The organism is Rhodococcus sp. NPDC060176 (assembly GCF_042728675.1).
Classification (GTDB): domain Bacteria; phylum Actinomycetota; class Actinomycetes; order Mycobacteriales; family Mycobacteriaceae; genus Rhodococcus_F.
This window is the reverse complement of sequence record NZ_JBHWYS010000016.1, coordinates 1-57,671: the sequence shown is the minus strand read 5'-3', so window position 1 is coordinate 57,671 and position 57,671 is coordinate 1. Positions and strand designations below refer to the sequence as shown.

Here is a 57,671-nt window from a genome sequence, read left to right as displayed (position 1 = left end):
CGCAGCCTCGGTCATCGATGCCTCACTAATTTCGCGATCGCCAGTCTCGTACCGCAATTTGTCGACGCCACGCCGGAGGCGATCCTTGGTCGATGGTTTGATGCGCGTGTTATGGGTCATCGACAGCTTCTCCTCCTCATCTTTGCGGGCATTGAGATCCGCTGAAGGCGATGGTGGCGTAGCTGCAGGTGCCGCTGGGGTCGCGCCTCCCCTGGGCGGACGTTCCGGGATGAGTTCAGCCGGATGTGTCTTACGAATGGCAGGTTCCCGCTTCACGCTCATGCCGGGGCTCCGATCACGATGGGCAACTCAGCGAGCAAGTCACTGTAGGCAAGTTGCAGCGTCAATGCTTTCCCACCCTTGAACTGGTGAATCGGAGTGCGATTCGAGTGCGCGTCCTGGCGGGCCGCGAGTTCCGGGATCGATGTCTTGGCGACGAGTGAGCCGTAGGTTTCCCGGAGCTCGCTCTCTCTGAACTCATGTTCGCCGGTAGACCGTTTACGACTGATCACGATCTTGTCGAATTCCAGCTTCGGGTTCGCCCGTTTACGAACGGTGTCGATTGTCTCTTCGAGCTTCTGAACGCCGCCGACACTGTCGATTGTGGGTTCAGTGATGGCGACGACGCCATCTGCTGCAATAAGAACCGCGAACAGCACCTTGCCCATATTGGGAGGGCAGTCGAAAAGCACGGCATCATAAGGAGAAAGGTCGAGCCCTTCGAACGCAACGTCTAGGCGAAACACCAGGTCATTCGACCCATCCGATTCGATTTTGCCGAGCTCTTCGTCTGCGGGAATGAGGTCGACGCCATCCCATGGGGTGGCAATGATCGCCTCGGCTGCAATGCCTTCCCTAGTCTGGTTCATGAGGTGGTAGGCCGTCATCATGCCCTCTTCGAGAGTGACGCCGAGGCCGCCGGTCGTATTGCCCTGTTGGTCCATGTCGACGACAAGTACTTTTCCGCCGACCGCGGTGATGGCGCTGGCAAGCCCGAGAGTGGAGGCTGTCTTGCCTACGCCACCCTTCTGGTTGCCGAGTGCGATTTTGCGTGGCTGCATTGCGGACCTTTCATCGAGGGCTTTGACACTTGCGAGGCGTGCATTGCGTGTAAACCACGCGCTGCATGCAATATGTGCATTGCTTGCTGTGTGCGCAATCCACGCTGTACGTGGGTTGCACGCAGACTGTGCGTTACACGCAATCTGAGCACTGCATGCATTGCATGCTGCGTCGGCCCCGCTCGCTAACCACGCACACTGTGCATTAAGTGCGCGCGTAGCATAACACGCATGTAATGCGTGACGTTCAAGCATTGCGCTCTGTGCGTGTCATGCTCGATTCGCGTCGAGCGCAAGCCTTGCGTCCAACGCGTGCAATGCTGACCATGCGTGCAGCGCACCCTGTGCATGTCATGCTCGACACGCTATCCACGCTCCGCTAGCACGCCCCGCAGCCTATGCACACAATGCATACCTCGCACACCAAGCAATCATCACATTCAACGCACGGCATGCAATGCACGCACTGATCGCAGTGCTAACTCCGCCCGCATGCGTTGCGGTGCATGCACGCCATACAATGAACGTAGAGCATGCATCACACGTTATGCGAAGTCCGCACGCATGCCATGCAGCGCATGCAGAACATGCACACCACGCATTGCGTGAACGCGCAAAATAGCAGGTCAATGCACTCACTGGCATCGAACGAATCGAAAACACCTGCCGTGAGTGTCACACATTGTTGAAAAAGCTCGACCGGCCGAGAGCAGCTTGGCTGCCACGATCACACGATAGCGAGGCGTTCCAGACACCAAATCGAAACGTGCGACAGTCCGTCTCGGTCAGATTGTCAAGCACTTCGAAGGAACACTATTGGGCAGCCAACTGACTACAGGCGGAAATATAGGATTCGGCAATTTCCGATGTGCTCGCAGAACCAATTGCTCAACCGTCGCGAGCGGTCTTGCCCAGCCACCCGCCAATGCACCGCCCTTGCGGGAATGGCAGGAACGCGCCAACCTTGCGAGGCAGGCAAGACAGCCTCCCACTTCAGAACCTTTCTGTTATCTGCGCCGGGGGCACGTCAATAGAAGCCCGAACCCCTTTGAAGGCCAGAACACATTTCATTCCATCCGGGTCCGAACATCGAGGGCACAAGGAAGGACTCATATGAACTGCACGGATGGTGAAGTGAGACATGCGTGGGCCGAACGACCGCACCGAGTGCGGGGGGGGGGCTAATTCTATTGAGAGATACAGCCGATTTACTGCCAGTCGGGGTGCTCATCTAACTCACGAACAACATTGCGGAATCATCTCAGGACACAGCGGGGGGTCGCGGCGAAACGAAATTTCTGCGCGAAATGCAGGTCGCGGTGTGGACCCGGAGATGTGAGGGAAGGGACGTGTGGAGATCTGGATGAGTCGAACTTTGGCCGAGGTCGAATGACCGAAGCGAATCCGAACAGGCACCGAATTTATGTCACAGTGACGAAATTAAGATAGGGGATGGGGTGGGGAGAATTAGTTCCATTAGCCTTGATTTCGCCGCTTTGCGAGCAGAACTTTCGGGTGGGTTTGCACATCTCGCATACATCGACGCGCGGATCGCTACACCCAAACGCACGCAATTTTTCGACCGAGAGGGGGCGGGGATGAAGACAGACTTCCAATCTACAAGTAGCCCGTGCAGGATGCCGACTACTCTGCCGTGTCGACAGCTACGAACGACACAAGGGGGCCCACCGTTTCACGCAACAGCGTTGCCATACATGCAATGCATGCCTTGCAACGCACGCATTGCATGTATGGCATGCGCGATCAGAATGCCTCGCAAAGCATGCGTCACACGCAGTGATCGCACCATCCTTCTCTCCACAAAAAGCCGCTTACCTGCGCAAATCAAGTTTCTCAGTCAGGTACGTGTCTCGGAGAAATATGACCGATAGACGATCCGAATACCTACGGACGCGTCCGCATTGGAGGAAACGGCAGTCGTTTGAACCTCTTCTCGGATGTTGAACCAGTACCAACGCAGCGTTCTTCAGGCGCAGAGAAGCGAACCGACAGCCCACCATTGACTGGTCCAGGCAGCGTCAGTTCTCCGAAAAGGGCTGTGGAACTCCGCGTATTAGATCAAAATGTTGACCTCCTGGATCTTTGTGTCCCGATCAACCTCGCCATGAGTATTTAGACCCCGTGGCGATTCGGGTGCCGTGCCACGGACCGCAACACTTCTCGGCAACGCATGTCGATCATCGCAAAGCGCGCTTTTTGGATGCGTATTGCATGGCTGGATTGGGCCCAGGAAGCCTCAATGTTGCTGTTTGCATGTCAGGTGTGCCCGAATGCTGGCTAGGATCTTGGCGCGGTGCTCCGGGTTCGCTGCCATTTTCGTACGCTGCACATGTGAGTTTTCAAGTAATTCTTGTTCCCTCTTTCGCGCCAGGTCGGCCGATTTACGCTGTTCACTGGGTGATTCTCCGGTCCAGTCGATCCGATCGAGCCTCCGTCTGAGATATGCCAACGGTGAGATCAGGCTTGATCTAGTTGGCCAGATCCACCCCCGATCTGCTGTGTCCCGGGAGAGCGTCTGTGCGATGTCACGTCCTGTCCATCGCGTCGTATCGATTTTGACATCGCGGAGAAGATCACAGATCGCCCCGATATGTCCGGGCGGTCTGAGAGCCGGAGCATGGTTGACGAGTTCTGCTGCAGTCCTCTGAAGTGCCAGAGGCCGGGGTGTGATCCGAGAAGTGGTTCGTTTTTTTGTTGTGAGCTGGGCTCGCGCGTGCGCGCGTTGGTGAGTTCTTCCTAACGGAAGAACTTCAAAAGATAAAATACCAACACTAGATAGGGTGTCAGTTCCTATCGGCCCTGGTCGACTGCTGTGAAGCTGATTGACTCGGTTGACATCGGGCCTCAGGGAGTTGCGAGCACTGTGGCGGGTTGCTCTTTCAGACGCGCGAGACGGTCGCGTCTTGGCGAGTTTGCGGTGAGGTGTCGTTGCCACGATTGTTCGAGGGGATGACAGTGACCATGTCGATGCAGCACGGTGCTGTTGACCCCCGTGATGGGCTTCAGCAGCCAGAAATTCCAGGGTTTTGAGGTTTCGTCCCCGGACGTGTTCGATGCCCATTCCCAGAGCGATGAGCACTCGCCTGGCGCGGTTGACAGAGGATTCGCTGACTTTGGCCCGGGCAGCGATCGTTGATTTCGCTGCGGAGACCCCGCGGCCGGTGTGAGATTCGGCGAAATGTGCGTGAGCTTGTGCCACTGCGTAAGCCTTGTCGGGCTTGATCAGGTTGCGCGCGCACAACGCCTTGCCAGCCGGGCTGGTGGTGTGATGCCGGAATTGGCGGAGCCATTCCGTGCGTGATGTCCACACTGGAACGCGTGCTTGTTCCGTTGGTTCGACGGGTAGGGACCACGAGCGTCCGCGCTGGTCAGTGGACTCGTTGAGTTGCCGTGTAGTGGCTTCGAGGCGAGCGATACGTGAGAGAGCATCGTCGACTGCCGCTTGCCATTCGTCGACTTCTGTCGATTGGGGGACAGCGGATTGGGTGCCGATGCGCGACACGCCGAAGGTTGGTGATATGGAATGAGTTGGGGTGTATTCAGGGTATGCGCTACCCTCAGACATACCTGCCATAGGTAAGTCCCTTCCGGGGGATGCAGTACGAGCAGAGAAAGCGCCAACTTTCGAAGCTCACCTCTCGAGAATGTTCGAGAACAGATGTCGGAGAACCTGCCAGTTCTCAGTCGACGTCAAGGACCTGCCAGTCCTTATTTCGCCGCGATGCGGTCCGCTCCCAATCACCCCCTTCGGGGGCCTTTGTGCTTTCCAAGAGGTCTGCGCTGTTTAGTTAGGTATCGGGGCACTTCGTTCGTTGTCGACTAGGGGCGGCCTCCCTGTCTGCGGATCCGCTGTACGCGCGTCGCGGCCGCGGTTGTTCGGGAGGTCTGTTCGATCCGGCGGCCGCACATCGGTACCGCTATGGGTATGGTGCTGGCTTGCTCGGATGGGCCATTCGGGACGCAGAAGTGTGATCCGGTCGCCATGAACGCTGAAATGTGATCTGGACGTGCCGAAAATGACACCGTGAACACGTCCGCGAGTATGGCGGAATTGCGTTTCTGCGATATCATCGAGTAAGCACCGCCTCTTCCTTTCGAGGTAGTGGTGGTCACCGCCTCTTCCTTCACTGGTTAGTGGTGGTCAGGGAGCTGGGAAGCTCCCACAACCGCATAAACGGACAGCCCCCGATGCCGCCAAGCCCTGGGGGTTGTCCGCTGTCTAGGGATAGTTCATGCGCCGACCGCAAGTTGCTCGATGCGCCGCAGTGATCCAGCTGCCTCGACCTCGAGAAGTCTCAGCTGGTCCGGATGCAGTTTGTCGATGATGTAGTCCGGGATGTCCAGTCCGTGGGTGATGGCCAATATGAGCACGGAGTAGTCCCCAGCAGGGATTCCGAGTTCGGCGGCCCGATCCTCGTACACCTTGTGCTGCTTGAGGGGAGCACGAGTCGCGATGTGTCCGCGAGGTCCCTTGTTGTGCTGTGCCATGAGGAAAGACTAGAACCAATCTGTAACTGATACGGGTAGGCGCGCTTGTTCGGTGTGTCGCGTGTGGTTGATGTTGCCATGGAGTTCTGAGGGATTCTGCGGCGGCCCGCCTCACAGCCCACCGCCGGCCCGACCAGCGAGGGGCTTGACGGACCACCTCTACGGCTTCGCTGACGGTGGAGTTTGGGCGAGTTGGCGGTCGGCGGTTCCAGGATGGGTCTAGCGTCGGAACCGGGTTGGATTCTTCAGGAGCGGATGGAGATGCTTGGCTCTCAATCGGTCAGACGCCGGGGAGCTTCATGTGCGACTGAACGCGGGGAGGGGTTATGTAACCCGCGTGTTGGACGGCGCTTCCGCAGCCGGCTGCCGTGTGTCGTGGAGATTGATGGCGGCAGGGGGCCTGCGGACAGTCGATGGTGCGTCTGCGAGCTCGATAGCTCGGGTCACATGTCGCGAGGAGCACCTGAAACATCCGGAAAGACACCTCAACCTGTCAACTGCCGAAGGCATTTTTTCCAGCGGGGAGGGTTTGTGCCTTCGTGTTCGCCTGCGAATCGTGACAGGACTTCGGTTGGAGCGAGGTCGATCCGCGTATATTGTCACGGGGAATGCTCTTTATCGCAGGTGCGCAAGGATTTCGTTCACCGGATTCGAACATTAGAGTCGTGCGTCGATCGACTTCCGTGAGTGCATTGCTCGGATCGACAAATCGTCGGTGCGGTCTTCGCTCACTCGAAGGAATACTTCGCATTCCGTCAACATTCGTTTCTCAGGACTCAAAGGTTCCACAACGCCAACAGTTCGGCCCGAAGACGGAGCGAGCGAACGTAGTGGTTGGACCGCAGTTGTGCGCTGGGGTACCCGACATCGACGAGATACCTCTCGGTGTCTGCCACAGGAAGCGGTAGCAGGTCGTTGCGAACGCGGAGAAAGAACTGAAATTGACTGGGGGAGTCAGGTATTCGATCCTGATTGGATATCACGACAGCGGGTGGCAGTACCAATTCGTTGTCCGTGGAGATGCGGATGACGACGTCCCCCCGTGCCATGCTGCTTGGTTTTCCGAGTCTGAGTGTTTCGAGTCGATATCTCACGCTCGGATTGACCGAAAGCTGCTTCGTTGAAGGCTGTTTCACAGGTACAGTGCGCACGGGAGGATGGCTTTCGTGATCGCTGACTTGCCTGATAAATACTCGGTTGGTCGGAGTTGGAAGAAAGTCGTTGTCGAGGTTCTGAGTTCGACCGACGATGCCGGGTATGGGTACGGCACGCCCGATAGCCCATTCGCGCGCGGCGTTGTCGATGAATATTTGTTCTACAGCAGTGGTTTCGTCGATATTGCTGATGAACGCGCGACTGTCGGCAACCACTTGCGGGTCATCAGAAATGACGACCGCTTCATGGGTGAATGTGGAATTCTCCGAAGCATTCGGCGAGCCGATTACAGCTCGTTGGTTCGTCACGATGACCTTGGCGTGCAGTGTTGACGACGACAGGATGCGAACGCCCTTGCTGAGGTAGTGCGCAAGGACGGCAGGTGAAGTGGCGTGGGCGCGGATCGCCGCGGTAGAAGCATTGACGATCAGAAGGTCTCCACTGCGAAGTGGAAGTAGTTCGGGCGCAAGGTGTCCGAGATAGGGGATAGCGGCATAGCGCGGGCCTCGCGTTCGGATCGCACGAGTGATGTGTAGCCACGGGTTCGGTCCGTGGAAGCTGGTCCCCATAGCCTAGAACGGTAGCGCGAATCGGACGCGATTTCTGGCGCCTTCGAGACAAAGGACGGCACTCGCTGTCTGAGTTGAAGGCTGCCCCTGTGCGTCACCTCTGGAGCGAAGTATCGTCCGAATCCTCCGAGATCTAAAGCTCAGAACGGTTCCGAACGCGGCCGTGACGCTGTTACTGCCTTTGGCGAGGAACTGTAGAGGTCTGCCACCGATGGTTCCGGTCGTGAGTGGGCCGCCGACGGATTTACCGTGGTTTCTTTGGCCAGGGTCCGCGAGCAGTCTGCCTGCGACAACCTACTCTGCGCTGATCCCTTGTGAGCCTTTCAGTGATCCACATCGATCTGCGCTCGGTACTGACGACAGTGACCTGAACTCGCATTCCTGGATTTCTTCACAGGGCGCGTTGATCGGTGTCAATCCGTCCAGCATCATACGTCTCTCACCTGAAATCGGGCGCTTCAAGCCAGTCCGCGCGCGGACAGGTGCAACGTGCCCCCAGGTAGACGAGGTTTACATGCAGCTTCCACATTCGACCACCAATCGCGCCGTCAGCCTGCTGGTAACGACCTCAGTCGCCGTCAGCGTATTCGTAGCGACCGCGCCGGCCATCGCGTCCGCCACGCCCTCGGGTTGCTCGTCGACGTTTAACCTGTTCATTCCTGGGACCTGGGAAACGGGGGAAGGTTCCGATCCGTCCATCTCGATCGGGGTGCTCAAGCCAATCGCCGACAGCATCGCGGACAAGCACGGTGGTGCGGCGCAGATTTATATGTTGCCGTATATGGCGCGAGCTTTCGACAACGGAAAGACATACGCAGACAGCAAATCTGATGGTTTGACGAGCGCGAAGGACCTCCTCTCCGAGATCGCAGCCAAGTGCTCCAATACAAAGTTCACCATCACCGGCTATTCCCAGGGCGCGGACATCGCAGGGGATCTCGCCTCTGAGATCGGCAACGATTCCGGTCCCGTCAAGGCAGAGCAGGTCCTCGCGGTCGGGCTTCTCGCCGATCCTGGTTCCGGAACTGACGGCGAAACCGTCGTCGGGCCGCAGCCGTCAGGAAAGGGGATCGCTGATCCGCGGCCCCAGGGTATGGGGAAGCTGTCGGGTCGGGTCGCGTCGATCTGCGATCCGAAAGATCTCTACTGTGCGATCGACAAAGGTTCGAGTCCGCTGCTCGGATCGCTGGGTTCGGTGCTCACCGAGGCCCCTAGCGCTGGAGGTGACAGCCAGGTCGGCGGTAATTCGCGCCTGGCCACGGCTCTGGCTTCGGATTTCTCCCACGCCGACTTTCCGAGCCTCGCCACCGCAACCGGTAATTTGACCAGCGAACTGTCGAAGACCGACGGCACAGTCAACCTCAAGCAGGTCGCCTTCACCGCGACATCGCTGGCGAACACGCTGAGCCCGCTCGCCGAACTACTTGGATGGGGTGCCGCCAATCCTGCTGCGAACGGGCAGCTCGCTGCAGCTCCCGCCGGGACAGCCGAAAACAACGCAAGCCAGGTTCTGGACCAGGCCGACCAATCCGATCTCAGCAGTGCGCTCTCGACAGTGACCGCGATCGCCGACACCGCAAGCACGCTCGCCAGCAAGGGCTCCACGACACTGCCGGCGGCATCTCCAGACCTGATCTCGCTATCGACTGCTGCTGGCACCCTCGATAGTCAGATCGCGCCGCTCCTGGCGACACCGAGCGATGTCCTCGGGTCAGCCTCCGGAATACTCTCCGTGCTCAAACCCACCGTAGTCGTCAACCAAATCCTCAACTTCGCCACCGGTGTCACCTCCCTGGATATGCCAGCGATCCTGGCGAACCTGAAACTTCTCCCGCAGAAGGTCGCTGCGCTCGACGCGCAGGGTGCCCACAAGGTCGCAGGGGATCTGAACAACCAGTTCTCCCCGTTGGTGAAGATGGCCGCCGGTGTCGATTTGAAGTGGATCTCGCAGGTTCTGGCGGTAATTCCGGATCCGTCCGGCTACTCGCAAGTCGCGGCGCTCGTCGCGTCGATCCTGGGAGGCGTCGACATCATCAAGCTCGCAAACCTCGTCGGCCAGGTTCAGGAAATCGCCTGGGCCGCAGTGGAGAAGCTGCTCCCACCGCCGGGACAGCTTCCCGACCCGCTCGGAGCCGGAGTTGCCATGACTGGCCTTGTCCCGGTCGGACTCGAACTGGCTTCTGTCGCGGTCAACATGCTCTCCGGCAAAGTTACGAAGACTGATCCGACATTGCTCGGCAAGCAGTCCTCGACGGCCTCCACCACTACTCAGACACAGAATCTGGACCTTCCGGGGCTGGCTAATTCGTTGATCTCGATGTCCCGCACGCGAGGCGCCAACGACCTTGCATCGCTGGTGAAGGAGGGGCTCGACGCAGCGTCATTCTTCGCATCTGGAGCCCACCAGAACTACAACTTCCTCGTCGTCGACAACGCGGGTCGTAATGCGATCCAGTGGATCTCGGACTGGCTCAACCTGCAAATCAGTCGCGGCGTTTGAGTCGACACCGGGTTACAGAGACAGGCTCTCTAGACTGCAACTCTGATCGTTTAAGGGCAGATATGGCTAGATCTTGTCTGACAATTGTCAGTCTATGTGATCTCCGCCGGTGTAGTCGGTTTGGCGCGAGCGGTGCGAAGTACCTGCAGGGTAGCGAACAGAAGTTGGAAACCGAGATCTATCGCATCGGGCGCGGACGTGGTGCGCGGTGGCGTCGCTAGGTTCCGTCAATGTGGTTCGTGATGGCCACATGTGGGTTCTTCCGCAGTTGTTGTCTCCGCTGCTGACGGCGACTATTTCTGACGGAAATCACCTGGGCGTAATGACTCCTTAGCGGGCGAAGAAGGTCGAAGCATTCGCAGTCAGTGTTTCGACCCGGTTGACTCGCATGTGACTCCACAATTGTCGGAATCCAATGTCGACGTTGAGAGTTGGGGCCTTGCTGGGTGTGCGATGAGCTTCTCCCGCCTCACACCCAACATGACGTCAGCAGTGAATGTCCCTTCGTATCAAGCGGATCGGTCAGTGTGCAGTGTCGAATGCATCGAGGACCTCCGCTTTGACCCGTCCCCGTGGAGCCACGTCGTAACCGTTCTTGACCGCCCAGTCTCGGACGGCCTGCAACTGCTCTTTCGAGCGACCGGACCCGGTAACCTTTTCCGTCGCATCACCTTTAGTGCCCCGGCGTACGTTTCCGGCTTTCTCCGCCACCTTCACGAAAGGCTGCAGAGCGGCATTGAACTTGTCGGCGTTCGTCGGGCGCAGGTCGATCAGGTAGTCCGTCCCCTGATATGAGAATTGGATTCGCTCCCCGAACCCGTCGTCGATGGGTTTTCCGTCGAGATCGTCGATTAGTTGGCGAATAACTCTTTCTGCCATGCATCGGCCCCCTTTTTTTTGATACGTGTGTCTCCAATGATCGACTGACCCTAGCAACCTCTCTGAGGGTGCGGAGACGACGTCGACGGTGTGTCGTCGTGGGGCCGAAGAGCTGCCAGTTCATTTACCTTGGTTAGACCGAAACGGCAGGTGTGCGGCAATAGCTTGTATGACGTAGTGAAGGAATCGGTGAGCAGAAGGCGCTGAGCGTGACATCGACGCTGGTGGCGGTGGATGGAGCAAAGCCGGTCACCGGAGTTGCTTCGTTGATCGTGCCGTTCGGGGGGATCGCGCTTTGGGTGAAGCCGAACATGCCGCCGACGATTTCTCCGTCAGCGCCCCGGAAAACATAGAAGATCCGTTGGGGGGAATTGAGTGTGGTGGCGCTAGTGGACCTCGCTCTCAGGGCGACGCGTGTGTCGTACCCGGTGCCTAGGAGCTTGGCTTCAGCGGCGACGGTGACTTGGGGATCTGATCGTGACGGTGATCTCCCGGATCGGTGGTGACCTTCAAGTCGGCGATGTCGGACGAGTGGATGAGCATGTCACCGACGTACGCGTCCGCGCCGGGCGCGAGGAATGCCAGAGTCTCCTGCTTAGTTTCGAGTGGTGTAACGGAGGAATCGAGAGCGGTGACCGTGACTTCTGCGAACGCGACCGCTGATCCCGGATTATGGACGCGAATGCCGTACGTGACGAAATCGCCGTCAGCGACCAAGCTCTATCCCTGCTCAGCTACCTCAGGTGCCGTCAAAACATTGGTGGCAGCAGCCGGTGCTTTTGTCGTAGTAGACGGTCGTGACGGATGAGAGGAAGGGCGGCGTGGGACGTCCTGAATAGTGGTGGACGTGACGGATTCCGCAGCGACGGCTTTGTCGATCGTCGAATCGTTCGAACAGGCGGCGGAGACGAGGGCGACAGCGCAGAGGGATGCAACTGTTGCGGAACTGCGGTGACGGGAATTCACAAGGACCTCCTGTTATAGACGAGTGCCGGGAAGCTTACTGAGTCATGGCAGCTCGACGCCCGCGATCCCGCCCATGGGGGCTGGAATCTGGGTGCTGCGCGTCTGCCTTCACATCTGAGGGAGAGGATATGCCGATTGTCCAGTGCATAACCCGATTTGGGTGCATCGTAGGGTGAATGGTCGCGTTGCGGTCGGCCTGGATCGAGGCGGAGGACAGCAATGAGCACATCGGCCCAATCAGATCGATTCATCAATGCATTCAACGAGATCGAAACACATCTGCGTCGAAGACTTCAGGTCGATGATGGGGTGTCATTCGTCGAATTGGTTGTGAAATCCCAGCAGGCTCGACGGCTGTCCGCGAGTGACGTTGAGGCGCTGAGGGCTTTCGCGAAGCTCCGCAACGCCATACAACACAGTCGGTATTACGACGGTAAGCCTATTGCCGAACCGGTCCTCGAGATCGTCGAGCGGATCGAAAATGTGCGTCAGCGGATCATCAACCCACCTAATGTTTACGGACAATTTCGGGGGCAGCGACCAATAGCATTCCGGCGCTCTGCAGAGTTGGGTGACGTGCGCAAGGCCATCAGAGAATTCGATTACTCACAGTTTCCGGTTTATGGCGACGACGGTCGCTACGAAGGGATGCTCACCACCAATTGCATCGCCAGGTGGCTGGCTGATGGTCTTGCCACGGACGGGTTGGTCGAGAGCAAACCGATCAGTGCTGTGATGGCCTTCGCAGAAGCGCACGAGGTTGGGCGGTTCGTGGCGAAAACGACCGCAGTGGCGGAGGCGATCCGCAGATTGTCGCCTCGTCGTGATGGGCGGTTGCCGCCGGTTGCTTTGCTTGTTACTGAGGCAGGACGGACCGAGGAGAAGTTACTCGCTATCGTTGTTGCTGACGATCTTCCTGTACTTACCGCGGCCTTGGATGACACTTAGCGGCACCCAAGGCTCAGAGTTCATTTCAAGTGACTTCTTGGCCTGTGCGCACGGTGTGTGTCGATGCGATCAATCTCGGAGTCCTTGTTGTGCTTGATATTTCGCGCTCTCTGCCTGGATGAGGGCGGCGAAATGTCTGGCAGCTGACTCCATCTCACCTTTGTGCTCGACCACCATGGTCTGGCCGTCTGCGAACTCGATCGTCAGGTACACGGTGTGTGTCTGTTTCTTGGCCATTGCGCCGGCTATCGCGCCGCGCACAGGAGCTACCGTGGCGCCGAGCGCTACGCGAGTCATCGATGTTCGATATTGGGTTCCTCCGATGTCCACAATTGCTTTGGCGCCTGCGACTGGATAGCGCGTCTTGTCGACTTCGATCTCCCCTTCAAACAGTTTGAAGTCCAAGAATTTGGCGATCGGTTTCGGTTTTGGTGCAGGTGGCTGGTTCTCAGGGTCTTGGTACTGTCCGCGAATTGCATTCGCGACCGTCGGGTCGAACCGCGGCGGCTTTTTCGCTTTGGGGCCGCTCTTACGTTTGAACGGGTTCCAGGACTTTTCGGTTGCTGCGGGCTTGTTGCTTGTCACGCGGTCGGGATGGGAAGTGGGCTTCGCTAGGCTGAGGTTCGCTTGCCCTGTTCGAGGTGGGCCTGCTCGGCGTGGGTTCTTCTGGATCAGCGGGGGACGGTGTTGTCATGCCTAAGCAGTATCAAAGGCAGTCCAGCAACGAAGGTGATAACCGAATTTTGTTCAGAGTGGGAACCGGCGATGAATGTTGCATGTATGGAACTCACGTGCCTACGGTCCGTCCCGCTCGCCGAGGGACAGAAATCGTCTCGGACATTCCGCAAGCGGGGCAGTAGATCGGCTGAGGGTGCAATCCTTGCCGCACGAGCTCCAGTCCCGGCATCGGTGGCACTGTTCGCCATAGCGCTCGGTTTCAGCGGGGTTCCAGCACGTGTTGCATCGCCAGAAGCCATCGCTTCGCAGACGAGCACGGTCCGTCTGGTTCCAGAGGAAATGTAAGTCGCCGTTCACCCAGTGCCCACCATCGACGGTCAGCACGGTGTCTGGGTGGAGGATCCGTGAGTCGTAGTCAGAGGTCATCCGGTCTACTTCGGCTCGTTGCTCACGGTGCTTGTTCAACGCGTCCTCCAGATCGGCCGCATCGACCATGCACTGCCGTCCCAGTTTGACTGCGCCGATGCGATGATAGCCGAGCCACACAGTTCCGTCGCGAGTCGCACATTTCCGGTACCAGTCGTAGGCGTTGCTTGGAGCGCCAGGCTCACGCTTGAAGCGATCTACGGCGTCAGCGAGAGATAGGTGCACGATTTCGGCCGTACTGGGGGAGGTGACCGAGTGCGCGCCATGTAGCTATGGCCAGCATCCTTGGTCGCCCTCCGCCGCCCCGACCGCTGACATAGCTTGGTGGTTACGCGGCTGCATGCAGGCAGCAAATTGGACATAAGGGTGCAAGCGTTTCCGGAATCTCTGGAGTATTGCTGTTCGCGTCTCTTCGGAGGCGGTGCACTCGTCGCGTGCACGCAATTCAGCGCGACGAGTGAGCTGTTCCCTGCGTCGAGAGCGATCGTGTTCGTTCTCCTGCTCGGTGGGGGTTGTTGTGGACCAATCGATTTGGGTGAGTCGCCAGTGTAGGAATGCGGAGGGTTGTGGGATGTGTTTGGGCCAGGTCCAGCCTCGTTGTTGGGTGTCTGTGGTGAGTTGGCGTGCGATGTCGCGGCCGGTCCAGCGGGTGGTGTCGATTCCGGTTTGTTGGAGGGTGTCGCAGATTGTTCCGATGTGGCCGGCTGGTTTCAGTGCTGGTGCGTGGGCGATGAGTTCGGCTGCTGCGCGTTGGAGGTGGATTGTCCGGGGTGTTGTGTGTGTTGTTTGGTGTGTTGTCGTGCCCGCGCGTGTTTGTGCGCGCGTTGGTGAGATCTTGAAAGCAAGAGCTTTAAGTGCAAATCCCCCGGAGGGGGATAGGGGGTCACGGGCGCCGGGCTGTGGATGGTTCCGTGTGGTGGTTCTGGACCGGTATGCGTTGGTGCGCAGTGTGGCTCGGGAGGGTCTTCTGGGTTTCGTGAAGGGAGGGGTGATGGTCGTGGCTACGGGTCGGGGTGTGGTGAGCGTCCAAGTGGAGGCTGCACGGAATTGGCGGCGGCCATGGTGCGATTCTGCAGCCATAGCTTCCAGGCGGTTGAGGTAGCGACCGCGGACGAGTTCTACTGCGACTCCGAGGGCCGTGAGGACACGGCGGGCGCGTATGACGGTGGAGGTGCTCACTCCTGCACGGCGGGCGATGGTCTCGCGTGAGGCGGTCACTGAGCGTCCGGTTGCGCTTTCGGCGAGGGAGGCGTGGATGACTGCGACGGCGAAGACGGCTTCGGTGCTGATGGTGTGGGTTGTGCAGAATTTCGTGCCGGTGGGGGTGTTGAGGAGGGTGCGGACTTGGTGTTGCCAGTGTGTGCGGCTGGTCCAGGTGGGGGTACGGCTGTAGGTGCCGTCGGGGATGGGGAGGGACCAGGAGTTTCCGCGTTGGTTGCTGGTTCGGTTGAGTGTTTCGATGCGGGTGACGTTTTCGGTGGCTTGTTGTACGGCGTGGGCCCATTCGTCGTCGGAGTCTGGGGCGTGGCGCGTTGAGGGTGAGCGGTCGAGGATTGTGTTGTGTGGAAGTGTTGAAGCTGGTTCAGGGTGTGCGTTACCCTGAGATGTACCTGTCACAGGTAAATCCCTTCATGTGAGTGAAGAAGTAGTGCAGTACAGAAGGCGGAGCGGTTACTTCGGCTTCATCTGTGACAGCGAGCCGGGCATGGCTTTGCTGTTGATTTGGTTCAGTGTGTGGCGAACCCCCGTAAGGGGGTTTCGTCGTTTCTGGACTGCGTCTATGGAGTTGTGTGTCAAGGTCTTTCGGATTTCAGACTGGGTGGTGGCGGGGCTCCCTTTTCGGCGGTGTTCGGGTCAGGCCGGGTGTTTATCGAGAACAGTTGCCGCTGGCGGTCTGTGACGGACGCTGGCCCTCGATGTGCGGATCTGTCGCGTGTCGAATGTCAGGAACGTGTGGGGCGAAGCGAAAACACCGCTCCCACAACACCGGCACACCCCAACGCGACAGCGAGAACGAGCGCAATCACGAATGACTCATTCGCGCTGGGGTGTGCAGATCCAGAAGCCCCCGCAGTGCAATCGCGACCTCGTGAATCTGGTCGACCGACGCAGTTTCCGGATCTGAGGCAACGAGATCTGCCACGTCGATGAGGGTGTCGCGCAACCCGACTGACAGATCGCGAGGTCCGGCGAGTGCGTCGACGGTGTCCCGGACGATTGTTTCGGCGAGTTGTCGTACCTCGGACATCTCGGCGTCGGTGGGGAAGGTGATGCCTACTTCTTTCAGGAGCGATGTGGAGGCGGTGCAGATCATGGATTCGATCAGCGGCGAGCGATGCGGTGTTGTTGTCATGATGCTGCCCCCAACTGTGTGGAAACAGATGATGCGGTGGTGCATGTGGGATGAATCCAGTGTTCGACGGCCGCAGTGATAGTCGTGCGGGCGGTGGAAGCGTCCTGTGCGGTGATGATGGCGGTGAATGCTGAGGTGACTGCTTCGATCGCGGAGGTCTCGAGTCCGTTGCAGTGGTCGAGTCCGTCGGTGATCATTTCCAGTGCAGTGTTGAGGACTTCCCAGTGACCGTCTTCGTGCGGTGTATGCGTTGCGATGAGTTCGGTGGTGGGGAGTTGTTCTGCGGCCCACAGTTCTCGCACGTTGAGGGAGTGGATGGGGTGGGCGGTGAGTTGGCACAGTCGGGCGACGGGGGCGCAGACGTGGTCGAGTCCGTCGACGATCGCGGTCAGTCCCCAGAGCGGGTGGGTGAGGAGGTCCGCGAGCCATTGCCATCGTTCGGCGGGAAGGCCGGTCGAGGCGGGAGAGGGGAGGGCCCCGGTACTGATCCCGTAGATGATGTCGGGGAGGGGGCGGTGAGGGTTGTTCAGTTCGTCGAGCAAGTGGTGTGTTGTCATGTGGGGCAGTCCAATCGGGTGACGTCGAACTAGGCTTGTGACGTGCAGGTGGGGAGGTGCGCGGAATCTGTCGCACCGGTGCGGATAGGTGCGAGGACCGCGCCATGGGAGGGGTCGACTCTCAACGGGCCGTGGGCGTCGATCAGATCGCGGGCATGAAGAATGGCGCGGGAGTCCACGTCGATCAACCCGTACACATCCGGTGAGTCACCGATGTCCGGGTGATCGTGAATGAAGGTGCGGCGACTACGCAGGCGGCCGGCGACTTCGACGAGGATCCACAACCGGTCGTAGCGGTCCCGTACAGGCACATGGCCGTGTGTGTCGGCGAGGATTCCGTACACAGACCACGCTGATTCGAACGTCCTCAAGATCAGTGCCGCGGACTCATCCGATGCGGCTGTCTCGAGCGGCCGTGTGAAGACCGGATCGACAGACCCCATTGCCGGGGTCACGCAGCGCTCCCACGAGAAGTGCCGCGATGCCCGTCGACCCGCCGGTAGTACGAACGCAACACCGCATCCGAGGTAATCGGCTGGCCACGATGACTGAACGGCACACCCGCCCAAATCATCGACCGAGGCGGAGTATCTGCCGCCACCATCGACGACAACTCCTTCCGGCAATCCGCCAAACGAGGGCACCGGAAACACTCCGCCTGCGCATCAACACCCGCGCGATACGAGCCCTCATCGAGATCCCACGATTGAGGATCGACCGCACACGCCACCACAGTCGGCGGCGGCACCGCGGCCCTCACGCGGCCACCTCCGAATGCCGGCGACGGCGCGTTGCTGTCGTCAACGACTCGTACAGGCCCAAGCGTTCACCGTCGACGATATTGCCGTGACTGTCATACGCATTGCCCGCCATGATCATTCGCTGTGGACCATCCCCACGGGTCACCGACGCGCCCGCATCTATACGGCACTGCGCCAACAACGGGCACACCTCACACGAGGAGATCGCGCGACGCCACTCCACCACCGTGCGGCCATCCATCTCCCACGACCGTGACTTCCCCGCGCACAAACCCCTGCCCGGCTCGGCACCGCCAATCGGCACCACGCCCCGAACCTCCAACTCCACACGAACAGCTCGCACAGTCGGGCACACATCGCACTCCGACGAGAAAACGAACCCGCACCGCGCGCACCGACCAACCCGATCAGGATGATGCGAAGCAGCAACCCGAAGAAGATCGTCAGTACTGAACTGCGGCAACTCGACCGCAGATGTTCCCCGGCCCTCACGGTGCGTCAACTCACGCAACGCGGCCGCAGCCTCCGGGCACAACGGAACAAGCTCCGAAACACTGAAACCGCAACCATCGCAACGCCCGCCGATCGACGAATGCCGCGCAACAAGCCGACGAAGGGCAAGTGTGGAGAGAGCTGCATACCGATCGTGGAACACGTCATCCGGACCTGATGGGTCCACTAAGATAGACATCGCAGAATCCTTTCTGCAACTGAAGAAAACTCTGGACGGGCGCCAACCCGTTTGGACATCGTTCCCCTGGTCGTTGGTAGCGACCGGGGGAACTTTCTTCGATGTGTCAGATCACCCCTTTGCCTGTGAGATGTGGACTTGCTGCCGTGTTCCTATTACAACAATTGCATCGATTAAAGTCATGCACGTTTAGACCCTAGAGGAGGTGCGGCATGGTGTCTAGCAATGACGAACGGAATGCCCACATGAGTCGCCGTGTTATGCGCGGGTTCGAACCCGCGCGACTTAGTCGTGCGCGTGAGAGCAAAGGCTTCAGTCGAGCAGATCTTGCTCGTCGCGCTGGGGTGGGCGGCGCGACAGTGCAGCAATGGGAGTCCGGCAACCGGAGTCCTCAGGTTGATACATTGGCCTTGGTTGCCCGCACGCTTGATGTCCCTATGAGTGAACTGGTAATCGTTCCGGAGGATGAACGGTTTCCTGGAGATTGGCGCATCCTCCTCGGCCTTACGCAACCTCAGCTTGGAAAGCTCACGGGCATCAGCACCTCGATGATCGCGCGAATAGAGCGAGGCGAAGTGCTCTTGACACCTGCGAGTGCTCAAAAGTTGGCGGATGCCCTGGGAATCAGTGCAATTGAATTGCATGCGAGCTACGAGCGTGCCAGGACTCGACCTGCTGGGGTACCTGCATAGGTAAGCAAGGGCATCGACATGGCAACTGAGGTAGTCGACGTGTGTGCGGCACAAACGGGCCTCCGGTTGAGTCTCAGGTACGGGATCGAGCGGTAACTAGTACCGTCCGCGCTACCTGGCGGAGTCACCTGTAACCACTCACTGCCGGAGCCCCTGAAGGGCGCGCAGTTGCACGTTACTGATGCCTACTGTGCTACCGCAATAGGCCGCAAGCATCTTGGGTACTAGGTCCCAAAACGCTTGAACATTCGGTGGTCATTGCGCGCGACGCCGCCGAGGTCGATGTTCATCGACATCACGCGCTGGTGGCCGGGACTGGTCCAAGTCTTCGAATCAATTGCGGCAGAGGTGAAATCGTGAATGATCTTTAGGCTAGTGAAGATGAAGGCACTATGTCAGATGCATGGGCCCCTCCTATGCCGGAGAACTTGCCTCGCGAATCATGACCAGGCCTGCCGTCGTATGCTGGTCCAGCATCATCAGAGTTGCGTCCACCGCATAGGTTTTCCAGGCTCCGCTCAATTGGCGGAAACGAATGACTCCGCGGGTCTTACCACGTGCGAGACCTTCTGACATCGCAAGTGCAATGTGGAAGTCGTCCGGATGAATGCTGGGTTCGACCTGATCGTCAACTGATTCCCATGCAAGTCCCGGCACGGCGTCGCCGACCCATCGAATCAACTGCAGGGTCTTGAGATTGACGATGGCTCGATACTCTCCGTCATTGGTTGCCGCCTCTAGCACCCTGTATTCGAGAACCACCGGAGGAGGTGCGGAGGTTACTTCTACTGCTGGTCCGATATCTTGAGTAATCCCGCGCAGGATCACTTGGGGTTGACCTGTTTCCGGATCGTTCTCTTTGAGCATTCGGCAGGAGAAGTGAGCTGCTCGCAGTTCTCCATCATCCCTCTCCACCGTCCAGACGGCTTGGTGAACCGTTCCGGGTTGCGACTGGACGATCTTTGACAGTGCGTCGCTCTCGTCATGATTTGTCCGTAATCGTGTGAACGCGCCCGCCATTGCCTTCTCTGTGTGGCGTTCGTCCTCGGGGACGCCGTACAAATCCAGCAGGGCGACGCTTCCGCTTGCCTTGCCTGCAGTAAGATTGAATAGCCATGCGCCAGCCGGATCATGTTCGGGTACTGTCTCGTTCGATCTTCCGAACCACAGATGTAGTCCATGCAAGCGACCGCTGAACGTGATCAGGGGCTCAACGATGAGTCGACGTTGCCCGTCTGCTGATCTCCGATCAATTTGTCCAGGTGAAGCACTGACTTCCTCGATGATCCGCTTCACAAGTTCGAGTGAGTCTTTACTTCTCAGTACTCTCTCGATTGGCATGAATCGCCGTGGTGCGCTACCTAACCCAACAATGGATGGTGCAGCGTCGCCGAATGTTTCGATCATCAACCATTTTGTTGTCATAGTGGACGTTCCTCTCCCCGCGGATTGTGAACAGACGAACACTACGCAAATTCTTCTGTACATGTAACCGCCGATAACGGGAAAAGGTCCCAGGCTGGTGGGCGCAATGTCCTCATACGGACTTCGTTGGGCAGGCTAGGAGCGATTTGCCTTATTCGCGGCCGGTATCAGGTGTTGGTATCCAGATCCGGAGATTCTGGTCAGTACGTCGATGATTCGAGCGTCTACGCCGACAAGTATCCGGGGGCGTCCTTGTTTTGCGCCACGTAAGATAACCTGCGCGGCCTTCTCCGGTTCGGTTCTCGCGATGCTGTGTTCGAAGGACTCGATGACTGCTTGTCTGTCTATCGGCGCAGCCATACGGGCAGTCCGTGCAATCGAGGTCTTGATTCCACCAGGGAAGACGCAAGACACCTTGACTTGCGGATGCAGAATCAACATCTCCTGCCGTAGCGATTCGGTGAAACCTCGGACGGCAAATTTGGCTGCGTTGTATGCCGAGTATCCGGGCGCCGACATCAAACCGAATGCAGAGGAAACATTGACGATGTTTCCCTCATTCGATCGAAATATGAAGGGCAAAAACGCTTTTGATCCGTTGACTACACCCCAGAAGTTCGTCCGCATTACACGCGCGAAGTCATCGAACTCAGCATCGAGCACGTCCCCGGTGTAGAGGACGCCAGCGTTGTTGAATACTGCGTCAATGCTCCCAAAAGCGTCGAATGTCTCAGCGGCGCAGGCATGCATAGCGTCACGGTCGGAAACGTCTACAACCGACATGCGGCTTACACCTGATTGCGTGCCTATCAAGCTGATCGTTTGATTGAGTGCATGTTGGTCGCGGTCGATCAGCGAAAGTGACGCGCCTTGTCTCGCCAACTGAATGGCCAGCTGGCGGCCCACCCCCGCACCTGCACCTGTCACTGCGACAACCCGACCATCAAAATAGCTCACCTACATACACTATCCGGCAACGAAACGGGACACAGATGCTGGCGTATCAGTGCGAATCGGCTATTGCCGGTTACATGGCCACCGGCGGTATCGTTCTTGGCTTAAGCATGGGGCTACGTCCCTTCGCACCGTACGTGCATGTCGATGGTGACTCTCTCCCTTGCTCGGATTTGCCAGTGGGGTGGTGTCTTCTGGCTTAGCTGAATCTCGACGTCGCCGAGCTGTGGGAGATCCCATGTCACACCAGGCAGGAAGAGGTCGGTCGTTCCGAACTTGTTATTCGATTCGCTCTTGCTGTCGAGTGCGCTTTGCGGAGTGGTGAATTCCTGCAAGGGGTAGTCGAGTTCCTTGTTTTCGATGGCGATGGTTTGGGATCCATGCGTAAGTAGGGCGTTCCAACCGTTAGGTGCGGTGATGTCGATCGTGAGATTGTCTCCTGCTCCGATGCACCTAGCTTGGACCTGGTCGGGGGCCGGTGTGGTGATGAATTGATTGCTTTGGATGTCTCCCACGCCGATCGCTAAGTTTCCTGGCCAGAGGGAGGATTCGGCCGGCGTGACGACCCCGGTCCGGTCGCCGTCTGTGCCGGCAGGTTCTTTGGGGCTGGCGATCCTCTGTGTCGCTGGTGTCGAGCATGCAGGCAGGAGTGGCAGTAACGCAAGGAGTGCAGTGACCACGGTAATACGTTTTTTCATGAGTCTCCTCGTCGATTCAGTCTAACGCGACCGGTGTAGCACAGAACGCGAAAAGGCTTGTGTACAAGTAATATTCGATCACATTCTCGAAGTCGTCTATCGATTGCATTTCGAAGGACGGTCCCCCGCTCCTTAGTGGTGGTGGATTGGTTATTCAGTACTGAATGGCGTCGACGCGCCATTGATCAAACTCCTTGGAGAGCGTGACCCACAGGGTCGTATCCGGTACAACAAGATTGGTCGCATCTCCGGTGATTGCGGTCTGGCGGATGCTGGCGACTCGGTGGACGAGTGCATCGGTATCTGGTGGGCAGCCGGAGCAACCCACAGTCACGTCGGCGACCACTTTGGCGTTATTGGAGGCCCATTGGTTCCACTGTGCTCCTGGGCCGCGTTCGGTGTGCCTGTCGACGTTGAGCAAGGTCTGTGACATGGCGTCGGTGAACCATTCCCGGGCGCGTGCGTATCCGTCGGTGGGGCTGCGGTCCGTTGCCGGATACCAGGTGAACGCCACGGAAAGCGCCTGGCGAGCATTGTTTTCGGCCGCCTCCGTATCCGGATCTTCGGTGATGTCGATTGTTGTCGGAGCCGGGGACGCCGAAATGGTCAGCGGCGCCGGTGCTGGGGTGGTCTGTTCGGCTGTCGCAGTTTCCGTCTCGTTGCCTCGACTGGAGAGGAAGTACACCAGTCCCCCGACGAGAACGACAGCGACGGCGAGCAGAACCAGCTTGCGTGCGTTGCTCACAGAACCCTCCTTGCTTTCATATCGCTCTGCAGTGGAGCCTGTTTGACGACGTCCCCCGTGGTGGGAGCATGGATCATCTGGCCTCCGCCGATTGCGACGCCGACGTGCCCCGGACCTGTTCCGGCCCACGAACCGAACACCAGATCCCCGGCTTGTGCTTGGTCGATCGGGATCTCGACTCCGACGTTCCACTGCTGTTCGGATGTCCTGGGCAGGGTGATCTTGTTTCCACTTCCCTGGTAGATGGCGTAACTGGTCAGTCCGGAGCAGTCGAATCCACCGCCGGTGGTGCCGTTGATGTTGCCGCCGCCCCAGACGTACGGGGTGCCGAGGAATCGGCGGGCAGCGTCGACAACCTGCGATCCGGACGCCGAACCGGGCGAGACCACGAGTTCGCCGCTACCTCCGGGTGCTGCGAATTCTGCTTCGTGTGCAAGGACTTTCGCGACGTAGGGCTGTGTCTGGGTGGTGTAGTCACCGCCGCTGGGCATTCCACCGGCATTCTTCACCGCGCCTTCACCCGCGTTGTAGGAAGCGATGTAGAGCGATTTCGGATCGCCCTTGACCGATCCGTCGGCAATCCATCCGTCGACCTGCGCCGCGATGGAGCAGAAGTATCGGCCCTGAGCCATGATCGCGTCCCCATCGTCCCAGATCGAGATCTTGCCGTTTCTGTCGTCGTCCTGGCTGTAAGAAGCAAATGTTCGCGGCATGAACTGCGTGATACCTTGCGCTCCGCTGCCGGAGGTCAGGCCACGGGTCAAGCCGGATTCGGCTTTCGCGTCTGCGGCCAACAGGGAGGGCTTGATCTGGGGGCACAGCGATCCGGCCTTGCGGAACCACGGTTCCATCTCCGGAGGAACGGAACCGGCTTTGAGATCGCCGCCACCTGCCACGCCGAAGCCGGCGCAGTCGATCGACGATGATGACGCGGCCAGCTCGATGGCAGGAGAATCACCACCCGCTTCGCCGGCGGAAAAGGGGGCTCCGCCGAGCTTGGTCATCGGATCGACAGCGGTTCCACCCTGCAGCCGTCCCCCGTCCCAGTATTCGAAATGCAGGTGTGCGCCAGTGGATTGGCCGTTGTTTCCGATGTTCGCGATATGGTCGCCGGCCTTGATCTGCTGGCCTTCCTTGACAAGGACACCGTCGTCGAACATGTGGCCGTAGACGGTGCTCACGGGTTTTCCGTCGACGAGCGAGTCGAGCACGATCCAGTTCCCGAACCCGGATGCGGGTCCGGCCTTCACCGCAACACCGTCGAGCGCCGCGTAGATCGGTGTCCCGACGGGGCCAGCGAAGTCGACGCCTTTGTGTTCGGTTCCCCAGCGGGGCCCGAACGGGGACGTGAACGTCGTCGTTCCCTCCTTCGTTGGCTGGGTGATCGGTCCCGATTCTTTCAGTTCGATGTTTCCCGTAGAGGATCCCTTGTCGTCTCGCTCGCTCGACGAGGTTCCGCCGCAACGGTTGTGGGGGAACACCGCCTGCTGGGTGCATCCGGACAGCCCCAGGATCGCGGCGGTGGCCGCGGTGACGGTCAGGGCCACCGCTGCACGGCGGCGACTCACAGCGTTCCCGGGAGCGGTGTGTCGAGGTCGGGAATCGGGATTGGGCCGGGAACGGGAACTGGTGCCGGCTCGAGGTCCGCCGAGGGAACAGCGACCGAGGTGGTCGATGTCGGCGTCGTGGTCGCGGTAGTGCTCGGCGAGGACGTCGATGTCGGCGTCGTGGTGGTTGTAGCAGCTTCCGAGGTCGGTGGGCTCGCGAGGGAAGGTACGCCGAGCCTGTCGATCTCGCTGCGGTCGAGGGTGGGCAGCGGCGTCTGGATCTGCCATGTCGACCCCTTGTCGGTGCCCGATACTTTGAGCGTGATCCGCAGATTTCCGGCCTGCGTCGGGACGATGACCCGTACGGCGCTCTCGCCGCCGGTGCCGGCCACGATCTCACTGCGCGTCGGGCCGGTGATCGCGACCGGTACGAGCGGGCGGGCATTGATCACCGTCACGCCGGGCGCTTTGGCGGTGTGCACGCCCAGCTTGGTCTTCCATTCGCTGTTCGAGAGTGACTGATCGACGTAGACGTGCGCGTAGGCCATCGCTGTCGCCGGTGCGCTCTCGGCTACCGACGCGATCGACTTGCCGGCAATGGAAGATTCGGTCACCTCGGTCAACTCGTAGCTCAGATCACCCGGGGTCGAGGACGCTGCTCCTGTCGTTGATGCGGTGGAGGCCGGGATCTTCGAGGCGGTATTCGACGGAGCGGGGGACTGGCCGAACACTGCTCCCGCCACGAACAGCACCCCGAACGCAGAGACGATCGTGATCGTCAGGTTGGTGCGTGAATAGAGAACCCACCGCCGGATCGGTGCTAGGACGGGATTGGCTGTGCTGGAGGGCATCAGCTGAACCTGTCGGTCGAATCGGACGAAGTGCCTGCTGAGGTCAACGACGGCGTCCACAGTCGTGCCGTCGACCGCGGAGGAGTCGACGAGCTCGAGCGCGTCGCACCCGATCGAGGCATCGGAGTTCCGGTGGGGGCATCCCGCGAGGACGCAGTGAACACCTTCATCGGCGCGATACTCGACCGCGGACCCCCGTCCCATGTCTCACTCACCAACGAAGTGCTGCGCGGTGAACCGGCCTCGATTCCGATCAGCTGTCGAGCGACGGTGTGGCTAGGTTTGGCAGTGGGACCGGCGGTTTGTGGTCGATCCGACATGGGCCGCTTGGTGCCCGCGGAATTCTTGGCGGTATCGGCGAGTCTTCCGCGCCGCACGTCCTGGGCGTCCTTCCGCGAATCCGTCAGACGCTGTTGGCGATCCATCGTCTTGCGTGCATCGACACGCGATTTGTCGACCTCGTGGCGACGTCGCTGATTCAACTCGCGTCCTTCCGGACGCACTGGTGTCACCGAATCCTTGTCGAGGTCACCACCGCGTTTGGTGGCCTTCCGAAGCGCGCCGACACCTTCCTCGACCATCGACGCCGCGGGACCGCCCACGACGGCGCTGCCGGCCTTGAAGAACTTTTGCTTCATCGACGTCTGAGCGTGACGCGCTTTGCGATTGAGTGCGCCGGCTTGGTTCTGGGTGAAGGTCTGAGTCATCCGTTTGAACGGCCGCATGATGAACCAGCACACCGCCGTCAAGATGACCATGAACCACAGCCGCCACGTGCCGTCGACGAGGCCGTTGTCGGTGTCGTACAGCTTGACCAGCGCCATCAGATACAGCGCGATGATGACTGCGCCGGCCACGCCCCACATGTAGGCGGTGGCGATCATGCGGCACACGCGCGAGAGGGTGCCGCCGTGTGCGGCGGCGATCGGAACCCAGATCGGTGCGAAGAGAATTGCGAGTCGAATAGCCAGTAGCGCAGTGAGTTTGAGGATGGATGCGCCGATCCAAAGGATGGAGGGCATGGCGAGTTTGATCATCGCCATGAACCCTGTGCCGGTGCGTCCGGAGTCTTTGCCCTGGAACTGATTGTAGGAAAGGTTCAAATCTTTCAGCTTCTCAACCAGATTATTCTCGAAATCCTCTCCTTTTTTGCTTGCAAGCTCACTTGCAGCCTCGTTGTCGCCGGACACGTTCTGCTGCTCCGCGTACGAAAATGCCAGAGTGTCGCGGAGCTTCGGTCCAAGTTGCAGTTCCTGGTCGTTGAAATTCGCGCCGAACCATCCCTTGCGCCAGTCGTCGAGGAAGATCTTGTCGATCAGCACATTGCGGGGGTCTCCGGTGTTTCCGGACACAGACAGCATCTGACCTTGTGTGTCGGTGATGACCGATCCGAAGGTGTCGTCGGCGACCTGGATGGCTTTTTGCGGTGCGCCGACGAACAGTGCTCCGATGGCCATTGCAGCGCCGGCGATCGCGACGGTGCGGGTCACGGCCGCGGCATTCGATTTGAGGGCGTTCCAGATGATGATCGTCGCGACCACCATCAATGCCACACCCAGCCACGTTCCGTAGACACCGAGCATTCCGTTGGAGATCGAGGCGACGATCTGGTCGAACTGCACCATCGCCGGGGCGATCCCGGCCTCTTCGGCAGCTGCACCGGTCTTCGTCTGGTCGTCGAGCCAGAACGCGGCAGCTGCGAATCCCTTGCCGATTGCGAGGAACGTGTTGCCCAGGGTGGTGTCCGCGACGGCGTCGGGTGCGCGGACCAGGTCGTTGCCGCAGCCGAGGTCGTAGGTGTACCAGCGCAATCCGGCCCACCCGTAGGTTTCGTAGCCGGTGCCGCCCCGTTTCGGTTCGCGGTCTTTGCTCGAGGAATCGAACTCGGCGGCCATCACCGAGTTCGGGAACTCGGGGGAGGGGACGTCTTTGCAGTCGAATCCGCTGGCAGATGCGATCGGCCCACCCGGGGCGACGAGGGGCACCAGCACCAGCGCTAGAACGGCGAGAACCCGCGCCAGATTGACGGTCAGCGCCCGAACGCTCGATCGGTGAGGGATTGCCTCATCCAGCTCTGCCGAGGGCGCTCTGAGCTCTCTGCGGGTGATCATGCGGCGCCGCCGAGGGCGTTCTTCGCCGAGGAGGAATTTAGCGCCGCGAAAACATGCGCGAGATGCACGTAGTGAATCCAGCTCGAACGCACCAGCTCCACGTCGTCGGCCATCCGGATCATCCAGCGCCGCGCTTCGTCCTGATACGAGGTGTCGGTGTCCTCGTCGAGAGTGTCCTCACCGCCGCTGCCCAGTTCAGCGAGGAACTGCTCGAACCCTTGCCCGGCGGGAAGTTTGAGCAGTTTCAGGGCACCTTCGATTGCATGCGGATCACCGCCGACATCACCGACGAACACCTCGTAGGTCAGGGCGGTCTTGTCGTCGCTGCCGTCCAATCCGAGGAAATCATCCGGAAGCTGTGAGCAGACCAGGGCGCGGACCTTGAATTTGCGTGAGTCGCGCGCGATTCGGAGGTTGAGTGTGCGGCCGGCGCCAGTCGATTCGAGGTATTTGTTTTCGTCGAGGAAGAGCACCTTGCGCACATGGCGAGGCTTTTCGTAGACGAGTCTGTTCGCCAGCCACGCGGCCATGTGCATCAACGGCGCCGTCATCCGTTGCTGCGGTGTCCACTGCGAGGACGGTGTGCCTTCGGGCGGTAGCTGCAGGCCCGGCATCGTCAGGATCGTCAGACGGATGTCGGCATCGAACGCATCCGCTCCACTGCCGATCGTGCCCTCCTCCGGGAACAGCACACGCGCCTCAGTCAGCTCCGACATCAAACTGAGCTGCTGGTACAACCCGTTCGCGCACGTTTTGACGGCTTGGTCCGGATCGCTCACTCCGATGGACTGGATCGCGGCCAACACTTCTCGGAGGTTGTGGTTGCTGTCGCCACCGACCATGTTCGCAGCCATGTGCAGCACGGGTTCGGTGTGGTCGAGATGCAGATGCCGTTCGGTGAGCATCATCTTGAGCACCGAGACCGCGACCTCGACACGCTCGGCGGCAGCTGCACGCATATCCGCATCGAACTTCGACTGCGCCGCCGCGAACGGATCTGTATCCCGAGCGAACTCGACGTTGCGAGCGTCGTACTCAGGATCGTCACGACGAGGATCGGTGATCACGCGGTACGGATTCAACGCGCCAGCACGTGAATCGCGACCGGTGAGAGCGTAGACGCGGGCGATGTGACGAAACTCCGATAGTCCGGCCAACGCAGCGAGCGGACCGGAGGGGTCAAGGACGACGCCATACGCGCCGGCTCTCACGGCTTGGTAGACGATCATGCCGGCCAGGAACGTCTTACCCGAACCTGGTACGGCGACGATCGGTGTCAGACCGGACTTGTGCTTGATCTCGTGCGCAGCGAACAGGTCCCAGATCACCGGGCGCGGCGAGATGGATCCGGTCTCGCCCAATACGACACCGCGGCGGTCACCGATCCGGTCACTGACGGTCGCCATCCCGGCGGCGACTGCTTCGACATCCATGTGCCGTTTGTTGGCGATGTTGGCTTGCGGCTCACCGGGTATGAACTCGCGCAGCAACTGGTATTGGCCGTGCTCTTGTTCGAGCGCGATGTGCGGGGAGTACATCTCCTGCAGATCGGAGACTTTCTGCCGCGCATCGTCGGGGTCGGTGCCGACCACTGCAAGGCGGTACCACCCGGTGGTTCGAGTCGAGAGTCCGGAATGGTCTTCTTCGACGTCGGAGATCACGTCCTGTGCGCGGGAGTGCTGCTCCGCCAACTCTTTCGGCGGGACTTGATCGTGTTCGACGGTGTAGTGGTCGAACTGCGATTCGATCTTGCCAGTCAGGGAGCGCATGGTGCGGATCGTTTTCGCTTTGTCGTGCAGCTCGATGCGATCGGACCATTCGAGAGGTTCACCGGACGGGTCCCCGATGATCTGCCACGGCAGCATTCGTTCCGGAATCGGTAGGGGAGCCATGCGGCCGATCGTCAGCACGATCACCACGCCGGTGTACTTGCGGCCGTCGACGACGCCGGAGACGGTGGTGTACCCGTCGCCTGGGGTGAGGGAGAGGTCGGTGAGGTCTTCGAGGGCGGCGACGTCGGTTTCTTCCCAATCTCCGGCGCCGGCGATCGCACCGCCAGCCTCGAGCGGTAGACCGATGGTCGCTGATCGGCGCAGCAAGTAGTCGATCGCGGCCGGTGTGGCCGGTGTTGCTTTCACACCGCGGCCGGACATGATTCGTTCGATTGTGGCGAGGTGATCGGCAAGGGCCTTCTGCTCCCGCTCGAAGGCGTCGTCGGCCCAGCGGTTCACCCCGGTGCACACTCTGCCCAGCAGCGGCCAGTGGGCGAGGTGGCGCAGCATCCGGGCGGTCCAGTCCAACCCCTGGCCCAGTGAGGAGCGTTGCGGCAGTTCGATACCCCAGTAGCGACCTTTGATCGTCGCGTTGGACCACAACATCGCATGCTGCTGCCCGCGCAGATAGTCCGCCCACGAGAGTGCGCCGGGAACATCGGGAATCGGGCTTGCCCACTTGTCGTGATCGACCGCCCACTGCGCGACAGGGAACGGGGTGCGCACGAGGCGGCGATGCAGCTTGCCGACGCCGGCCTTCTGCAGGTTGGTCAGGATGATCGCTTCGTCCTGGATGAAGCGGCGCTGCTTTCCGGTGGTGCGGAAATTCCACGGCCCCTGGCGTTGGACGAACCATGCGGTGGAGGTGGTCGCGGTGCGGGTGATGTTCGCTGATGTGCCGGTCAGTTTCAGGCGTACCGCTTTTCGTTCGCGGTCGGCACGTTTCTTCGCTGCGGCCTTGTCTCGATCTGTTGCCGACTTTGCACGTTTTTCGCCTGTGCGGCGACGCTGACGGCCCAGCACGTTGTCTGCGACGTGGTCCAGCTCGGTTGCAGGGGAAGTGTGGCCGTCGGTGTCGTCCTCGCCGTCGTCGTATTCAGAACCATCCAGAGCGTGTGCGGGTTCGGCTTCGGACCACGCACGCGCAGGTTGCAAAGCATGCGACTGCACTGCCGCCCACGACGGCGGGAGCGCACCGGGAGGAATGACCGGAACCGGGTCGTCGAGTTTCGGATCGAACAGAGCCGCAATGTCGTTTTCGGGAACGGTCATCGGTGATCCTCACCGTCGAGGCGAACAGGTACGACGGCACGTTCTCCTGTAGTCAGCCGCTGAGGCAGCGAGATGAACACGGGTGCACCACGCTTCGGTGGGCGCGGTGCAACGAGGTCGTTGAGGGCGGCCTTGAGAACCGACCGCAGTGGGCGGTCCGGGGTGACAAACTTCGCGATCCGGGTCGTGAGCCACACCGTGATCACGGCCATCACCATCAGCGATTTGAACCCGAGTGGGACGAGCAGAATTCCGCGACCGATCACGAACACCACCACGAAAGCAACCACGCCGACGATGCCGGCCGTGTAGCGGATCCGCACGGGCAGTGGATAGCCGGTCGGACCGAGGTAGTGCCGGTCCACGCGGTACATCAGGTCGTCGTTGTCGATCACTGAGCATCCCCTTCGAATATTCTCTGCGCAGGCATCAGCGGTCAGGTCGAGATACCGACGAGCCCGAGAAGCCAATTGCCGATCCCCGTGGCCGCCGATTCCGATGTCGCGATACCGAGGTAGGCAAGCCCGAACAACCCGAGTCCGCCGACGGTGAAGACCCGCGACAAATTGCCCTTGAGCCCACCGACGAGAACCACACACGCGAGGGCGATGAGGATGGTGAAGACGATGTTGTCCTTGATCCACGCGCGCAGACCACCGGTATTGACGTCCGTCGACTGCGCGAGGGTCACCGCGTCTGCGGCGAGCGGTGGATGCGTCGCCGGGATCGACACGTCGATCACGGTGGAAGCAAGAGAAAACATGAGCACTCTCCAACACGGTGGTGAAACCAGACCCCACGAATGTGGTTGCGCGAAACGTAGAAGAGTGGTGGCAGGAATTTCAATGCAACCTGTGGATAACTTTCGCGGTTCCGCGGTTGGCGCGCTGGTCGATCAGCGCTGGCGCGTGTCGTCATGTGGAGTGTGTGCAGGTGTCGCGATTCACCCGTCGGGGATCCCTCGGCGATCGCGGGAACTAACTCGAATGCAGGGGGAGCGCGGCCACGGAACGGTCTTCGCTGCAGGTGTCCGCCGGGACTTCCCATATCCCGAGGGGAGCGTTCCTTCAAGTAGAGCAGCAGAGAGATGCGAACGGGCATCGTCGACGGACCCGCCGCAGACCATAGAGATCGACACTTGTCTCCCTCGCTGAGCTCGGTGGGCGTCGTCCGCCGGAAGAAACTGGCGCAGAACCATTTTCGGAACGTGTCCGCCAGCTGTGCGAGTCGCCCCTGCTCGAGCTTGCTCGAGGCACCCGCGCCGTGGCCATGATCAGAAGTTCGAAGAACGGTTCCCCGCCACCACCTGCGTGGTGTGCATGCTCTGCATGCATAGCGTGTTCAGCACGCACGTGTGGCAGGCTGTGCGCCCGGTGCTCGAAGAGTCCCGCATCGAGGGTGCCTGCAGAGGTCGCGATCGGAGGTGGAATTCAGGGGCCCGATTCACGCTTCCCCTTCGGGGTCACTCCCCCGGCCCTTCGGGCCTAGGGGGAGTGTACTAGTCAAAATTGCTTCGCGCCAACATATTTCAATCAACTGCTGGTCAGGGTTCTGTACGGAGTATCGCCGGATCGTCCTGGCGTGGCGCCTGCCGCGGTGTGGTCCACACCGTTCTCGGGCGTTCGTGCACCGGGTTCTGTACCTCACGAAGCGAGTCGTTCGAGAGCCTGAAAGGGGTCCGCGAACAGTGGCGCAGGAAGGCGCAATCACCCCACATTGTACATCGTCATCGGGCCCGTGGCGTAGGTGGTCGAACAAGTCGCCAAACGGTGTAGCGGCGATGCTGTCGTGGGTACTTCGACCGGTAATGCGCAGCGCCACAAACAGAACCAGCCGCGGGTTGAGGCGGTGGGTGTCTATCGCTCCCCGGTATCAGAGCTCGGGTATGTGACGCACGCTCCAACCACGCACCCGCGAAAGAAGTTATCCACAGGCGGGTTGAGATTGCTTCCCGCGCTCTGTGACAGTGCACCCCACACGCCCCGGCGACGACCGCCTCGGGACTGGATTCGAGTGAGAGGAGTAGGCGGTGAGCAGAAGCCAGCAGGATCCGCTCAAAGACTTTCTCGTCGACCTCTTCGGCTCCGACAAGCCCCACGCGCGAACAGGCCAGGCGGGGGAGTCCGCCATCCGCCCGTACAGGGCGTGGGCGCCTTTCGCTGTCATCGCAACGACACTCGCGTTCTTCGCGCCGCGACTCCTCGAACTCGCCGAACAGTTCTCGACCCCTCAAGTGGACGGCGCAGTCTCCGCAGTCCACGAGTATCGGTGGCCGCTCGCCGCTCTCACTCTCGGCCTGCTCGCCTGCGATATGGCACGGTTCCTCACCCACCGTCACCGCGCCGGACTCGACGCGCAAATCCGGCAAAGCACCCGCCACACTCCGATCAAAATCATCGTCGGATACCCGCCTGGCATCACCACCCTGCGCAGCGCCACCATCACCCTTGCGCGCGGCGCCATTATCCGTCCGAAAGAGCTCGACGAGTTCACCACCGCAGTACGGGCTTCCGCGAGCAGGCGCACTAGCAAGTGGACCTACACCGTCGTCCACGACGCCCACCGCGACCGGATCCGTATCACCCGCACGCTGACTCAGCCGGACCTCCGATCACCGCGGCACAAGGCACTGGCGAACTCCCTCAAAGACGGACCGCTGAAAGAGCCGGCCGTGAGCGTCGCCGCGCTCGACGGCGACGTCGAAACCGCCTTCAAGATCACCTTTACACCCACCCTCTCCAGCGGTGCCCGCGGATTTCAGAAGAAGGTCGATGAAGCCCTCGCCGCTCTCGCCGGCGAGCACGAGTCCGGCCGTACCTGGGCCACCGACTGGTTTCCCTCCGAGGGCTACCTCCTGATGAGCCTGCGCGCCCCACTGCCCACCCGCGTCGATCACCCTCTCGAATTGGTCGACGAGGACCTGCGTCACTTGCCCTACGCGACGGCAGCATCGGAGGTGAACATGTTCTGGGACATTTCCACCAAGTCGAACAAACCTCACTGCCTGATTGTCGGACCTACCGGCGGCGGCAAGACATCGGTGATCCGCACCCTGCTCACCGAAGCATCTAGACGAGGAATCCCGTTCCTGGGTGTCGACCCGAAAATGATCGAACTCGACGGGCTCGAGGGCTACCCCGGGTGCGCCGCCATCGTCTACGACGCCGTCCGCTCCGCGATGCTCGTGCGTGCCCTGCACAGCGAAATGATGGCCCGCAACCACTACGTCCACGTGAAGAAGATCGAGCCGTCCCAACTTCCGCTCCTGATCGCTGTCCTCGACGAGTTCTTCATCCTCTCCGGCAAATGGCAGCGCCTCGCCAAGACCGGAGACGACGAAACCCGCGATCTCCTCAAAGAACTCGACCCACTCGGGGCGTGGGCAGATCTCGCCGTCCTCGCACGCTCGGCCGGTATCCGGCTCCTGCTCGGTGTGCAACGACCCGACGCGTCCCTCTTCGGCGGCGCCTCGGGCAACGCGCGCGACAACTTCGGCACCCGCATCTCCCTCGGCAACCTCTCGCAGGACGGCGCGATGATGCTGTGGGGCGACTCGCAGATCGGCCGCGAGATCGACACCTCGGTCCCCGGCCGCGGAGTCGCGCTCGGAAACGACGGTGTGCCCGTCGATGCGCAGATGTGGTGGACACCGAACGTCGACCCGCACCCCAACAAATGGAATCAACTCTCGAACTCGGAGAAGAAGATCATCGACGGGCTGCGGCCTCAACAGGAACCGCACATCGCGTTCTACTCGACTGAACTGCGCCACTTCATCGAATCCGAACGCTCCGTCGCCACAGCGGCCCGCGCCTACGGCCGAGCTCCCGAGCCCACCGTCCTCGGCCACCACGACAACACGCCCGCCGCCGACCCAGGGGATGACTTCGCCGACGCGATACCCGCGGCCGCGGTCACGGAAGGAATGACCGTCCTCGTCGACGACGGACACGGCAACGAACACCCGGCCACCGTCGCCGCGATCACCGTCATCCGCGACAAAGACAGCGGCGCCGTCACCGAAACCACCCTGACCTTCCACGGTGCGGGGCGGGTCAAGAACCACATCACCTACGGGCCACACGAAGTCGTCCTGCTCCCTGAACCCGACACGACCGCAGCCGCGCCCTGACCCCGGAGCCCCGACTTTGCTGACACACCTGCACAACCCTCACCCGAAAGGTCCACCCATGAGCCGCCGCATCTCTCAATCGATCACCCCCACCGCCGACGACATCACCGTGCTGCGAAACCCCTTCGCAGCCCCCAAAGGTGGCGGCGACCCCGTCATCACCGAACTCCGCCGCGTCCTCAAAAACGCCATCCCCACATGGCTGCCGAAACTCAGCGAAGACCAGGAACTGACCGCTCCGCGACTCGACGAAATCAAAAGAGCCGTCGCCACCCGCCGCCAGATCATCGAAGTACTCCCCGACGGCAAAGCCCGCGACGACGCCCTGGCCGCCCTCGACAAGGCCGACACCATCGTCCTCGAAATGGACACCGAACTCTCCGGCGTCGGAGCCTTCACCGGAACCACCGTGTGATGTCGACCCTTGCCATCGAAATCACCTCCGAGCGCACCGCACTCGTGAGCGGGGCAGGGGACGAGAAGGTGGAACTGTCCGCCGAGAACGGGCAGTCGATCCACGCGGTGATCGCACAGTTCAGCCGACAACACTCCGCCGACGCAGGCTTACCCGTCGAGGTCACCGTGCAGGAAGCGGGCCGCTCCCGCCAACTCACCGTCGCACCGGACGGGAAGGTGGCGCAATCGCTGCCCACCGGACCCATCCCCGCACCCGCCGACACACCACAGCCGCGGCCGGATCATCATGTCGACGAACCGGTCACGATGGCGGTGACACCCCTCGGTGACTCACCGCCACCCGTGGGAGTAGACACTCATGCCCGGCCAGTCCCCGCGGCGCGCACACCGACCTCGACATCAGTGCTCGCAGCACCCGAGATCGCGGCCGGCTCGCACGAACCCGCCCGCACCGGACTTCGTGGCCGCCTCAACACCGTCCTCAACCTACGCATCGCCCCGAAACCCGAGTCCGCCGAAATGCGCCACCGTGCCGCCATCGCATCCATCACCGGCCCCCTCCCGGGGTTCTCGATCGTGACCATCGCCAACCCGAAAGGAGGCGTCGGCAAAACCCCACTCGCGGTAGGGCTGAACGCGATCATCGCCGAACACCGCGGAGCCGCAACCACGGTCTGCGTCGACGTCGCCGACGTCGGCGGCAGCCTCGCCGACCGTGTCAGCATCCCACCCCGCGACGGACATGACGTGCTCTCACTGATCGCCGCAGGCGCAGCCGAGCCCGGCAGCATCCGCCCCTCGGCGCTCTCGCAGTACCTCACCCGCCAACCAAGCGGGGACGACATCGTCGCCGGCAACAACGGCGCCCACGGATCCAGTCTCGGCTACGACGACGCCCACGCCGCGGCGCAGATCTTGTCCCAGCACCGCGAGATCCTCATCGCCGACACCGGCAACAACCGCCTCGCCGGCAGCTGGCACTGGGCAACCACCCACGCGGACGTCCTACTCGTGCCCGTCCCGCTCCGCCGCGACGCCGCCGCAGCCGCGCACCGCATGCTCCTCGACCTCACCGCAAACGCCGGCCCGGCGATGATGGCTCGCACCATCGTCGTCATCACCGACGGACCGGGAGATGCACCGATGGTCGAAATCGAGGCTGTCGACGCCTTTCTCGACGCCGGAGTCCATTCGGTCGCCCGGATGCCGTTCGAGCCCCTCTTCGCCTCCGGAGAGCGCATCGCGCCCTCGAAGCTCCGGCGCAGTACCACCGAATCCCTAACCGTCGTTGTTGCGACCGTCATCGATCTCATCGCCCACGCCGCTGACTGACCCCGTATCAGCCGGATTCCGCACACCGACCTCCCTCCCGGCACCCATCCGCACTCTCCCCAACGAAAGGCACCACATGAGCTTCGACACCACCGCAGGAAACCGAGCCGCCCGCCGCGCACACCGGCACGGCCGACACCGCCGCCGCACCCTCGCCCGCCAAAGCATCATCGCCGTCGTCGCGGCCGCAGCAGTGGCCGTCGGAATCACGCTCGCACCAGCGGCAATCGCAGCGCCCGGCCAGGCCGGCATCACCGACGGAGGGGGACAAGCAGGCATCACCGACGGCGGCGGACAGTCCGGCGTGACCACCGAACCCACCCCGCCGCCGGCCACGGAACCTCCAGCCCTCACAGAGCCCATCTATTGGATCGACCCACCCGCGCAATACCAGAACATCGAGTACCAGCCGCTACCGAACTGGGACTACGACACCAACACCTACACACCACCCGCCTACACCGACACCACCCCGACCGACTACACCCAGCTCCATCTCCCCGGCCCCGTCGACGTCGTCGCACCGATCATCGCCCCCCGCGACACTCTCCGCATCGGAACCTTCCACATCGCGCAACCGAACTGGGTCTCCGACGTCGACCTCGAACGGACCAACAACACCACCGCCATCATCGAATCCGAAGTCGCCTCCGGCTGGAACTCCTTCGGCGTCCCCGTCGACAAAGCCAGCCGCGACGCCGCCACCCAAGTAGGCGGTGCCGCAGCCGGAGCACTCGCCGGAGGAATCGGCCTCGCGACCCCGTTCGCCATCGGAGGAGCGCTGATCGGCGGCATCGTCGGCGGAAACATCGGCCTCGGACTGGGCAACGTCTTCGTCCCCGGAATCGGCTGGGTAGCAGGCGGTCTCGCCGGAACCGCCGTCGGCGCCGGTACGGGCGCCCTCCTCGCCGGCGCCCCCGCTCTAGTTCTCGGCGGACTGGGCGGAGGAATAACAGGATTCACCGCGGCCGTCGCGTACGGTGCAGGTGAACTCGGCGAACCCGTCGAAATCGAGGTCCCCGACGTCGACCAACCCGCCGTCACCAGCCAGACCCAGGACACGCTCACCGACTGGGAGAACTCCGGCCCCATCGGTGAGGCCGTAGCCACCACCGTCCGCGACACCGTCGCCGCTGCCCCCGCGATCGACCAGCAGGCCCGCGACTTCGTCGCAGCCCAGCCCGGGGGAGAGCAGATCATCGAACACGTCGACACCGCACTCACTGAATTCCTCACCAACGCCACCCCCGGGCTGGCGTCCTCACTGATCAGCGACGCAGTCGGAGCGGGTATTCCGGCGTAAAGCTCGCATGATCAGAGCCGTTCAGGGTGGGCGGCAACGCGCCGCCCACCCTGAACTTGTCCATGCGCCACTGCAGAACCAGGCGCGAGCACCGAAAAGGCGACAGCGATGACGAACACGACAAGGCACCCCGCAGTGATCGACCAACTCGGCGGCACACCCCACGGCGCAGGCGCCGACACGGCCACAACAGTCACCGCGCCCACGCCTCCGCCAGCGCCGAAGCGTCCGCGCACGAAGGATTCCCGATCGCCCCGCCTGCGTTACGTCGCTGCCCTGATTGTCGTGGTCGCGCTGCTCGGTTGGTTCATCCTGCGTCTTCTCTCCGGCAACGACGAGCGCGCACAGGAAAGAATCACCGACGAGACAGACACCTCGGAAACGGCACCTACCCTCGACGTCACCCCACCCGCCCTCACCTCCGCACCCACGGCTGAGATCGATCCCACCGCATGCCGCACCGACCCCGGCGATCAGAAAAGCGGCCCCGGAGTCATCGCAGCCTTCGAACACGCCTACTACGTCACCCGCTCCGGAACTGTCGTCCGTGCACTCACCACCCCCGACACCTCGCTGCCAGCGAAGGAGAAGATCCAAGCCGGAATCGACACCGTCCCAACAGGAACCACCCACTGCGTGCGCATCACACCGATCGCGGCCGGTATCTACTCCGTCGCTCTCACCGAAATGCGTCCCGGCCAACCGCCCGCACAGTTCCCCCAGACCGTCACCGCCAAAGAACTCGACGGTCGCTGGTTCGTCGACGTCATCAATTAACCGGCACCAGTTCCACACTTGCCAAGGAGATTTCGTGAACACGAGAACACTGATCGCGGGCGATACATCCTCGCCTGTCATCTTGCACGTCCCGCACGCCTCACGCACCATTCCACCCGAGATTCGCTCGACACTGACCGTCACCGACGATCAACTCGCCGCCGAACTCGACGAGATCACCGACGCACACACCGACGTGATCGCACACCACGCAGCGCAATCAGTGACACCCCGACCGTGGACACTGCGCAACGACCTCTCGCGGTTGGTGATCGATCCGGAACGATTCCCCGACGAGCGCGAAGAACTCAACGCCGTCGGCCGCGGCGCGGTCTACACCCGAACCTGCAACGGAGACGTCCTACGCAACGCCGACAACGCCACACGAGACACACTGCTCGATAACTACTTCCATCCCTACGCCGCCGCGATGTCCGACCTGGTGACCGACCGCATCGCCGCCACCGGCCGCGCCGTGATCATCGACGTCCACTCCTACCCGACATTGCCGTCGCCATACGAGCTGCACCCAGATGGACAGCGTCCCGCACTATGCATCGGCACCGACCCACACCACACACCGCCTTGGCTTATCGAGACCGCCTACGCCGCGTTCTCCCCACTCGAAGACATCGGCATCGACACCCCATTTTCCGGCACGTACGTACCACTCGACCACTACAACACCGATCCCCACGTGCACTCGGTGATGATCGAACTACGCCGCGACCAATACCTCACCGAGAAAAGCGAACTCGTCGACATCGCCGCCGAAAACCTCGGCGCCATACTCGGCCGTCTCGTCGACGCGGCAGATCGAGGGAGCCGATAGATGTGCCAGAAATACCCCGGCCCCCGGTGCACCCCGCACGTGCGAGCGCGCCTCGACAAAGCCCGCCGCAGACTCTCCGCCGCACAGGAATTGTTCGACGCGAACCCCGCAGATACCCGGAACCGGCACCGATTGGACACTGCGAAAACAAACCTCGACGTCAGATCCGCCGAATACGACGCCACTCGCGGCGGACAAACCGAGTTGCGTAACCAACTCGGCGCAGAGGACGATCCAGGTAAGCGAGAGAATCTGCGGCAACGCCTCGAAACAGGCAAAGTGCTACGCGAGCAGCAGATTAGAGCAACATCCGACTCCATCCGCAACGACCCGAAGGACAACAGCAATGGCCGCGAACGAGACACCGACCCTGACGCAGGAAGAGCGCGAAGCGTTCTGGCGTCGGTGGGGATGGAGCCCGGAGCTACCGGAAACCGAGCGCCTGGCGATCGAGCAGGAGTGGCACGACACGGCGATCGAACTGGCGAAGTTCCACGGCTTCTGATCGATGACCGGCACATCACGCCGGTCGCAGTACATCGACTGCAGGACGAGCGCGCCCAGCATCTTCGCAGCCTGGGGGAAAGCGCACCGGAGCTGTACGAACTGCACCCGCGTGATGCCGGGACGTACCGAAGCCAAATGGAAACACTGCGAGACGGCAACAGGTTCGCAGCTTCGGTTTATGTCTACAGCGACGACGAGTACGCAGGGATGCGGCTGCTCGTCACCGACGACGGTCGCTCCGGTATCGCACTGAAAGACGATGAAATCGTCTCCCTCTACGCGCATCGAGACAGTAGCCAGCCCCGTGCCGCGAATTCAATGCTCGAAACTGCAGTCGCTGCAGGTGGGCAGAGGTTGGACTGTTTTGACACCGTCTTGCCGGCGATCTATGCGAGGTCCGGATTCGTCCCGGTCGCGCGGTTGAAATGGAACGATGACTATGCCCCCGATGGCTGGAAGTACAACACATATGCGGCTTTCAATGGAGGGCGCCCTGACGTGGTCTTTATGGCTTACGACTCGACATCGATAGATTCGCGTTACCAGCGCGGTGCGGGTCGCTATGTCGACACATATGCCGACGGAAACGAGTTGGTCCGCGTCCGATTGGGATTGTGAGTCACCAAGGCAGCGAGGCTGATCTGACTCCATGGCCCACTTCGGCGACCGAAAGAACACAATCTCGAATCTCGACGAACTCGGCGTCTGTGGTGACTGAGTCGAGCGACGAGGTGTTTCAGTAGTTGATGCTGATCATACGTGAGGTGTGACTCTCACGGGAGATCACTGAAGGGATCGTGCTCCGCCGATAGCTCTGTGCTGCTGAGGTTTTCGATGCTGTTCACGAGGTCCAATTGCCATGGTTGTGCCGTGGCGGAGATCAGATCGTTCCATGAACGAGCGGAGGGTATTTTGGAGGCTCGGTAGGCGTCGTTGACGACAGTGCTGGCGAGTGCGCCTGCGCGGAGGAAGCGGGAATGTTGGCGTGCCGGATATGTGAGGGATGGACGGCGCGGACATAGTTTCCTGAGTAGTAGTGTGCGGTCATTTGAGCCGCCACTTTTCCCATTGAAATGGCTGATATGAGGCTGTGCGACGCCAGGAGTAGTTCGTTTCTTCGGCGCGTTTGTGGAGGATCGAGTCGGGCAGTTCCGGTTTGCTGGTAGACGTCGAGGTGCACGTAGGTGCGTAGCAAAATCTCTGTGACGAGGACGGTCATGCCGGGTGTCACGATACCGTTTCGTACGCTCCATCCGCTGCCTGCTTCGAGGCCGCTGTACGCGTGGAGCGCGAAGTCACGTAGCGCTTCGCTGTCGCTCTCGTAGAGGAAGAACATACCAGGAATAGGAAGGCTCATCGGCGTGATCACGTCCGCGAGGAGATGCTGAGCAAGTCGCAGAGCCGCCTCGGCCCAGGAATCGACCTGCCGGAATTTACCACCGACGGCCACCCGTGTAGCTCCGTCGGCTTGCCATACGGTGCCGCGGATTTCACCTTCCATGATCTGTCTGATCGCCTCGATCGGCCGCGCGAGATCGTGTCCGGCGCTTTTGATGCGGTGCGCGCGTCCTCCGAAATCCGGCCCCATGTAGTCGATGGGCAGTTGCTTGCCGGCTTTCTCCCACCCGCTGACGATGTCGGAGGAGATGAGGGGTTTGAGTCGATCTCGTATAGTGCGATCGATCGATGCGTCGAACCAGGTGCACAGCATTCCGATGACACCGACGGCTCCGACAGTCACGAGGTCGGAGGTGGACCAGGCGAGGCGGTGCTTGTGTTGCCAGAGTTCCCACGCCTGACGTTGTTGCTCTGTCAGGGCGGAGTCCAGATCGATTTCGGTCCATTCGCGTTGCGTGCGAACGTGGTCGTTGAATGTAGTGAGTTCGTCGTAGGTTTGGCGGTGGGAACCTCGGGTGAGTTGGACTGCTGGTTCTTGATCGTCGAGGGTTGCCCGGATGAGGTCTTCGATGTCGTCGAGTCGTCGAGATTGGGTGTCGAGGTTGCGTTCGACGTCCTCGCTCATGCGTCGATCTTTTCTGGTAGGCGGTCACGGACCAGTTCGAGGGTGGTCTGAGCCTTCTTGGTTTCTGCGAGCTCTTCCTCGAGATCCTTCAGTCGGGCGCGTAGGTCGGTGTTCTCCGCGGATGTTGCAGCATTCTCGCGTTTGAGGGTGTTGATCGTGTCGACGAGAAGGACGACTCGATCGGTCACTTCGTTGAGTCTCTCTTGCAGGCTTTCGACGACGCGCCGCATCTTCTCGTCTCGGTCAGGTGCATCGGCGAGGACCATGCGTGCGACCAGGTCGAGTTTGACGGCCTCACCTGCTATTGAGTGAGAACCCAAGGGGCTGTAGCGGATACCCGCTGCCGCGACACCTGCCCCAGCGAGCCCACCGACTCCGGTGAGCAGGAGCGTTCCGCCTGCTACGCCGAAACCGCCCGCAGCCAGGGATCCGCCGCCGAGCATCGCCAAACCTGCTGATACCGCTGCGGCGCCGGTCAGCCCCATGGTGCCGCCGATGGCTGCACCGATCGGTGCAGCAGCCCACCCCGCGGTCAATGCGCCGGCACCCACTCCGATTACTGAGACCGCGGCGACGCGCCCCATTTGATCGACTTGCGGCGCAGTGCTTTCATCAAACTTTCGAACTCCGTGGTCATCGCGTCGAGGTCGTTCTCGCGCAGTGCGGTGAGATCGTGTGCAGCGGAGTGGAGTGCGGATCTTCGTACTCCGGATCCCCAAGTCGTTCCGTCTGTCCACGGGCTGAACGTGATCAGCTCGGCGAGGATGACGACAGATGTCGACCGGCGGCCCACCTTGCCCGCGAGGGTGGATCCCTGTTTGGTCAGAGAGTTGAGCTGGTCGAAAAATGGACTGTGTTCGATAGCGGCCAGTTCTTGCGCGAGGGACTCGGTTGTTGCCTCTGACGCGAGGATTTCCTGGATTGAGGTGGCGACGAAACTGCGCAATCGATCCCGTTTCTTGGTGCGGGCATCGCCTTCTCTACGTTCGTGTTCCCAGTCCAGGCGGAGCATTCGCGCTTGCAGAGTGCGTAGCGTGAACATCTCGTCAGGGGTCAATCGAAGTTCTCGGGCGATCTGATCTGCGGAGTCATCGGTCACGGGTTTTCCTCTGCAAGAGTTGGGGCGGGGCGCACGACCATCGAAACAGTCGATATCCAAACCAGACCTGGACAATTGGTGTTCGATTCGAGTTTGACCGGGCAAGGTTCAGAAACGAATTGTGGGAGCGTACCCAAACTGCGGTGTAGTGATTGCGACACTTGAGCGTTGAAGTTTTGCCACGCTCTTGCGTTGTGGGGTAGCTACAGGCCGGTCTGATCCACCCCGTACTGCGCTTGGGCACTGGTGTAGCCCTCGAACATCAGCTGGTCGATCAGCCCTTGACGGGAGAACGCGGTGTAGTCGAGGTAGTCCTGCGCGGCCTTCGCTGCTTGTATGTTCCAGTCGGGTGCTATGTAATCGACTGCGAACGTGGCGTCATCGGTCGAGTAGTTCTCGAACTCGAGTTGTTCGATCAACCCTTGGCGTGAAAAGGCGGTGTAGGCCAGATAGTCCTTCGCTGCTCGGACCGCGTTCCTCTGTCCAGCGGTTATTCCTGGCTCTGTCTTTGCCGGTGAGGTGGCCTTCGGAAGCGGGGCTGAAGGGGTTGACGCCACGACGGGTTTCGTTGTCGGGGTGACGGGTTGGGCGCCAGGGTGGAGGTTGAATTCTTCGGTGGCGCGCTGAATCGTAGCGGTTTGGTCGGCGCACAGGATCGGAATCATTTCTTTGATGCGGCTGATCCGATGCGCGGTGGGGGAGTCGAGATTCCGGGGGCGGGTGATTGCCTCCGCGAGGATGCGTACCGGGTCGCCGCTTGTGCGGAGCGTTTCACAGAATCTAGTGTCTTCATCGAAGGCGCCCGCAGGGTTCTGGATCTTCCCTGCTGCCATGCGCGCGTCGTACTCTTCGCGAAGTGTCTGGGGTGGTTTCGTTGTTTGGCCGGTAGTCGGTGTCCAGTTGACGTCTCGGGTTTCGATGCCGTTGTCACCGAGGTAGGCCAGGCAGGTGAAGTCCCGTTTGACCGTTGTCCCGTCAGATGTGGAGCTCTCGACTCCGGCTGTGATGCGGTATCCGTGGTCGGTCTCTTCGGCGCTGGGTTCGGAGACGGTGGACTTGGTGAATGTTGCAGCGAGTTTGTCAGCTTGGTCTAGACACGCTGCGGTCGCTGCTTCTGCGGTGATTTGCGGAGATTCGGTTTTGGTGGAGCATCCGCCGATGAACAGGGCGACTGAGAAAGCCGCTGTGGCGGCGAATGTCCGTTTCATATCGTAATTACTATCAGGTTGCTCATAACATGCATACCGTGTGGTCCGGACTTTTCACCGGGCCAGCACCACGTCTGCGTGCAGAGTCGCGGCACTAGCGGTGCGCGTGGATGAGAGGCGGATCATTCTCGCGGCAGGGCCTCTGGATTCCGGAGTTGATGTCCTGATCGATGCCGCGGTGGCATTCAGTGTCTGTTGTTACTTCATGTGGATGCTGGTCGTGTTGGGTCGCTTTGTGGCGAGAGCCGCAAGGCCACCGTCTTCTTGGCGTCTCCCGCTGCGTCCAAAGGCACCGTATAGGGACCTACGAAGCAGGTTTTGACGATGGAACCATCCATATGCGGCAACTGATTCGATTGTTCCGAAGATTTTTCGCGATCAGTTCGAGTTATCAGCGGGCGAAGTCGAGTTGTGTTCTTTGAAGAGAACCTCTCAATGTTTCGCGCGACCACGTAACGCAAGCAATCCAAGGCCGGTCAGGACTGGGCCCAATAATCTCAGGATTATGTCCGCCACGGCACCCACCGCGGTCATCTCCACGATCCCCGGATTCTTCAGCAACGCCACGGTGTTGCGTGCCGCCAACTCGAGCGCGCCTCCGAACCCGTCCACCGACGCTTTTCCCGGCGGATACGTGATCACCCCCGTTTGCAGATCGACGGATTCCGCCTTCGTGCTTGTCTGAGGAGGCTGCGCTTAACCCCAAAAGGTTTGGAGCTATTTTCTACCGGCGCTCCACTTCAATCCCCAGCGGTAGGCCTTCGAGGCCTCCGTTCGTGGATCCTGTGGGCCTTCGCTACCATCAGCGCGACTGCTCCGGCGGAGCTTTGGCTCTGTCAGGTTGAGCAACTGCTTCATTTTCTTCTTCCGGGCATCTGATGGAAGAACGGCGGAAACAGTTGAGCTTGTGGCGAAGTGGAGTGTCACGGCTGCCAGGTCGGGCATTCCTTTCATGAGGACCTTGGAATTCGAGTCGGCGACGCATGAGATCCCGAAGCGCATGCGTTAGAGGATGATTCCAGTTCTCGTTAGCCATTCGCGGCAATGCGGGATCAGAGGACGTCGAACGTCGGCATCGCCAAGGATGGTGAGCGGTGGTCCGGGATGAGTTGACGAGCCGGTCGACGGTCACCTCAGGATGCGGCGTGACGATGACGGACTTGACTGGCGCGCTTGACCTGAGTGTCTGCTGGCACCTACGGGGTGATCGGATTTGCGTTCGCCGTGGTGCTCAGTTCTGAGGCAAGCCCCTCGATGGTCACCCCAGTCAGGGTGCGGATAAACGCGATGCATGCTCTCGCATCGGCAAGTCGAACGGTAGGACCAGTAGTCGTGCTCGTAGAGCCTTCGCGTACGGCTTGCAGGACCGAGACCTCAGGCATGCGCTCATCGCCGTGAGCAATCGCATGCCTGATTTTAAGCCAGTCGCGTAGCTGATCCTCGATATCATGGGGTCGGTAAGTGATGGCACGGCTACCGTGTGCTCCGTTTGTCCACGTCCAGTGCGGGCGAGGGTCATATCCCACAGATTGCAGAAGCTGGCGAGTGTTCTCCGCATTAGGTGTTGAGAACTTTCTGAGTTCTCCCAGCACATGCCCTCGGAGCAGCTGTGCGACGCCGTGGTTGGAGTCTGAGGGCTCCGGCATGTGGTGTTCCAGTAGGAACTTCGTCATGTCTTGAACCACCGCCTGCCAGCTGGCGACTGCAATGACTACGATTGCCCGGTTGACCGAGATCTCTTCGCGGCGTCGTCCCTTTGCGTCGCCGCCCGCACGCTGGTGTACGCGGACGAGGTTGTCGCAATGCTCCATGGCTCGGTCGAAGTTGGCAGTGACCTTCCTAGCTAACGCGAGACGCATGATTGGGATCGTAGATGCTATGTTCGGCGGTGACTCACCGAGGTCACCTAAGAGTCGCGCAGTAGTTTCCGCGGCGGTCGCCACATCGCCGAACCTCGGTGACTAGCCTTGATAAGCCAGCGGTTCCTCGAACGTGAAGCTAGTGCAGGTCCCCGCCGAATGGGAGTTCAACCCACCGCCGGTCGTGGAAAGCGTTGTCCCACTGCTCTAGTGCGCGGCCGGTGGCGTTGGCGTCGAATGCACTCTGAGGCGACACGATCGCCACCGTGAAGGCGCCGTGGTGGTGACGCTCCAGATGGGAGAAATCGTCGTCCAGATCCGTGGAGCCAGAGTTTCCGAGGTACATGTATCGGTGAGCAGTTGGTCGTTTGAGTCCGCGCCCATCGCTTCCCCGTGCGGGAGGTTTGCGTATTGGTGCATCCAGGTTGTGAAGGCGACGCCAGCACCATCAGGCCTGTTGGAGTCGACTGCGCACGCTCCGTTGATTGCTAGGTGGCGACGGCCTCACGGTGACTAGTGTTCGCCCTGATGGCGCTCGGCTGCCTCGATAGCTTCGATCAAATCCCCTTTGCGCATCCGCGAGTAGCTTTGAATATCAGCACTTTTCGCTACCAGTCGGAGCTCGGTAACGGTGCTCGCCCAATGTCTGCTTCGAATGGGGTGATCGCTAGATAACGGGACTGGCCGCACTAGCGACAGGTCGAGCACCACAACCTCGATCTGACATCCTGCCGGGATTGAACTGTCGATGTCAGCCTGAAGCGTACTTCGGAGTTCTTGCGATGAGCGGTGTGGCCGCGCCTTCGCTCGCCGACTATCCTTTGCTGTCCAGGATTGCTGGTCGAACCATGCGATCAGGTACACGCCGTGGTGGGTGTGGGTATCTGCCATGTACCTTTCGAGCAGTTGGTTTTCCACGCTGTCCTGAGTTCGGGGTTCCAGCAGCCCTTGACCTCGATGACCAGAGTGATCTGGTTGCTTCTGCCTTGGGGTTGTGCGTCGATTCTGATGTCGGTTCGCTCGCCAATACCGCGACCGCTCCGACGAACTTGCACCTCCCGGTTGACGACCGCGCCTCGAGTCGAGGGTACCCTCGGTGACGCGATAGTCGAAGCCACCGTGACAGGCGCCCTGCTGGCAGCCCTCCAACGCGATATCGCCTCAGCGACAAATCTTTCCGAAAAAGCTCGGCTCCAGGCCGAGATACAGCGCAACGACAACGGACGCGTACTGGCGACGTACGCGTTCGGATTCGTCGCGGTCGCCGACGGCGATCTCGCGCGCGGTGCCGAGTACCTCGACCAGGCTGTCGAGGCATTCCGGGCGAACGACGACATCGCCCGTCTGGTGCCCGCGCTCTACTGGTTCGCATTCGTCGTCGACGCGCTCGGCGAAACGGATCGGGCGGCAGGCATCTACGAGCAGGAGTTGGCCATCTCCGAATCGCAGGGCGAAATCATGTGGCGGTCGATGACGATGTCGGACTACGGGTCCGCGCTGTGGCGTCACGGCTACCGCACTCGCGGTATCGAGCTACTGGAAGACGCTCTGCGATTGATGCAGGGGTTAGGAAACCAGTTCGGATGCGCGTGGTGTCTCGAGGAACTAGCGTGGACGCTTGTCGACCAGGATGCAAAGCTAGCAGCCACTCTGATGGGCGCGGCCCAGACACTGTTCACTGCGACGGGCAGTCCCATGGCCACCTTCGGGAGCATGGTCGTCTACCACGAAGTAGGCGCCATTGATGCCCGTAACAAGCTCGGAGACAAGGGTTTCCAACTCGCCTACGATCAAGGAGGAGATTTGACTCTCGACGACGCTATAGCCCGCGAACTGAGGAAACAGTCGCTCAGTCGATCATCGAAAACGACTGCCGATGACTCCATACTGACTCCGCGGGAACTTCAGGTGGCCGAACTCGTAGCGCAAGGACTGACCAACCGGTCAATTGCAGAGAAACTGGTTATTTCTCAGCGGACCGTCGACGGCCACGTCGATCACATACGGAACAAACTTCGATACAGCTCGCGCACCAGGATCGCAACCTGGGTGCTCCAGCACAAAAACAACCTCCCCAATTCTTCCAGCTCGTGATCAACTGAATCGCATGTAAGTGTTTGTGATGGCCGGCCCGGGGCCGGCTGGCAGGATAGGCGTCGTCGCTACAACGCCGCATCTCTGTGGCAGCGCGCGAACATGCGCACCCAGGTGGTGCTCGACGCCATCGAGACGGCCCGCTTCAGCCGCGGCACCCGGTTGAACGACTCGCCGAACTCGGTGCAATTCCATCGCTCGGGACCGTCGCCGATTCCTACGATAATGCTCTCGCCGAGAGCGTGAACGGCTACTACAAGTACGAACTGATCCACGGCCCAATGCATCTCGGTCCGTGGCGCAGCATCGACGACGTGGAACTGGCGACCCTGTCGTGGGTGCACTGGCACAACCACAGGTGGCTGTACGGCCACTTCGGCGACATCCTGTCAGCAGAGTACGAGATGACGTTCTACACTACCGAGCAGGGCGACCAGGTCCTGACCGAAATCAAATAGCCAGAGCATCCATTAGACCCAGGGCGATTCACCCTGTATCGGCGGCATGTTCCGCGACCGTGATGCCGTCTCGGCTCGGCGAAAACAAGATCTCCAACCAGCGTTTGTTCACGCTCATCACTCTCACTTTTCAAGAGTGTCAGGGACTTCTTGCCAACGATCTGTCAGCTATGTCCCGAGTCCGTACACGCGGAGTTGGACTCTCGGGTCAAATACTTCTCGAATGGATGAAATCCAATCTCCTCGGAAGGGCAGCTCTGGTCGAATAGTGCGGTGTATCCAGCCGCGAGGTACAGCCCGACGGCCTCGGGCTGACGCCACCCCGTGGTCAGATAGATTCGGCTGTAGCCACAGGCGGCGGCCTCCGCCTCCAACTCCTCAAGCACGAGACGCCCGAGACCGCGGCGCCGATGTCGACTCGACGTCCAAATGCGTTTGAGCTCGGCCGTTTGCGTGTCGTAGCGCCGAAACGCTCCTCCTGCAACAGGTTCGTCGTCCTCGACAAAGATTAGAAGTACACCGTCCGGTGGCGTGAACTCAGCGGCGGGGTGGGTGGTCAATTCCTCGATCTGTTCCTCGAACGTTGTCTCGTATCGTGTGCTGTACTCGACGGCCAATTCTCTGAGAAGCGGAGCGGCCATTGGGTTGTCCTGGGAAACCTTATGGACCCGAAGAAAATGTGCCTGGTTCGTCATGCGGCGGCCACCGCATGACGAACCAAGCGCATTCGAGGTCTGGGCCGACGGTCTGTCCTGGCGTCCGACCCGCCCCCGGACACCACCCGGTTCGTGAGGGTGGAAACGGCAGTCTCCATGGTCGAGGGCGTCGACCGCAGCAAATGGGTTTTCAGTACCCTCGCAGGCGGATGCCCCCACATCCGTGACATTGTGAGATGACTTCTTGCACTGACTATTCCATTCGTCAGATGCAGGAGATCTAAGGATCTGAACACGACCAAGGGGCCTTTCGTTGGGATGTGGACGCACGCCGGAGCCGGGTCCTGACTCCGGCGCGCTTGCGGAGTCGGTGCCGCAAAGGTCGTCATCTGAAGCACCCCCCGCCGCCGGGAGGGCTGCCGATCAGCAAACCACGGATCAACGCTGATGCTCATGACCTCGGCCCAAATCTAGCACGACATTAAGTGGAGAATATCCCTGCGCCCCAACAGTGTTGGTTGCTATGGCTCGTTGGGGTGGTGTAAGAATCAGGCTGATCCTTACACCGGGTCGCCGCTGGTGTTGACTTGTCATGTCGTCGGTTGCGGCATAGATCTTTCGAGCTCCGAGACGTAAGTACTGCATGATGTCTTGTGTGACTCGTGCACGCCGCGGAGGATCTGCTCGTTAAACCAGTTCGGCGAACCACAGTCGCTCGCGCTATGGATCGATCTGAACCAAGCCGCGAATCGTTCGGCTGGAGATGTATGCGAGCATCATCTTAGTCCTTTAGGTTGTCTGTTTCTCGACTGGCGAACGAGGGGTAAGGCCTGACAAGTAGTTGTCGAATCGTCTCTTCGTGTGACTGCAGGGATGAACGGCGGGACTCGCTGACGCCGATCCAGGTAGGTGGTTGGTCGTCGTAAACAGGTGAAAGCTTCTGACCTCCAACGTAGGTCGCAACATTGACAAGTGTCGAATCGATCGTTCGCAGGGCTCCCGTTGAATCCGACATCAGCCGACTCTCGTTGTCCTGGCGAAAGAGCGCAAGATCGGCCGGTGCACCAATTTCGATCCTTCCCTGCGGCAAGCGCAACGCGTCGGCGGGTCGGCTGGTTACCCCGGCAAGCGCGGTTTCCAGATCGACGCCGAGCGAAACTATTTTCGCGACTACGTCGTTGAGAGTTCCGACGACCCCGTGCCTGCTGTGTAGGTGAAGATCACTTGAGAACGACTGGGGAACGATCCCGCGGGCGAGTAGTAGTTCAGCCACAGCGAAGGAGAAACTGCCTGATCCGTGTCCCAAATCCAGTAGAACACCGCGCCTGTATGCACGCTCGAACTCGTCGAGCAAGGGGCCTCTGTCCAATTCCTCCAGGAGGCTGGGGGTGAAGGCATGAGTGACGATATCGCCTGGACGCAATGATTTCAGAACGGTGGTGACGTCGATGCCTGGCCCGATGTGCACCATCAGTGGAAGTTCCGCCTGGGTTGCAATTTCCACAGCGATATCGAGTGGTCCGAGGCCCAGTGTCCCGGTGGTGTAGTCGGAGAGTCGAATCTTGATTCCGCGAATAGTCTGAGAATGCTTCCGTGCCATACGCACTGACTCGTCGATGTCGAAGTGCACCTCGTTCTCAGACTCGGCTGCTCGACCTGCGAGCCCGATCGCAGAGGCGTGGAGCAACAGTGGAACGTGAACATTGAGCGACGCTACCCTCTTGCTGAGTTCTTCGACGGCGTAGAGACCGGCGGAGCCTGCATCGACCCACGTTGTCACTCCTGTGGCCCACGCAAGTGAATCCGGATCCATTCCCCAAAAGGTTCTACCTACGTCGACGTGCGTGTGTAAATCGATCCAGCCAGGACTGAGAATCAGCCCTTTCGCGTCGACGGTTTCCGCCGCGTCGGCGGACAACGACTGCCCGACCGCCACGATCTGTCCATGACTCACGGCGACGTCCTGCGGCCCGCAGAACGATGTTCCGTCGAACAACTGGGCGCCTTTGACGAGTAAGTCGATGCGGACGCCTTCCGCGCTCATCTACTTGGCGACCTTCCATGTGTCGTAGAACCTCGAAGAGGATTGGGCATCGAGGACTACGCCGTGGATCTGGTCCGAGAACGCGAATACGTTGACGGACTGATTGATCGGTACCGCGTATGCGTTCTGGAGAACGATGGTCTGGATCTCGTCGATGATCGCGTCGCGTTCGGGGCCATTGCTCACAGCGGGCTGCTGTTCGAGTAGCCGATCAAGATCGGTAGTCGTTTCAGTGAAGTTACGTGCAGGGGATGTAAGTGAGGTGAGGAACCAACCTCGCAGGATGTCGGGATCAGCAGCGGTGTTGGCATGCTGGAAGAAGTCGTAGCTACCGCTAAGCCATTTTTCGCCGACGTTCGCAGCGGTGGTCAACGAGATATCGAGTTTGACGCCGATTTTTGCTAGCTGTTGCGCCTGGAGTTCGGCGATGGGCTTCTGATAGTCGAAGAACAACCCCTTGATCGTCAGCGGTGAGTCGTCCTTTTCTCGGATTCCGTTGCTGCCGGGCTTCCACCCGGACTGCTCGAGTAGTTTGGCCGCGCCGTCCCGGTCATATGTGAGCAAATCGGAGTGATCGGTGAAACCGTTGGTGGAAGAGGTGAGTATCGATGTGGCTGCCAAACCGTGGGTGCCGAGGACTGTCGCCTGCAATTCGCTGCGATCGATTCCCTTCAAGACCGCGAGCCGGACGTTTTTGTCCTGGATGGCTGAGTTTTTATAGTTCCAGTCGATGCTGGATGCGATACCCGGATTGGGCCTCGTGAACGACTGGAACGGGCTTGACGAGAAAGTGGCCTGCTGCGCCTCGGTTGGGTTGCGGATTCCGTCTACCTGACCGCTCAGAAGTGAGCCATCACGAACGCTTGCCTCGGTAACGATCTGTATTTTCAGGGAGTCGAGATAGGCGTCGCCACTGTGGGACGCGTTTTGTGACGTCCAGTTGTAACCGTTGCGCTTATTGAGTACTACTTCCGCTGCGGGTGTGTAGTGATCGAGAACGAAAGGCCCGGTGCCGACCACAGCTCCCTGGCAGCGAGCTTCGGGACTCTTAGCGAGTGTTGCTGCTGAGAGGATCCCGGTGGATGGGCTGGACACCGCCTGAATGAACGGGAAGTTTGGTGAGGAGAATCGAACGGTCACTTTATTGTCTTCGACCACGGATTCGAGATAGGAGGAGAACACCCCTACGACGTAAGTGGCCTTGGCTCCGAGGTCGTTCTTGATCGAGTCGAAGTTCGCCTTGACGACGTCCGCCGTAAGAGGGGTACCGTCCGAGAAAGTCACTCCGTCACGGATCGTGAACCGGAACTCGGTACCAGTGGGATTGGCTTCGTATGCGCTCGCAAGCCACGGGGTGAACTCGAATGTCTCTGAGTTCTGGTCAAGCAGCGAGTCGACGATGTTCCGGCCGAGATCGAGACTCCAGTTCGCTGCCTGTTGCGGGTCGATGCAGGCCGGGTCGGTATCGTGAGAGAAGACTAGCGTTCCGCCCGATACGGGATTCTGATCGTCGCCTGCGCCCGACTTGTGGGCACCAGTGGCTGAGGAGCACCCGGTAAGGACAGCGAGTGCAGCTGCGGTGGCGATCAGGGGACCGCTCTTACTGAATTTCATTGTTGTGTCACCTTTGTATTGTTGTGTTGTCGGTCGGTTCCGAGCGGCGGTTACCCGGTATCGACTCGATCAGTCGGCGTGTAGAGGGCGATGTGGGATTTTCGAAGAGCGTGCGAGTTTGGGCCGTCTCGACGGCGCGCCCGCCATGCATCACGAGGATGTTGTCGGCCACCTGACTGACGACAGCAAGGTCGTGCGAGACGAAGAGGTAGCTGAGCTGATTCGCCTCCTGTAGATCCCGGAGAAGGTCGAGGATCTGGGCTTGTACCGACACATCGAGAGCCGAAACAGGCTCGTCCAAGACCAGCAAGTCAGGTTCCGAAGCTAGCGCCCGGGCGATGGCTATTCTCTGCCGCTGACCACCTGACAGTTCGGCAGGCCTGCGACGCAGCAACGACGTCGAGAGCGCGACACTGTCTAGCAGACGATCGACAGCAGCAGACCTGGTGGCGCTGCTGGCTAGCCCGAACCCCTCGAATGGTTCGCTCAGTATCCGTTGCACTGTGTACCGGGGGTCCAACGCGGTATAGGGATTTTGATACACGTACTGCACGCGACGACGCAGTTCGTGCGAGCTTCCCATCTTCCACTCGGAGAGGGACCGACGGTCGAAGATGACTGATCCGTCCGAGGCGGGAAGGAGTCCGCCGACGATCCGTGCCAGCGTTGTCTTTCCTGAGCCGGATTCTCCGACGACAGCGAGGGTTGTTCCTCGATGTAGCTCAAATGACACGCCGTCGAGTACGCGGATCGGCTGCCGCCGGCCACGAACACGCTCGCCGGGATATTCTTTCGAGACCTCGTGAACGGATAAGATCGGTGCCTCGTTCGGTGCCGGAGCATCTGCGAGCGGTCGCCTGTCTAGGTCAATCGTCGGCGCGGCACGGATCAGAGCTCTCGTGTATTCCTGTTCGGGTCTTTGGAGTACGTCGTCGAAAGCTCCGATCTCGACGAGCGAACCCGACCGCAGCACGGCGATTCTGTCAGCGCGATCTGCAGCGACCCCGAGATCATGAGTAACCAGCATGACTGCTGTGCCGTATTCGCGCGTGAGCTGATCAATTCCGTCGAGTATCTGCTTCTGCACGGTCACGTCCAGCGCGCTCGTGGGCTCGTCGGCAATGAGCAGCCTCGGGCGGCAGGCCAGTGCCATGGCAATCAATGCGCGCTGCCGAAGGCCACCCGAAAGCTCGTGTGGGTACTGACGACTGCGTCGTGCCGGCTCTGGTACGCCGGCTTCTTCGAGCAGTTCGATTGCACGCGTGCGCGCCGCACTGCGTGTTGCGAGCTTGTGCGTCCAAAGTGCCTCCGCCACTTGATCGCCCACACGCTTGACTGGGTTGAGAGTCACGGTGGGATCTTGGGGAACCAGACCGATGGTGCGCCCACGAACAGACTCGAATTGCTTGTCGCCTAGTCCGGTAAGGGGACGGCCATCGAGGAGGATCTCCCCCGAGTTGATCCGCGCGTTCTTTGCGAGCAACCCGACGACGGAATGAGCAATCGTCGTCTTTCCTGAACCGGACTCGCCGACAAGAGCGACTACTTCGGCGACGTTGACGTCCAGACTGACTGAATCGAGTGCGCGAGTCCATGAGTGAGAGGAACGGTAGGAGACTGACAATTGGTTGATTTCGAGAAGAGTGTTCGTGCTCATCAAGCTTGTCCCCGATCGAACTCGGCCGCCAAGCGATTCGCAGAGAGCACCACAGCCACGACGACGAGCCCTGGCAGCGTGATGAGCCACCATGCCGTCGCGATGTAGTCGCGGCCTTCCGCGATCATCGATCCCCATTCCGGTGTGGGTGGTTGTGCGCCGAAACCGAGAAAGCTTAAGGCGGCCACTGCGAGTACTGCGCCGCCGAACTCGACAATGGAGAGTGCAGCCACCGGGCCGAAGGCGTTGGGCAATGCGTGCCGGACCAGAATCTTAAACCGGGAAATTCCAGAGCCATGGGCTGCTTCAATGAAGTCGAAGTGGCGAATCCTCATAACTTCTGTACGTGTGACGCGTGTGAAACTTGCGATTGCGCTGATACCCACCGCGATGGCGACGATGATGGTGCCGAAGCCCATGGCGGTAATGATGGCCATTGACAGGAGCAATGAGGGAATCGAGAGAAGAACATCGGTAACGCGGGAGATCACCTCGTCGACGGCGCGGCCGAGGAATCCCGCAAGTACCCCGAGTGAAGTGCCGATCACCACTGCGATAGCCACCGCCAAGGCTGTTGCCGTGAGGGAGAGTCCAGCGGCATGAACGGTGCGGCTGAATGTGTCCCGTCCCAGGTAGTCGGTTCCGAACCAGTGAGTAGTGCTCGGAGGCTGGAGGCGATCTGCTGGTACCCCGACGTCGGCCGGGTAGTTGGTGAATAGACTCGGGAAGATTGCCCAACCGAGTGACAGTGCTAGCGCTAGCACGGATATGACCAGCATCGGTCGCCGAGAGGCATAGTTCACTCGGCGTCGCCAAGGAGTAGGAACGCGGTCCAGGTCGCCGACCGTGCTGTCCGTATGAATGCCCGGCTGAGGGCCATGCGATTTCGACGGCACTTTGGTATGGACTTCGGGTGGGGTCATACCGTTCTCCTTGTGGCAGGTCGGCGAACTTGGATGCGCGGGTCGAGAAGGGGGAGAACGAGATCAGTGGCCAAGCTCAGCAGGGCGAAGATCAGTGCAACCAGGAGCACCAGCCCTTGCACCGTCGGTGTGTCCTGCGCAGCTACTGCACTCTCTGTGAGACGACCGATCCCGACGCGCGAGAACACGGTCTCGGTCACTACGGCGCCCGCGAGCAAGTTCCCGAACGTTATTGCCAGCAGGGTGGACGCCGGCAGCAATGCATTCTTGGCTGCATGAGAGAAGAGGATCCGCCTGCGACTCACACCTTTGGCCTTGGCGGTATCGATGTATGGCTGCGACCAGGCATAGTCGAGGCCCTGAGCAAACACCTTCGCCAGCCCTGCTGACGTCGGAAGCGCCAAGGTGATTGCCGGAAGAACCAGGCTGTCGAGGCCCGCGTTCCCCACTGCGGGCAACACTGCGAAATGGAAGGAGAATACTTGGATGAGGAGGAGCCCTACCCAGAAGGTTGGCAGTGCTACGCCCAATGGGGGAATCGAAAGGAGAAGTCGGCGAAGCCAGTTCGCGCGGGTGTAAGTGGAGGCGAAAGCGATTGACACAGCCAGGAGCACTGCAAGGAAGAGGGCCGCGAACGAAAGCTTGAGTGTCTCCGGTAGCGCGGTCAAAATTGCGGAACTGACCGGCGCTCCGTTCTGGATCGAGGTCCCGAGGTCGCCACGCAGCACGTTGAACAGTTGAGCTGAGTACTGTGCCAACAGTGGATCATCCAGCCTGTACTGCGAGCGAAGCGCCTCGACTTTGGCCGGATCGATGTAGGAGTCCGTGCCTAGCAGGATAGTGACAGGATCACCTGGGAGCAGGTAGAGAATTACAAACGCGACGGTGAAAGCCGCCCAGACAACTCCGATTGCACGTACCACGCGTGCGAGGAAGTACGTGAACGAGAAGTTCATTCCCCTGTACCTGTGATGGCCACCGCGAATTCCCCCGTGCCCGTGCTGGCTACCGCGAGATGGAACTCTGCAAGAAGATGATCGGCGAGCACATCCAGCGTATCGACGATCCCTGTACGTTCGCCTTCCCCATACGCGACAGGAAGCTCTGTGCAGCCGAAGATCACCGAATCGAGTTGGTAATGATCGCGGAACTGACAGACGAGCTCTCGGAACGCTGCGCTATCGGAAGCCGAGTGCGCACCGGTGTAGACACCGACGATGTGCTTCTCCACAATTGCTGTCAGTTCAGGAGTTGGGATGATCAACTCGGCAACATCGGAGACGGTGCCGTAGAGTCCCCGATCGATCGTTTCTTGGGTAGCAAGTAGACCGACCCGCTCGAGACCTTCGTCCTGAACAACTCGCCGAACTTGTTCCGGGATGCGCTCTACAGTGATGCCGGTACGCGCCTCCACCTCCGGAAGAAGTATGTGAGCAGTGTTGCAGGCCAGGCCAATGGTCGTCGCCCCGGAATTGACGAGTGATCGTGCGGCGTGAGAGACCAGACGGATCGCGCGCTGTTGATCGCTGCCCTCACGAATGAACGGCGGCACCCGCACCGAGAAGTGCACGATCTGAGGAAACTCCAAACCCAGCTCGGTGTTCGCCGTCGCAGCCTTACGTACGAGTTGTGTGTGCAGCCATGCACTTGCCTGCGGGCCTATTCCGCCGATTATACCGATTGCTCCGTTGTTGAGTGCATTTGTCACAGCCATAATCTCACTCCCCTGCGTACCCGCAGATATTCTTCTCTCTGTGTTCGCAGTTATTCACTTACTTGAATATCGTACGAATCCCAGGGAGGATTGTACTCAGAGGGGAGGGTGTCGGCAAACGTTTTAATCACGGTGAACAAAAGATGAGGGTAGGGTGGTATTGGTTTATATGTCGTAGTTATGGCTGTCTCTATGTGGACTGTGATAGTTCCCCGGCTGTCGAATATGGCAATCTTTATAATGCAATCGGGCAAGGTTGCCAGGCTCGCTCAAAATTTGTTCCTTTGAGCGTAGGTCAGGTATTTGAGATCAATCGTAATCTGCAGGGCTGCAATACATGTGATGGGTATGGAAACTCTCAGAATTTCCACCAGATCGCACTAACTTGTACCTAAAAGGGTTGTAGGTCGGGGAAGTTTTCGGGTGGGTGGAGGTGTAGGAACTCTCGTGAATTTGAATGGAACTAAAGGTCATGAATCATCAGGTTGTAAATATTATTGAGAAGGTTAGTCAAAATTTATATGGTGAATAGATACTGACCTTATGGCAGCTTGCTATATGGAACATTTTAATCCTCCTGCTCTTTCATGTGGATGCTTAAAATCTTTCGATAATAATCAATCAGGTGTGGCGTTCCCGGAGAAGGTCCTTGCGTATTTTTCCGGTGGCGTTGCGAGGGATTTCGTCGAGGATGATAGTCGACTTGGGTATCTTGTATCGCGCTAGGCGCGTCGCGAGAATGCGGGCAGTCGCGCCCCGGTCCGCGTGGCAACCATGAGCTGGCGACCCGCATTGGTTATGGATGGGTGAACCGTGCCGGGTTTTTTGCCGCTCCTATGCTGGCGACATCTCCGGCTGGAGAATTGATAGTTGAGAGTAGTAGACGGCCTCGAACTCGTCCG

Annotated in this window: 49 protein-coding genes, 1 pseudogene and 1 riboswitch (1 of these 51 running past the window's edge); of the genes and pseudogenes, 14 read left to right on the top strand and 36 right to left on the bottom strand. The window is 60.3% G+C overall.

Going from position 1 to position 57,671, the window contains the following annotated elements:
* The 4 genes from ACFWEM_RS33545 to ACFWEM_RS33530 all read right to left on the bottom strand — a co-directional run.
* On the bottom strand, positions 1 to 120 hold the 5' portion of the coding sequence (locus ACFWEM_RS33545) for a hypothetical protein (RefSeq protein WP_007733689.1). It extends 33 nt beyond the left edge of the window; 120 of the gene's 153 nt are visible here — the first part of the coding sequence; it begins with the start codon at positions 118 to 120; the stop codon falls past the left edge of the window.
* A 158-nt stretch (positions 121 to 278) separates the two neighbouring features.
* Positions 279 to 1,061, bottom strand: a complete 783-nt coding sequence (locus tag ACFWEM_RS33540) for a ParA family protein (RefSeq protein ID WP_007733691.1) — start codon at positions 1,059 to 1,061, stop codon at positions 279 to 281.
* Between the two features lie 4,251 nt (positions 1,062 to 5,312).
* Positions 5,313 to 5,570 carry a hypothetical protein gene (locus tag ACFWEM_RS33535; protein WP_007733695.1) on the bottom strand — a complete coding sequence of 86 codons (258 nt, stop codon included), beginning with the start codon at positions 5,568 to 5,570 and terminating at the stop codon, positions 5,313 to 5,315.
* Positions 5,571 to 6,346: 776 nt separating this feature from the next.
* On the bottom strand, positions 6,347 to 7,294 hold the full coding sequence (locus tag ACFWEM_RS33530; protein ID WP_378539961.1) for a phospholipase D family protein: 948 nt from the start codon (positions 7,292 to 7,294) through the stop codon (positions 6,347 to 6,349).
* Between the two features lie 514 nt (positions 7,295 to 7,808).
* Between ACFWEM_RS33530 and ACFWEM_RS33525 the strand changes: the two genes are divergently transcribed.
* Positions 7,809 to 9,794 carry a cutinase family protein gene (locus ACFWEM_RS33525; protein WP_378539959.1) on the top strand — a complete coding sequence of 662 codons (1,986 nt, stop codon included), beginning with the start codon at positions 7,809 to 7,811 and terminating at the stop codon, positions 9,792 to 9,794.
* A gap of 522 nt (positions 9,795 to 10,316) precedes the next feature.
* Here the strand turns inward: ACFWEM_RS33525 and ACFWEM_RS33520 are convergent.
* The 3 genes from ACFWEM_RS33520 to ACFWEM_RS33510 form a co-directional block, all read right to left on the bottom strand.
* Positions 10,317 to 10,673: an Lsr2 family protein gene (locus ACFWEM_RS33520; RefSeq protein ID WP_378539957.1), complete on the bottom strand. Its 357-nt coding sequence runs from the start codon at positions 10,671 to 10,673 to the stop codon at positions 10,317 to 10,319.
* A 133-nt stretch (positions 10,674 to 10,806) separates the two neighbouring features.
* On the bottom strand, positions 10,807 to 10,986 hold the full coding sequence (locus ACFWEM_RS33515) for a hypothetical protein (protein WP_378539955.1): 180 nt from the start codon (positions 10,984 to 10,986) through the stop codon (positions 10,807 to 10,809).
* A 119-nt stretch (positions 10,987 to 11,105) separates the two neighbouring features.
* The gene (locus ACFWEM_RS33510) at positions 11,106 to 11,390 is read right to left on the bottom strand and encodes a hypothetical protein (protein ID WP_378539953.1); all 285 of its coding nucleotides are present in this window, start codon (positions 11,388 to 11,390) and stop codon (positions 11,106 to 11,108) included.
* 468 nt (positions 11,391 to 11,858) lie between these two features.
* Here ACFWEM_RS33510 and ACFWEM_RS33505 point away from each other — a divergent pair, with 468 nt between their 5' ends.
* Positions 11,859 to 12,587 (top strand): CBS domain-containing protein, encoded by a 729-nt coding sequence (locus ACFWEM_RS33505; RefSeq protein WP_378539951.1) that lies wholly within the window; start codon positions 11,859 to 11,861, stop codon positions 12,585 to 12,587.
* 69 nt (positions 12,588 to 12,656) lie between these two features.
* On the opposite strand, the gene ACFWEM_RS33500 is transcribed toward ACFWEM_RS33505, so the two are convergent.
* The 5 genes from ACFWEM_RS33500 to ACFWEM_RS33480 all read right to left on the bottom strand — a co-directional run bounded on the left by ACFWEM_RS33500 (position 12,657) and on the right by ACFWEM_RS33480 (position 17,603).
* Entirely contained in the window at positions 12,657 to 13,172 is a 516-nt protein-coding gene (locus tag ACFWEM_RS33500; protein WP_378539950.1) for a hypothetical protein, read from the bottom strand.
* A gap of 2,542 nt (positions 13,173 to 15,714) precedes the next feature.
* On the bottom strand, positions 15,715 to 16,044 hold the full coding sequence (locus tag ACFWEM_RS33495) for a hypothetical protein (RefSeq protein ID WP_378539949.1): 330 nt from the start codon (positions 16,042 to 16,044) through the stop codon (positions 15,715 to 15,717).
* The gene (locus ACFWEM_RS33490) at positions 16,041 to 16,601 is read right to left on the bottom strand and encodes a hypothetical protein (protein ID WP_378539948.1); all 561 of its coding nucleotides are present in this window, start codon (positions 16,599 to 16,601) and stop codon (positions 16,041 to 16,043) included. Before ACFWEM_RS33490 ends, ACFWEM_RS33495 begins: the two co-directional genes overlap by 4 nt.
* Before the next feature lie 29 nt (positions 16,602 to 16,630).
* A complete protein-coding gene (locus ACFWEM_RS33485; protein WP_378539946.1) occupies positions 16,631 to 17,056 on the bottom strand; it encodes a hypothetical protein in 426 nt (141 codons plus the stop codon).
* Between the two features lie 301 nt (positions 17,057 to 17,357).
* Positions 17,358 to 17,603 carry a hypothetical protein gene (locus ACFWEM_RS33480; RefSeq protein ID WP_378539945.1) on the bottom strand — a complete coding sequence of 82 codons (246 nt, stop codon included), beginning with the start codon at positions 17,601 to 17,603 and terminating at the stop codon, positions 17,358 to 17,360.
* Positions 17,604 to 18,265: 662 nt separating this feature from the next.
* Between ACFWEM_RS33480 and ACFWEM_RS33475 the strand changes: the two genes are divergently transcribed.
* Positions 18,266 to 18,745: a helix-turn-helix transcriptional regulator gene (locus tag ACFWEM_RS33475; protein WP_269615144.1), complete on the top strand. Its 480-nt coding sequence runs from the start codon at positions 18,266 to 18,268 to the stop codon at positions 18,743 to 18,745.
* Positions 18,746 to 19,159: 414 nt separating this feature from the next.
* Here ACFWEM_RS33475 and ACFWEM_RS33470 read toward each other — a convergent pair whose 3' ends face one another.
* The 10 genes from ACFWEM_RS33470 to ACFWEM_RS33425 form a co-directional block, all read right to left on the bottom strand.
* Positions 19,160 to 20,170 carry a GAF domain-containing protein gene (locus ACFWEM_RS33470; protein WP_378539944.1) on the bottom strand — a complete coding sequence of 337 codons (1,011 nt, stop codon included), beginning with the start codon at positions 20,168 to 20,170 and terminating at the stop codon, positions 19,160 to 19,162.
* 135 nt (positions 20,171 to 20,305) lie between these two features.
* Positions 20,306 to 21,127, bottom strand: a complete 822-nt coding sequence (locus ACFWEM_RS33465; RefSeq protein ID WP_378539943.1) for an SDR family NAD(P)-dependent oxidoreductase — start codon at positions 21,125 to 21,127, stop codon at positions 20,306 to 20,308.
* Between the two features lie 113 nt (positions 21,128 to 21,240).
* Positions 21,241 to 21,822 (bottom strand): hypothetical protein, encoded by a 582-nt coding sequence (locus ACFWEM_RS33460; RefSeq protein ID WP_378539941.1) that lies wholly within the window; start codon positions 21,820 to 21,822, stop codon positions 21,241 to 21,243.
* A 154-nt stretch (positions 21,823 to 21,976) separates the two neighbouring features.
* Positions 21,977 to 22,567, bottom strand: coding sequence for a hypothetical protein (locus ACFWEM_RS33455; RefSeq protein ID WP_378539939.1), 591 nt, complete (start codon positions 22,565 to 22,567; stop codon positions 21,977 to 21,979).
* On the bottom strand, positions 22,564 to 24,135 hold the full coding sequence (locus ACFWEM_RS33450) for a peptidoglycan DD-metalloendopeptidase family protein (protein WP_378539938.1): 1,572 nt from the start codon (positions 24,133 to 24,135) through the stop codon (positions 22,564 to 22,566). Before ACFWEM_RS33450 ends, ACFWEM_RS33455 begins: the two co-directional genes overlap by 4 nt.
* The gene (locus tag ACFWEM_RS33445) at positions 24,132 to 24,965 is read right to left on the bottom strand and encodes a hypothetical protein (RefSeq protein ID WP_378539937.1); all 834 of its coding nucleotides are present in this window, start codon (positions 24,963 to 24,965) and stop codon (positions 24,132 to 24,134) included. Before ACFWEM_RS33445 ends, ACFWEM_RS33450 begins: the two co-directional genes overlap by 4 nt.
* Positions 24,965 to 27,076 carry a hypothetical protein gene (locus ACFWEM_RS33440; protein ID WP_378539936.1) on the bottom strand — a complete coding sequence of 704 codons (2,112 nt, stop codon included), beginning with the start codon at positions 27,074 to 27,076 and terminating at the stop codon, positions 24,965 to 24,967. Before ACFWEM_RS33440 ends, ACFWEM_RS33445 begins: the two co-directional genes overlap by 1 nt.
* Positions 27,073 to 30,120, bottom strand: a complete 3,048-nt coding sequence (locus tag ACFWEM_RS33435) for an ATP-binding protein (RefSeq protein WP_378539935.1) — start codon at positions 30,118 to 30,120, stop codon at positions 27,073 to 27,075. The genes ACFWEM_RS33440 and ACFWEM_RS33435 overlap by 4 nt, the downstream gene beginning before the upstream one ends.
* Positions 30,117 to 30,515 (bottom strand): hypothetical protein, encoded by a 399-nt coding sequence (locus tag ACFWEM_RS33430; RefSeq protein ID WP_378539933.1) that lies wholly within the window; start codon positions 30,513 to 30,515, stop codon positions 30,117 to 30,119. The genes ACFWEM_RS33435 and ACFWEM_RS33430 overlap by 4 nt, the downstream gene beginning before the upstream one ends.
* A gap of 41 nt (positions 30,516 to 30,556) precedes the next feature.
* Positions 30,557 to 30,883: a hypothetical protein gene (locus tag ACFWEM_RS33425; RefSeq protein ID WP_073513654.1), complete on the bottom strand. Its 327-nt coding sequence runs from the start codon at positions 30,881 to 30,883 to the stop codon at positions 30,557 to 30,559.
* A gap of 1,266 nt (positions 30,884 to 32,149) precedes the next feature.
* Here ACFWEM_RS33425 and ACFWEM_RS33420 point away from each other — a divergent pair.
* The 8 genes from ACFWEM_RS33420 to ACFWEM_RS33385 all read left to right on the top strand — a co-directional run bounded on the left by ACFWEM_RS33420 (position 32,150) and on the right by ACFWEM_RS33385 (position 40,038).
* Positions 32,150 to 34,252 carry an FtsK/SpoIIIE domain-containing protein gene (locus tag ACFWEM_RS33420; RefSeq protein ID WP_378539932.1) on the top strand — a complete coding sequence of 701 codons (2,103 nt, stop codon included), beginning with the start codon at positions 32,150 to 32,152 and terminating at the stop codon, positions 34,250 to 34,252.
* 58 nt (positions 34,253 to 34,310) lie between these two features.
* Positions 34,311 to 34,667 (top strand): hypothetical protein, encoded by a 357-nt coding sequence (locus ACFWEM_RS33415; protein ID WP_378539930.1) that lies wholly within the window; start codon positions 34,311 to 34,313, stop codon positions 34,665 to 34,667.
* Complete coding sequence (locus tag ACFWEM_RS33410) at positions 34,667 to 36,001, top strand: ParA family protein (protein WP_378539929.1); 1,335 nt, start codon at positions 34,667 to 34,669, stop codon at positions 35,999 to 36,001. The genes ACFWEM_RS33415 and ACFWEM_RS33410 overlap by 1 nt, the downstream gene beginning before the upstream one ends.
* A gap of 76 nt (positions 36,002 to 36,077) precedes the next feature.
* Positions 36,078 to 37,304: an insoluble domain protein gene (locus tag ACFWEM_RS33405; RefSeq protein ID WP_378539928.1), complete on the top strand. Its 1,227-nt coding sequence runs from the start codon at positions 36,078 to 36,080 to the stop codon at positions 37,302 to 37,304.
* 108 nt (positions 37,305 to 37,412) lie between these two features.
* On the top strand, positions 37,413 to 38,081 hold the full coding sequence (locus tag ACFWEM_RS33400) for a hypothetical protein (protein WP_378539926.1): 669 nt from the start codon (positions 37,413 to 37,415) through the stop codon (positions 38,079 to 38,081).
* A 34-nt stretch (positions 38,082 to 38,115) separates the two neighbouring features.
* Positions 38,116 to 38,913: an N-formylglutamate amidohydrolase gene (locus ACFWEM_RS33395; RefSeq protein WP_378539924.1), complete on the top strand. Its 798-nt coding sequence runs from the start codon at positions 38,116 to 38,118 to the stop codon at positions 38,911 to 38,913.
* A 346-nt stretch (positions 38,914 to 39,259) separates the two neighbouring features.
* On the top strand, positions 39,260 to 39,418 hold the full coding sequence (locus ACFWEM_RS33390; RefSeq protein ID WP_378539922.1) for a hypothetical protein: 159 nt from the start codon (positions 39,260 to 39,262) through the stop codon (positions 39,416 to 39,418).
* Positions 39,419 to 39,555: 137 nt separating this feature from the next.
* Positions 39,556 to 40,038: a hypothetical protein gene (locus ACFWEM_RS33385; protein WP_378539920.1), complete on the top strand. Its 483-nt coding sequence runs from the start codon at positions 39,556 to 39,558 to the stop codon at positions 40,036 to 40,038.
* Positions 40,039 to 40,300: 262 nt separating this feature from the next.
* On the opposite strand, the gene ACFWEM_RS33380 is transcribed toward ACFWEM_RS33385, so the two are convergent.
* The 4 genes from ACFWEM_RS33380 to ACFWEM_RS33365 form a co-directional block, all read right to left on the bottom strand.
* Positions 40,301 to 41,443: a hypothetical protein gene (locus ACFWEM_RS33380; RefSeq protein WP_378539918.1), complete on the bottom strand. Its 1,143-nt coding sequence runs from the start codon at positions 41,441 to 41,443 to the stop codon at positions 40,301 to 40,303.
* Entirely contained in the window at positions 41,440 to 42,027 is a 588-nt protein-coding gene (locus tag ACFWEM_RS33375) for a hypothetical protein (protein WP_378539917.1), read from the bottom strand. Before ACFWEM_RS33375 ends, ACFWEM_RS33380 begins: the two co-directional genes overlap by 4 nt.
* A complete protein-coding gene (locus tag ACFWEM_RS33370; RefSeq protein ID WP_378539915.1) occupies positions 42,000 to 42,542 on the bottom strand; it encodes a hypothetical protein in 543 nt (180 codons plus the stop codon). Before ACFWEM_RS33370 ends, ACFWEM_RS33375 begins: the two co-directional genes overlap by 28 nt.
* A gap of 203 nt (positions 42,543 to 42,745) precedes the next feature.
* Positions 42,746 to 43,750 carry an Ltp family lipoprotein gene (locus ACFWEM_RS33365; RefSeq protein ID WP_378539913.1) on the bottom strand — a complete coding sequence of 335 codons (1,005 nt, stop codon included), beginning with the start codon at positions 43,748 to 43,750 and terminating at the stop codon, positions 42,746 to 42,748.
* Positions 43,751 to 44,255: 505 nt separating this feature from the next.
* Here ACFWEM_RS33365 and ACFWEM_RS33360 point away from each other — a divergent pair.
* Positions 44,256 to 44,435: a hypothetical protein gene (locus tag ACFWEM_RS33360; protein WP_378539912.1), complete on the top strand. Its 180-nt coding sequence runs from the start codon at positions 44,256 to 44,258 to the stop codon at positions 44,433 to 44,435.
* A gap of 511 nt (positions 44,436 to 44,946) precedes the next feature.
* Here the strand turns inward: ACFWEM_RS33360 and ACFWEM_RS33355 are convergent.
* From ACFWEM_RS33355 to ACFWEM_RS33345, 3 genes are all read right to left on the bottom strand, one after another.
* Entirely contained in the window at positions 44,947 to 45,609 is a 663-nt protein-coding gene (locus ACFWEM_RS33355) for a hypothetical protein (protein ID WP_378539911.1), read from the bottom strand.
* A gap of 139 nt (positions 45,610 to 45,748) precedes the next feature.
* A complete protein-coding gene (locus ACFWEM_RS33350) occupies positions 45,749 to 45,955 on the bottom strand; it encodes a hypothetical protein (RefSeq protein WP_378539910.1) in 207 nt (68 codons plus the stop codon).
* A gap of 167 nt (positions 45,956 to 46,122) precedes the next feature.
* The gene (locus ACFWEM_RS33345) at positions 46,123 to 46,527 is read right to left on the bottom strand and encodes a Rho termination factor N-terminal domain-containing protein (RefSeq protein ID WP_378539909.1); all 405 of its coding nucleotides are present in this window, start codon (positions 46,525 to 46,527) and stop codon (positions 46,123 to 46,125) included.
* Positions 46,528 to 46,671: 144 nt separating this feature from the next.
* Here ACFWEM_RS33345 and ACFWEM_RS33340 point away from each other — a divergent pair, with 144 nt between their 5' ends.
* Positions 46,672 to 47,703: a LuxR C-terminal-related transcriptional regulator gene (locus ACFWEM_RS33340; protein ID WP_378539908.1), complete on the top strand. Its 1,032-nt coding sequence runs from the start codon at positions 46,672 to 46,674 to the stop codon at positions 47,701 to 47,703.
* Positions 47,704 to 47,799: 96 nt separating this feature from the next.
* Positions 47,800 to 48,161: pseudogene (locus tag ACFWEM_RS33335) on the top strand (integrase core domain-containing protein); the annotation flags it as partial.
* A gap of 164 nt (positions 48,162 to 48,325) precedes the next feature.
* Here ACFWEM_RS33335 and ACFWEM_RS33330 read toward each other — a convergent pair.
* From ACFWEM_RS33330 to ACFWEM_RS33300, 7 genes are all read right to left on the bottom strand, one after another.
* The gene (locus ACFWEM_RS33330) at positions 48,326 to 48,856 is read right to left on the bottom strand and encodes a GNAT family N-acetyltransferase (protein ID WP_378539907.1); all 531 of its coding nucleotides are present in this window, start codon (positions 48,854 to 48,856) and stop codon (positions 48,326 to 48,328) included.
* Between the two features lie 311 nt (positions 48,857 to 49,167).
* Positions 49,168 to 49,276, bottom strand: a riboswitch (SAM riboswitch).
* Positions 49,277 to 49,598: 322 nt separating this feature from the next.
* On the bottom strand, positions 49,599 to 50,861 hold the full coding sequence (locus tag ACFWEM_RS33325) for an amidohydrolase family protein (protein WP_378539906.1): 1,263 nt from the start codon (positions 50,859 to 50,861) through the stop codon (positions 49,599 to 49,601).
* The gene (locus ACFWEM_RS33320) at positions 50,862 to 52,475 is read right to left on the bottom strand and encodes an ABC transporter substrate-binding protein (RefSeq protein WP_378539905.1); all 1,614 of its coding nucleotides are present in this window, start codon (positions 52,473 to 52,475) and stop codon (positions 50,862 to 50,864) included. It lies immediately after the preceding gene.
* Between the two features lie 7 nt (positions 52,476 to 52,482).
* Positions 52,483 to 54,132 carry a dipeptide ABC transporter ATP-binding protein gene (locus tag ACFWEM_RS33315; protein WP_378539904.1) on the bottom strand — a complete coding sequence of 550 codons (1,650 nt, stop codon included), beginning with the start codon at positions 54,130 to 54,132 and terminating at the stop codon, positions 52,483 to 52,485.
* Positions 54,132 to 54,911, bottom strand: a complete 780-nt coding sequence (locus tag ACFWEM_RS33310; RefSeq protein WP_378539984.1) for an ABC transporter permease — start codon at positions 54,909 to 54,911, stop codon at positions 54,132 to 54,134. Before ACFWEM_RS33310 ends, ACFWEM_RS33315 begins: the two co-directional genes overlap by 1 nt.
* Before the next feature lie 140 nt (positions 54,912 to 55,051).
* Positions 55,052 to 56,011 carry an ABC transporter permease gene (locus ACFWEM_RS33305; protein ID WP_378539903.1) on the bottom strand — a complete coding sequence of 320 codons (960 nt, stop codon included), beginning with the start codon at positions 56,009 to 56,011 and terminating at the stop codon, positions 55,052 to 55,054.
* A complete protein-coding gene (locus ACFWEM_RS33300) occupies positions 56,008 to 56,769 on the bottom strand; it encodes an aspartate/glutamate racemase family protein (RefSeq protein ID WP_378539902.1) in 762 nt (253 codons plus the stop codon). The genes ACFWEM_RS33305 and ACFWEM_RS33300 overlap by 4 nt, the downstream gene beginning before the upstream one ends.
* Between the last annotated feature and the right edge of the window lie 902 nt (positions 56,770 to 57,671).

What these genes read in the sequence shown, in the direction of transcription:
- ACFWEM_RS33365 (WP_378539913.1), bottom strand. Translation starts at nt 43,750, where the DNA reads ATGAAACGGACATTCGCCGCCACAGCGGCTTTCTCAGTCGCCCTGTTC.
- ACFWEM_RS33385 (WP_378539920.1), top strand. Translation starts at nt 39,556, where the DNA reads ATGGAAACACTGCGAGACGGCAACAGGTTCGCAGCTTCGGTTTATGTC.
- ACFWEM_RS33460 (WP_378539941.1), bottom strand. Translation starts at nt 21,822, where the DNA reads ATGAAAAAACGTATTACCGTGGTCACTGCACTCCTTGCGTTACTGCCA.
- ACFWEM_RS33410 (WP_378539929.1), top strand. Translation starts at nt 34,667, where the DNA reads ATGTCGACCCTTGCCATCGAAATCACCTCCGAGCGCACCGCACTCGTG.
- ACFWEM_RS33425 (WP_073513654.1), bottom strand. Translation starts at nt 30,883, where the DNA reads ATGTTTTCTCTTGCTTCCACCGTGATCGACGTGTCGATCCCGGCGACG.
- ACFWEM_RS33350 (WP_378539910.1), bottom strand. Translation starts at nt 45,955, where the DNA reads ATGTACCTCGGAAACTCTGGCTCCACGGATCTGGACGACGATTTCTCC.
- ACFWEM_RS33315 (WP_378539904.1), bottom strand. Translation starts at nt 54,132, where the DNA reads ATGAGCACGAACACTCTTCTCGAAATCAACCAATTGTCAGTCTCCTAC.
- ACFWEM_RS33440 (WP_378539936.1), bottom strand. Translation starts at nt 27,076, where the DNA reads ATGATCACCCGCAGAGAGCTCAGAGCGCCCTCGGCAGAGCTGGATGAG.
- ACFWEM_RS33355 (WP_378539911.1), bottom strand. Translation starts at nt 45,609, where the DNA reads ATGCGTCTCGCGTTAGCTAGGAAGGTCACTGCCAACTTCGACCGAGCC.
- ACFWEM_RS33470 (WP_378539944.1), bottom strand. Translation starts at nt 20,170, where the DNA reads ATGACAACAAAATGGTTGATGATCGAAACATTCGGCGACGCTGCACCA.
- ACFWEM_RS33390 (WP_378539922.1), top strand. Translation starts at nt 39,260, where the DNA reads ATGGCCGCGAACGAGACACCGACCCTGACGCAGGAAGAGCGCGAAGCG.
- ACFWEM_RS33525 (WP_378539959.1), top strand. Translation starts at nt 7,809, where the DNA reads ATGCAGCTTCCACATTCGACCACCAATCGCGCCGTCAGCCTGCTGGTA.
- ACFWEM_RS33330 (WP_378539907.1), bottom strand. Translation starts at nt 48,856, where the DNA reads ATGACGAACCAGGCACATTTTCTTCGGGTCCATAAGGTTTCCCAGGAC.
- ACFWEM_RS33310 (WP_378539984.1), bottom strand. Translation starts at nt 54,911, where the DNA reads ATGCTGGTCATATCCGTGCTAGCGCTAGCACTGTCACTCGGTTGGGCA.
- ACFWEM_RS33480 (WP_378539945.1), bottom strand. Translation starts at nt 17,603, where the DNA reads ATGGATGGCCGCACGGTGGTGGAGTGGCGTCGCGCGATCTCCTCGTGT.
- ACFWEM_RS33320 (WP_378539905.1), bottom strand. Translation starts at nt 52,475, where the DNA reads ATGAAATTCAGTAAGAGCGGTCCCCTGATCGCCACCGCAGCTGCACTC.
- ACFWEM_RS33380 (WP_378539918.1), bottom strand. Translation starts at nt 41,443, where the DNA reads ATGAGCGAGGACGTCGAACGCAACCTCGACACCCAATCTCGACGACTC.
- ACFWEM_RS33505 (WP_378539951.1), top strand. Translation starts at nt 11,859, where the DNA reads ATGAGCACATCGGCCCAATCAGATCGATTCATCAATGCATTCAACGAG.
- ACFWEM_RS33515 (WP_378539955.1), bottom strand. Translation starts at nt 10,986, where the DNA reads ATGTTCGGCTTCACCCAAAGCGCGATCCCCCCGAACGGCACGATCAAC.
- ACFWEM_RS33520 (WP_378539957.1), bottom strand. Translation starts at nt 10,673, where the DNA reads ATGGCAGAAAGAGTTATTCGCCAACTAATCGACGATCTCGACGGAAAA.
- ACFWEM_RS33300 (WP_378539902.1), bottom strand. Translation starts at nt 56,769, where the DNA reads ATGGCTGTGACAAATGCACTCAACAACGGAGCAATCGGTATAATCGGC.
- ACFWEM_RS33375 (WP_378539917.1), bottom strand. Translation starts at nt 42,027, where the DNA reads ATGGGGCGCGTCGCCGCGGTCTCAGTAATCGGAGTGGGTGCCGGCGCA.
- ACFWEM_RS33400 (WP_378539926.1), top strand. Translation starts at nt 37,413, where the DNA reads ATGACGAACACGACAAGGCACCCCGCAGTGATCGACCAACTCGGCGGC.
- ACFWEM_RS33325 (WP_378539906.1), bottom strand. Translation starts at nt 50,861, where the DNA reads ATGAGCGCGGAAGGCGTCCGCATCGACTTACTCGTCAAAGGCGCCCAG.
- ACFWEM_RS33475 (WP_269615144.1), top strand. Translation starts at nt 18,266, where the DNA reads ATGGTGTCTAGCAATGACGAACGGAATGCCCACATGAGTCGCCGTGTT.
- ACFWEM_RS33535 (WP_007733695.1), bottom strand. Translation starts at nt 5,570, where the DNA reads ATGGCACAGCACAACAAGGGACCTCGCGGACACATCGCGACTCGTGCT.
- ACFWEM_RS33490 (WP_378539948.1), bottom strand. Translation starts at nt 16,601, where the DNA reads ATGACAACACACCACTTGCTCGACGAACTGAACAACCCTCACCGCCCC.
- ACFWEM_RS33530 (WP_378539961.1), bottom strand. Translation starts at nt 7,294, where the DNA reads ATGGGGACCAGCTTCCACGGACCGAACCCGTGGCTACACATCACTCGT.
- ACFWEM_RS33495 (WP_378539949.1), bottom strand. Translation starts at nt 16,044, where the DNA reads ATGACAACAACACCGCATCGCTCGCCGCTGATCGAATCCATGATCTGC.
- ACFWEM_RS33305 (WP_378539903.1), bottom strand. Translation starts at nt 56,011, where the DNA reads ATGAACTTCTCGTTCACGTACTTCCTCGCACGCGTGGTACGTGCAATC.
- ACFWEM_RS33405 (WP_378539928.1), top strand. Translation starts at nt 36,078, where the DNA reads ATGAGCTTCGACACCACCGCAGGAAACCGAGCCGCCCGCCGCGCACAC.
- ACFWEM_RS33415 (WP_378539930.1), top strand. Translation starts at nt 34,311, where the DNA reads ATGAGCCGCCGCATCTCTCAATCGATCACCCCCACCGCCGACGACATC.
- ACFWEM_RS33540 (WP_007733691.1), bottom strand. Translation starts at nt 1,061, where the DNA reads ATGCAGCCACGCAAAATCGCACTCGGCAACCAGAAGGGTGGCGTAGGC.
- ACFWEM_RS33435 (WP_378539935.1), bottom strand. Translation starts at nt 30,120, where the DNA reads ATGACCGTTCCCGAAAACGACATTGCGGCTCTGTTCGATCCGAAACTC.
- ACFWEM_RS33445 (WP_378539937.1), bottom strand. Translation starts at nt 24,965, where the DNA reads ATGCCCTCCAGCACAGCCAATCCCGTCCTAGCACCGATCCGGCGGTGG.
- ACFWEM_RS33360 (WP_378539912.1), top strand. Translation starts at nt 44,256, where the DNA reads ATGTCCGCCACGGCACCCACCGCGGTCATCTCCACGATCCCCGGATTC.